The sequence below is a fragment of the Neoroseomonas oryzicola genome, from assembly GCF_012163135.1.
Lineage (GTDB): Bacteria > Pseudomonadota > Alphaproteobacteria > Acetobacterales > Acetobacteraceae > Neoroseomonas > Neoroseomonas oryzicola.
Genome location: NZ_JAAVUP010000018.1, coordinates 1 through 49298 on the forward strand (window position 1 = coordinate 1; position 49298 = coordinate 49298).

Below are 49298 nucleotides of genomic sequence, written 5' to 3' on the forward strand. Positions count from 1 at the left end.
CCGCCGCGTGGAGATCGTCCTCCGCTAAGCGGTCGCGACAGCGACTTCGCCTTCACGGGAAGGGGCGCCGAAAGGCGCCCCTTTCTGCGTTGCAGCACCGCCGTCTCTCCGGCAGAATTCATTCAACTGTTTGGCGTAAACTTCCCCCGATGAAGACGGCTGCCTCCCCCCGCCGCCTGGCCCTTGCGATCGCGATCCTCGCCCTTCCGGCGGCCCCGATCCCTGCCCTGGCCCAGGCGCAATTCGTCACCGGTCCCTACGTGGCCGGCGGCGCGGGCGTGAACCTCGTTCCCGACACCGACCTCAACATCGACCGCTCGCTCTCGGCAGCACTCGGCGCGGCGGGCTATGCGCCCTCGGGCAGCGTCGGGTTCGACATCGGATTCGGCGGCGTGCTCAGCCTCGGCTGGGGCTTCGGCAACGGCCTGCGGACCGAGATCGAAGGATCCTGGCGCAGCAACTCGGTCGAGAGCGTCTCGGGCGTGGCGGGCTGGAGCACCCTCAACGCCTTCGGCGGCCGGCAGGAGAGCTGGGGCGTCATGGGCAACGTGCTGCTCGACCTCGGCATCGTCGGGCCCGTGGTGCCCTATGTCGGCGCCGGCGCCGGCTACATCGTCACCGACTGGTCGGGCGTGCGCGGCGTCGGGCAGAACGGCGCCCTGCGGATGACCGTCGACGACAGCAACGGCCAGTTCGCCTACCAGGGCATTGCCGGCCTTGCCTTCCCGCTCGACTTCGCGCCCGGCCTGACGCTGACCGCCGAGTACCGCTTCCTCGGCACGCTGCAGCCGCGCCTGCAGGCCCGGTTCGAGAATCCGGCGACGGGCGCGCTGGTCGCCCGCGGCACGATCGAGCCGGACAACTACAACCACTCGCTGCTGCTGGGGCTGCGCTACGCCTTCAGCCGCCCCGCCCCGGCCGCCCCGCCGGCCCCCGCCGCGGCGCCAGCGGCCACCCGCAGCTTCCTCGTCTTCTTCGATTGGAACCGCGCCGACCTGAACGAACGCGCCCGGCAGATCGTCGGCGAGGCCGCGCAACAGGCGCGCGCGCAGCGCAGCACGCGCATCGAGGTCGCGGGCCATGCCGACCGCTCCGGCACCGTGCAGTACAATCAGGTGCTCTCGCGGCGGCGGGCCGAGACGGTCGCGGCCGAGCTCGTGCGCCTCGGCGTCGCGCGGGAGGAGATCACCGTCACCGCCTTCGGCGAGAGCCAGCCTTTGGTGCCGACCGCCGACGACGTGCGCGAGCCGCAGAACCGCCGCGTCGAGATCGTCATCCGCTGACGACACACAGCCCCTGAAACGCAGAAGGGGCGGCCCTGCGGCCGCCCCCCTGTCCGTCCGTTCCTGATCCGCGGATCAGCGGCGCGAGGCGCGCGCCGCCGGACGCGCCGGCGTCGCGCCACACTCGCCCGGGGTATAGGACTGCGGGATGTTGCGCTCGGCGGCGAACTTCGCGAGGTCGGAGGACGGCGTCGCCAGCGCCTGGGCGAACAGCGCGGTCGCGTCGGTGCAGAAGAAGGACCCGGAGCGGATCGCGTCCTCGGAATGCTCGTTCGCCAGCGTGGTATTGAAGGAATCCTGGCGCGTGCGGCCCTGGCCGCCATAGGTGCGGGTGAAGTGCACCGCGGCGGTGCGGTTCGCATTGGCCAGATCACCGCCGAACCGGCGCATGAACTGGTTGTACGGCTCCGCCTGGCGGCACTGCAGGGCGCTGACCATCAGGTAGCTCTGCAGGGCGCGGACATCGAGCGCGGAGCGCTCTTCCGGCCGCAGGCAGCCATCCGCCAGGGCAGGCCCGGCGATGGCGATGCCGCAGATCGCGGCGATGAAGGTACGGGTCTTGGTCATGGGCGCCGGGCGCTCCCTGTCACGATGGAACGGGCCCGGCGCATCGCCCGACTCCCGCGGGCGCCACGACAGGACTCCTGATCGCGCTCATTACCGCGCGACCGCGCTCGGGGGAATCGGAATTTTGTTTCAATCGCCAGCGGAACCAAGTGGTTGCGTGCCGCCGTGAAGACGGCGCCGCAAGGTCAAGCCGCGCGGCGCTCCGTGAGGCGCTTCCGGCAGCGCCCGAAGCGGGCCAGCCCTTCCAGGCGGCGGTCGAGGAAGTCGAGCGCGGGGCCGATATCCTCCGAATCGTCGCGCAGCCAGAAGGCCAGGGTGGCGCCGTAGATCGCCGCGAGGCTCGCCCGCCGCGTGTACCAGGAGAAATCCGCCGAGTGGTCCCCGGCCGCATGCCAGATGGCGCTCGCGCTCCGCGCCGCGGTGCGCAGCCCGAGCGGCACGTTCCAGGGCAGCGCGAGCATCGCCATGGCCTGGCGCAGCGCGTCCTTGTGCGGCGCCGCCAGGCGCAGCCGCGCGGCGACCAGCGCGCGGATGCGGTCGGGCGTGCGCAGCCCCGCGAGGTCGCCCGCGACCGCGGCCATTTCCCGGTCCGTCAGGTCCAGCCACGCATCGATGGCCGAGACCGCGCCGCGCGGAAAGAGGAACTCGACATCCTCCGGCGCCATGCCGGCATCGGCGAGGCCCGCTGCGATGGCGCGGCGCGACCAGCCCATCGCGGGTACCAGGGGCAGGATCGCCCGCAGCGCGGCGTCGCGGGCCGGGCGGTCGGCTTCGGTCAGGGTGGTCATGTGTCCTCCTTCGCCGTGCGGGCCTGGGCGCGAGCGAGTTCCTCGACGAAGCCGAACTGCCCGAGATCCTCCATCCGCATCGGATAGAGCACGCCGTCCAGGTGGTCGGTCTCGTGCTGCATGACACGGGCGACGATGCCGGCGGCCTCGCCTTCGATCTCCCGGCCATCCATGTCGATGCCGCTGAAGCGCAGCCGGGAAGCCCGCCGCACCGCCCCGCGCAGGCCGGGGATGGACAGGCAGCCTTCCCAGGCGAGGTCCGTCTCCTCCCCCACCTGCTCGAGTTCCGGGTTGATCAGGGCCGAGACTCCCCCTGCCCCGGTCCGCCAGACGAACAGGCGCAGCGGCACATGGACCTGCGGGGCGGCGAGGCCGATGCCCCCGGCATCCTCCATCGTTTCGGCCATGTCGGCGATCAGGCGCCGGATCTCGGGCGCGGTGGGGTCCGCGACCTCCTCCGCGCGGCCGAGGAGGACGGGGTGGCCCATGCGGGCGATCTTGAGGAGGGCCATGACGCTCCGAGGGGCGAAAAACGGTTGCGCAGCACACATATAGGGGCCTCGGGGCGCATGCGAGGGCTTCCGGCGCGTTACGAATCCATGCTACACGCTGCCGCGAAGCGGACCGGGTGACCGGTCGCGCCCGATTTCGTGCTTTCTGAAACCCAGTTCGCGCAGGAGGTTGCGCCGCGTGCAAGTCGTCGTTCGTGACAACAATATCGACCAGGCGCTGAAGGCGCTGAAGAAGAAGCTGCAGCGGGAAGGTGTGTTCCGCGAGATGAAGCTTCGCCGGCACTACGAGAAGCCGTCCGAGCGCCGTGCGCGCGAGGCCGCCGAGGCCGTCCGCCGCGCCCGCAAGGTCGAGCGCAAGCGCCTGGAGCGCGAGGGCTTCTGAAGCCCTGACCGCCGCCCCGGACCGGGGCGGCCCCGAGGCACAAGCCGCGGCGTGGGGGATGCCCCGCGGACCGCGGTTTTTGCTGTTCCAGCCCTGGCATGGACGTTGCCTGCCCCTGGTCCGCAAACCAGGAGCCCGCCCTTGCCCCGCACCATCACCCTGCCCGCCCGCCCCGAGCCCATCACCGTCACCGTCGAGGAGACGGCGCTGGTGATCGTGGACATGCAGAACGCCTACCTCTCCAAGGGCGGATACATCGACCTGGTGGGGTTCGACGTCTCCGGCGCCCCGCCGGTCATCGAGGAGACGGCCCGCATCGCCGCGGCCTGCCGCGCCGCGGGCCTTCCCGTCATCTACCTGCAGAACGGCTTCTCGCCGGACCAGCGGGAGGCGCCGCCCTCCGCCCCCGTCTGGCACAAGTCGAACGCGCTGAAGTTCATGCGCGCCAACGAGGCCTATGCCGGCCGATTGATCACCCACGGCACCTGGGACCACGAGATCGTCCCCGAGCTCGCCCCTCAGCCAGGCGACATCGTGGTGCCGAAGGCGCGCTATTCGGGCTTCGCGGGCACCACGCTCGAACAGGTGCTGTCGTCGCGGCGCATCCGCACCCTGCTGGTCTGCGGCGTGGCGTCGAATGTCTGCGTCGAGAGCACGATCCGCGACGCGTACCACCGGGAGTTCTTCCCCGTCATGCTGACGGACGCGACCATGGCGGCGGGGCCGGGCCAGCAGCAGGCCACGGAATTCAACGTCGAGCACTTCTTCGGGTGGCTGAGCAGCGGCGCCGAACTGAGGGCCGCGCTGATGGCGAACGCCTGACAAAAAGCATGGGGGAGGTGAACCTCCCCCAGACCCCCTCCCTTCTTTGATCACTTGGTACCAAAGAATGTGGAGGGGGGTCCGGTCCCAATGGCGTTGCGGAGCGACGTCACTGGGGGCCCGGTTCCGGGGGAGAAGTTCCCTTCTCCCCCGGCCTTCCTTACCTCTGCAGCGCCTGCACGATCTCCTGCGTCACCTTCTTGGCGTCGCCGAAGAGCATCATAGTGTTCGGACGGTAGAACAGCTCGTTCTCCACGCCGGCATAGCCCGAGGACATGCCGCGCTTGATGAAGAACACCGTCTTGGCGCGCTCCACATCCAGGATCGGCATGCCGTAGATCGCCGAGGACTTGTCCGTCTTCGCCGCCGGGTTGGTCACGTCGTTGGCGCCGATGACGAAGGCGACGTCGGCATCCGCGAACTCGGGGTTGATCTCCTCGAGTTCGAACACCTCGTCGTAGGGCACGTTCGCCTCGGCCAGCAGCACGTTCATGTGCCCGGGCATGCGGCCGGCCACGGGGTGGATCGCGTACTTGATCTCCGCCCCTTCCTTCTTGAGCAGGTCCGCCATCTCGCGCAGCACCTGCTGGGCCTGCGCCACCGCCATGCCGTAGCCCGGCACGACGATGATCTTCTGCGCGTTCTTCATCATGTAGGCCGCATCTTCCGGCGAGCCCGCCTTGACCGGCGGGCGGTCGCCCGCATCGGCCCCGGCCGCGGCCGTGCCGCCCTCGGACCCGAACCCGCCCAGCAGCACGTTGATGATGCTGCGGTTCATGCCCTTGCACATGATGTAGGACAGGATGGCGCCCGACGCACCGACCAGCGCGCCGGTCACGATCAGCAGCAGGTTGCCGATGGTGAAGCCGATGCCCGCCGCCGCCCAGCCCGAATAGCTGTTCAGCATGGACACCACGACCGGCATGTCCGCCCCGCCGATCGGGATGATCAGCAGGAAGCCGAGCGCGAAGGACAGGATCGCGATCAGCCAGAACAGCACGCCCGAGCCGGTCGCGACGAAGATGATCACGAGCAGCAGGAGCAGCAGACCGAGCCCGAGGTTCAGCCAGTGCTGCCCGTTGAAGGTGATCGGCGCGCCCGACATCTTCCCCGCGAGCTTCGCGAAGGCGATGACCGAGCCCGAGAAGGTGATGGCGCCGATGGCCAGGCCGAGCGACATCTCGACCAGCGAAGCGGCCTTGATGTGGCCCCGCGTGCCGATGCCGAAGCTCTCCGGCGCGTAGAAGGCCGCCGCCGCGACGAAGACGGCCGCCATGCCGACCAGCGAGTGGAAGGCCGCGACCAGCTGCGGCAGCGCGGTCATCTGGATGCGCTGGGCGACGATGGTGCCGACCGTGCCGCCGATGCCCAGCCCGGCGATGATCAGCACGATGCCGCCGAAGCCCATCCCCTTGGTGAAGAGCGTCGCGACGATGGCGATGCCCATGCCGATCATGCCGAACAGGTTGCCCTGCCGGCTGGTCTCGGGGTGGGACAGCCCGCGCAGCGCCAGGATGAAGAGGACCGAGGCGACCAGGTAGGCGAGGGTCGAGAGCGTGTGGCCCATCGGCTCAGCTCCCCTTCTTCTTGAACATGGCGAGCATGCGCCGCGTCACCATGAAGCCGCCGAAGATGTTCACGGCGGCGAGCGTCACGGCGAGGAAGCCGAAGATCCGCGCGGCGACCCCGTCCGCCGTGCCGGCCGCGAGGATCGCGCCCACCACGATGACCGAGGAGATGGCGTTGGTGACGCCCATCAGCGGCGAATGCAGCGCCGGGGTCACGTTCCACACCACGTGATAGCCGACGAAGCAGGCCAGCAGGAAGATCGTCAGCAGGTAGAGGAAGGGTTCGGCCGCCGCGGCGACCGGGGCGGCAGCCTCGGCCATGCGGCGCGCCTGCTCGGCGAGCTCGAGCGCACGATGCGCCGCGGCTGTCGCCTGGTTGGCGAGTTCGGTCGGATTCATCGTCCCTGCCCCCTTACGCCGCCGGCTTCATCAGCGGATGGACCACGGCGCCGCCGCGGGTGAGCGTCACGCCCTTCACGATCTCGTCCTCCTCCGGCAGCTTCGGCGCCTTCGCCTCCTTGTCCCAGAAGGTGGACAGGAAGGTGAGGAGGTTGCGCGCATAGAGCGCCGAGGCCGCCGCCGGCAGGCGCCCGGGCCAGTTGGTGAAGCCCAGTATCTTCACCCCGTTCTCGGTCACCACCATCTCGCCCGGCTGGGTCAGCGCGCAGTTGCCCCCGGCATCGGCCGCGATGTCCACGATGACCGAACCCGGCTTCATCGAGGCGACCATGGCCGCGGTGACCAGCGTCGGCGCCTTGCGGCCCTGCACCAGGGCGGTGCAGACCACGACGTCCTGCTTGGCGATGTGGGCGGCCACCACCTCGGCCTGCTTGGCGTAGAACTCGGCCGACAGCTGCTTCGCGTAGCCGCCGGCGGTCTGGGCGGCCTTGCTCTCCTCGTCCTCGTAGCCGACGAAGGAGGCGCCGAGGGACTTGATCTCCTCCTTCGCCGCGGGCCGGACGTCGGTCGCCGAGACGCGGCCGCCGAGGCGGCGGGCGGTCGCGATGGCCTGCAGGCCGGCCACGCCCGCGCCCATGATGAAGGCATTGGCGGCGGGCACCGTGCCGGCCGCCGTCATCATCATCGGGAAGCCCTTGTCGTAGGCGCCCGCCCCCTCGATCACCGCGCGGTAGCCCGCGAGGTTGGCCTGGGAGGAGAGCACGTCCATCGACTGCGCGCGGGTGATGCGCGGCAGGAGCTCCATCGAGCAGGCCTCGATCCCGGCCCCGGCATAGCGCCCGGCGGCCTCGGCATCGGCGGCGAGCGTGCCGATCAGCAGCGCGCCCTTGCCGATGGCGGCGAATTCCTCATCGGTCGGCGCCCGGACCTTGAGGACGATGCCGGCCCCGGCCAGGGCCTCGGCGGCCGAGGCGGCGAGCGTCGCGCCGGCCTCCGCGTAGGCGGCGTCGGTGATGCCCGAGGCGAGGCCCGCCCCCTGCTCGACCGCGATATCGAGGCCCATGCCGATGTATTTCTTGACCGTCTCGGGCGTTGCCGCGACGCGGGTTTCCCCGTTTCGCCGTTCCTTCAGAACCGCAAGCTTCATGCGGGAGGTCTCCCTGGGCCCGAGTGGTGGGCTTCGCACCTACAGGGGGCGCAGCGGGGTGTCCAGCATCCTTCCGCGGGGCCGGAACGTTGGGCCGCCACGCCCGGAATCCGAACGCGTCCGGGGCGGTCAGGCCGTCCCCGGCACCCCCGCCTCGACCAGCGCCGCCTGCTGGCGCTGCGCGAGCTGCGCCGCGTCGAAATTGGCGATCAGCTCGTGGAACAGGTCATGCCAGTTCACCTTGGCGCCGAGCCGGAGGAAGACCGAGCCCAGCCCGATCGCCGCGCGGTCCATCAGCGGGAACTCCCGCGGCACCCGCACGCCGCCGGTGCGCTTGAGGCCGGCATGGACCTCCTCGGCGATCTTCCGGCCGTAGTTCGGGTCGTCGTTCACCTGGATCGGGCGCACGCGGTCGTCCAGCAGCGGCTCGTAGAGGAAGCGCGCCCACATGGTCAGCACTTCCATCGTCTCCCGCTTCAGGTCGCGGAAGCCCCAGATGCGGTAGGCCTCGACCGCCTTGTCGAAGTCGTCGTCGCGCACCGCCTCGTAGAGCATGATGACGCCGCCGATGAAGCTGGGCGGGAAGACGCGGATCACCCCGAAATCGAGCAGGTTGATCCCCCAGCCGCCATTGTCCGGCGCGTCCCCGCGCACTTGGTAGTTGCCGAGATGCGGGTCGCCGTGGATGACGCCGTAGCGGTAGAGCGGCACGTACCAGGCGCGGAACAGGGCGCGGGCGTAGGCGGCGCGCTCCTCCTCCGGCGGGTCCTCGTCGATGCGGGCCTGGATGGCGCGGCCGTCGAGCCAGGTCATGGTCAGCAGCCGCCGGGTGCAGAAGCCCTCGACGGGTTCGGGCACGCGCACGCCGGGCACGCCCTTCAGCATGAGCCCATAGAGGCGCTGCTGCGCGGCCTCCCGCAGGTAGTCCAGTTCCTCCCGCAGCCGGTCCGACAGTTCGGCATAGGCCTCGTCGTTCTCGAGCGTCGGGTCCATGCGGCGGTAGATCGCCATGGCGATCTTTAACTGCCGGAGGTCCGCCTCGACCACCGAGGCCATGTCCGGATACTGCAGCTTGCAGGCGACGCGGCGGCCATCCGGCAGCACGGCGCGGTGCACCTGGCCGAGCGAGGCGGCGGCGGCCGCGTCCCGCTCGAAGGAGGCGAAGCGCGTCTCCCAGGCCGGGCCGAGCTCGCTCGCCATGCGGCGGCGGACGAAGGGCCAGCCCATGGGCGGGGCATTGGCCTGCAGCGTGGCGAGTTCCTTCGCGTATTCCGGCGGCAGCGCGTCCGGCACCGTGGAGAGGAACTGCGCCACCTTCATCATCGGGCCCTTGAGCCCGCCGAGGATGGCCTTGAGGTCTTCGGCATGCGCCGCGCTGTCGGCCTTCATGCCGAACAGGCGCTGGCCCGCGACGCGCGCCGCGATGCCGGTGACCGCGCCCGAGGTGCGCAGCATCCGCCGCGCCTCCCCGAACAGCGTGCTGCCTTCCCGCTCAGCCATCCGCGCGCTCGAGTTCGTCGATGAAGCCGGAGATGACGTCGAGGCCCTTGGTCCAGAAGGCCGGGTCCGCGGCGTTCAGCCCGAAGGGCGCGAGCAGTTCCTTGTGCCGCTTGGTGCCGCCCGCGCGCAGCATGTCGAGGTATTTCGCCTCGAAATCCTTCACGCTGCCGTCGCGGTAGACGCCGTAGAGGGCGTTCACCAGGCAATCCCCGAAGGCATAGGCGTAGACGTAGAAGGGCGAGTGGATGAAGTGCGGGATATAGGCCCAGTAGACGCCGTAGTCCGGGGTGAACTCGAAGGCGGGGCCGAGGCTTTCCGTCTGCACCTGCATCCACAGCTCGGCGATGCGCTCGGCCGAGAGCTCGCCCTTGCGGCGCTCGTCATGGAGCAGCGTCTCGAAGCGGTAGAAGGCGATCTGGCGGACCACCGTGTTCAGCATGTCCTCGACCTTGCCGGCGAGCATCGCCCGGCGGCGCTTCGGGTCGGTCTCGGCGTCGAGGACGGCGCGGAAGGTCAGCATCTCGCCGAAGACCGACGCCGTCTCGGCGAGCGTCAGCGGCGTCGAGGACATCAGGTAGCCCTGCGCGCCGGCGAGGATCTGGTGCACCCCGTGGCCCAGTTCATGGGCCAGGGTCATCACGTCGCGCGACTTGCCGTGGTAATTCAGCAGCAGATAGGGGTGCGCCGAGGGCACGGTCGGGTGCGCGAAGGCGCCAGAGGCCTTGCCCGGCCGCAGCGCGGCGTCGATCCAGGGCTTGTCGAAGAAGCGCCGGCCGATCGCGGCCAGTTCCGGGCTGAAGGCGGCGTAGGAGTTCAGCACGCGCTCCACCGCCTCGTGCCAGGGGATGCGGCGGTCATCCTCGTCCGGCAGCGGCGCGTTGCGGTCCCAGTGCTGCATGATCGGCAGTCCGAGCCACTTCGCCTTCATCGCGTAGTAGCGATGCGACAGGCGCCCGTAATTCGAGGTGACGGCCGAGACGAGCGCGTCCACCACCTCGTCCTCGACCATGTTGGAGCGGTTTCGGTAGGAGCCCGGGCGCGGATAGTGGCGCCACTTGTCCTCGATCTCCTTGTCCTTCGCCAAGGTGTTGGTGATCAGCGAGAACAGCCGCACCCGCTCCCCGAAGGCCGTCGAGACGCCCTTCGCCGCCGCCTCGCGCTTCGCACGGTCGCGGTCGGAGAACCGGTTCAGCGCGGCCGAGACGGTCAGCTCCTCCTCGCCCACCTTCACCTTCATGTTGGCGATGGTCTCGTCGAACAGGCGGTTCCAGGCGGAAGCCCCGGCGACCTCCTTCTCGTGCAGCAGCTTCTCGACCTCGTCGGAGAGCTGGTGCGGGCGGAAGACGCGCAGGTCGCGCAGCCAGGGCCGCCAGCGGCGCAGCGCCTCGGACCCGCCGGCCTTGCTCTCGAGCAGGTGGTCCTCGAGCCGGTTCACCTCGAGGGTGAAGAACAGCAGGTGGGAGGAGATGTTCGTCACCCGCTCCTGCATCGTCTGGTAGAAACGGCCATTGGCCGGGTCCTGCGCGTCGCCGCTGAAGACCAGGCCAGCATAGGAGGTGACGCGGCCAAGCCGCTCCCACAGCCCCTCGTATTCCGCGATGCCCTGGGCGAGGGCGTCGCCGGTCAGGCCCGCGAGCCGACCCTGGTAGCGCGTCTCGAAGGCGCGGGCGTCGGCCTCGGCGCGGTCGAGGTCGGCCGCCAGCCGCGGGTCGTCCGGCGCGGCATAGAGGTCGGAGAGGTCCCAGACAGGCAGCGCCGCGTCCGAGGCGGCGGCAGTGTCGAGGGGGGCGCGGGCGGGGGTCGGAAGGGCGTTCGTGCTCACGTGGCCCATATAGGCCAAACGGGAGCATGGCCAAGCGCTGCGGCGCCCCTTACACCGTTTCGCCAGCAAGTCCGGGGGAGGCACGATGCCGAAGTTGCAGCGGAACTGGCCGACGCTGCCGGCCATGATGCTGGCGCTGGGCGCCGAATGGGCGGACCGCCCGCTGTTCCGCTACTGGCATGGGGGCGCCTGGCAATCCCTGCGTTGGGGCGATTTCGCGCTGCGCGTGGCCTCGGTCGCCGCCTTCCTGCGCGCCAAGGGCGTCGGGCCGGGCGACCGGGTGATGCTGGTCAGCGAGAACCGGCCGGAATTCCCGATCGCGGATACCGCCATCATGGCGATCGGCGCGGTCACGGTGCCGACCTACACGACCAACCTCGCCGCGGACCACGCCCATATCCTGCGCGATTCGGGGGCGCGGACGGCGATCGTCTCGACCCGCAGGCTGGCCGAGAAGGTGCTGGAAGGCGCCGCACTGGCGAACGGCCTCGACCTGCTGATCACCTTCGAGGATCCGCCCACCGATGCCGGGCTCCTCGCCCATGGCTGGGCGGAGGCGATCGCGACGCCGGGGGATGTCGCCGCCCTGCATGCCGAGGCCGAGGCCGCGCCCACCGACAGCCTCGCCTGCCTGATCTACACCTCGGGCACCGGGGGGCTGCCCAAGGGGGTGATGCTGCCGCACCGGGCGCTGCTGGCGAACCGGGCCGGGGTGGTGCCGCTGGCCGAGCGGCTCGGCCTCGAGGGCAAGCCCTATCTCTCCTTCCTGCCGCTGTCCCATTCCTATGAGCACACGGTGGGCGGCTTCCTGCTGCCCTCGGTCGGGATGGAGGTGGTCTATTCGCGCGGCGCCGACCGGCTCTCCCACGAGCTGGCCGAGATCAGGCCCGCTGTCCTGACCGCCGTGCCGCGCCTGTTCGAGGTGCTGCGCGGGCGCATCCTGCAGGGGCTGGAGAAGGAAAGCGCCTTCAAGCGGCGCCTGTTCGACCGGACGGTGGAACTCGGCCTGCGGAAGATGGACGGGCCGCCGCTCGGCCTGTTCGAGAAGCTGCAGGACCTGGTGCTCGACCGCCTGGTGCGGACCAAGACGCGGGCGCGCTTCGGCGGGGAATTGCTGGCGATGGTCTCCGGCGGGGCGCGGCTCGACCCGGACCTGTCGGGCTTCTTCCTCGCCCTCGGCCTGCCGGTGCTGCAGGGCTACGGGCAGACCGAGGCCGGGCCGGTCGTCTCGGTGAACCTGCCCTGGGCCAACCACCGCCACACGGTCGGCCCGCCGCTGCAGGGCGTGGAGTTGCGCATCGCCGAGGATGGCGAGGTGCTGGTGCGCGGCGACCTCGTCATGACCGGCTATTGGAACAACCCCGAGGCCACGGCCGCCGCCCTCCGTCCCCCGGTCGGCGAAAGCGGCGACTGGCTGCACACCGGCGATGTCGGCGTCCTCGAGGACGGCTACCTGCGCATCACGGACCGCAAGCGGGACTTCATCAAGACGCTGGGCGGCGACATGGTCAGCCCCGCCAAGGTGGAGTCCCTGCTGATGGCGGAACCCGAGGTCCACCAGGCGGTGGTGGCCGGCGAAGGCAAGCCGGGCATCGTCGCCCTGGTCGTCCCGGCGGACGGCATGGCCGACAAGGTCGCCGAGGCGGTGCGCCGGGTGAACGGCAAGCTCGCGACGATCGAGCGCATCCGCCACTTCGCGGTGACCGAGCCCTTCACCATCGACAACGGCCTGCTGACGCCGACGATGAAGGTGAAGCGGCGCGCGGCGATCGAGGCGCGCACCGGGGAGTTCGAACGCCTCTGGGGCTGAGGGGATGTCGGGGAATGCGCCTCCCGGCGCATTCCGGGGCCCGGGCATCGACATCCGCTTTCCGAGCGCCGCCGAGGACGCGGCCCGGCGGCGGACGGGTCGAGCAGGTCCCGAGGCGCTGGACGCGCGATCCGGGCGGGTGGAGGCTCGGCGCATGACGACCTCCCCTTCCGACGCGCTGGCGGCGCTGTGGCGCCTCGCCGGTCTCGATCCGGCGGCGATGCCGGCGGCGCACCTGGCCGGTGCCGATCCCATCCAGCCATCGACCTTCGCGGTCGGCGCCTCGGCCGTGGCAAGCATCGCCGCAGCCGGAGCGGCCGCCGCGGCGATCCACCAGGCGCGCGGCGGGCCGGCCCAGCAGGTCGCAGTCGACATGGCCCATGCGCTGACGGAGTTCCATTCCGAGCGCCACCTGCGCGTCGACGGGCGCGAGGTGTATGAGGGCTGGGACCGCATCGCCGGGCTGCATCCCTGCGGCGACGGGCGCTGGATCCGCCTGCACACGAATTTCCCGCATCACCGGGACGCCGTGCTGCGCGTGCTCGGCTGCGACTATGACCGCGAGGCGGTGACGCGTGCCCTCGGCGCCTGGAAGGCCGAGGAGGCGGAGACCGCGATCTACGCTGCCGGCGGCGTCGCGACCATGACGCGCGGCCTCGATCAATGGGCGGCCTCGCCACAGGGGCAGGCAGCGGGGTCCCTGCCGGCCGTGGTGATCGAGCGCATCGGGAATGCGCCGCCGACGCCGCTGCCGCCGCTCGCCGCGCGGCCATTAGAAGGCATCCACGTGCTCGACCTGACCCGTGTCATCGCCGGGCCGGTCGCCGGGCGGACGCTGGCGGCGCATGGCGCGGAGGTGCTGCACGTCACCAGCCCGACCCTGCCCAGCCTGCTGCCGCTGGTGATGGACACCGGGCGGGGCAAGCGCTGCGCGGCGCTCGACCTGCGCGACCCGGCCCAGGCGGCGACGCTGCGGGGCCTCGCGGGCCAGGCGGATATCTTCCTGCAGGGCTACCGCCCGGGCGCGATCGCCGGGCTGGGTTTCACGCCGGAGGCGCTGGCGGCACTGAAGCCCGGCATCGTCTGCGTGTCGCTGTCCGCCTTCGGGCATCTCGGGCCCTGGGCCGGGCGGCGGGGCTTCGACTCCCTGGTGCAGAACGCGAACGGCATCAACGACGCTGAGGGCATTGCCGCGGGCGAGGCGAAGCCGCGCCCCCTGCCCTGCCAGGCGCTGGACCATGCCTCGGGCTACCTGCTGGCCTTCGGCGCCATGGCGGCCTTGCTGCGCCGCGCGACCGAGGGCGGATCCTGGCTGGTGCGCGTCTCGCTCGCCGGCACGGGGGAATGGATCAAGCGGCTCGGGCGCGTCGAGGGCGGGCTGGCGGCGCCGGGCATCGCCGACATCGCGCCGTTCCTCGAGGAGAGCGACAGCGGCTATGGCCGCATGACCGCGGTCCGTCATGCGGCGGTACTGTCCGCGACGCCGGCGCATTGGGCGCTGCCGTCCATGCCGCTCGGGAGCCATCCGCCGGCCTGGCAGGGTCCGTGACAGCGGCGGGCGATCCCGCCGGGCGGGCGCTCGCCGGGCTGATCAAGGCGAGCCTCGACGGCATCGCGCGGCTGGAGGCCGCCGCACGCCGGATCGATCCGGAGACCATCTTCGACCTCATCGCCGGCTTCGAGGGCGCCGATGCGGAGGTCGCGGAGGCGCTGGCGCTGTCCCGCGCGACCGATTGGCCGGAACGGCACGGCCCCGTGCGCGCCTGCGTCGAGGCTTCGGCGGAGGCCGCGGCGCAGGGCCTGTCGGCGCTCGCGCGCGCCGCCGAGGCGCCCGACCCGCTGCGCGCCGCCGGGCGCGCCGTGCGTGCCGCACCGCGGGCCAGCGAAGCGATCTACCCCCTCGCCCCCTTCGTCACGCTGGTGAGCGACGCCTTCCTCACCCCGGCCGCGCGGGCGGACGAAGCCCTGCGCACGCGCATCTCCGCCACGCCGCCCGGGCGCGAGGGCACCGGGACGATGCATCTCGGCGGCCCGCCGGGCACGCGCGGCGGCGCGGCGGTCTACATTCCCGAATACCTGGCCGAGGACGAAGCCGCGCCGCTGGTCGTCGCGCTGCATGGCGGCAGCGGGAACGGGCGGGACTTCCTCTGGACCTGGCTGAAGTATGCGCGCAGCCGCGGCTGCATCCTGGTCGCGCCGACCGCGGCGGGGGACACCTGGGCGCTTGGCGAACCGGCGATCGACGCGGCGCACATCGCGGGCGTGATCGCGGCGATCGCCGCACGCCGCGCCATCCATCCAGCCCGCCGCCTGCTGACAGGCATGAGCGACGGCGGGACCTTCACCTACACCTACGGGCTTGGCGCTGGATGCGGCTTCAGCCACCTCGCGCCCGTCGCGGCGGCGTTCAACCGCTTCATCATGGGCTTCGCCGATGCGGAGCGCATGGCCGACCTGCCGATCCGCATCGTCCACGGCGCGCAGGACTGGATGTTCCCGGTCGAGACTGCGGAGGCCGCAGCGCGCGCCCTGGCGGCCGCGGGCGCGCGCGTGGAGTTCGAACCGATCGAGGACCTCGCGCACGCCTATCCGCGCGAGGCGAATGCACGGATCCTCGACTGGTTCCTCGCGGACTAGGCCGCGATCGCGCTCACGCCGGGCACCGCGCCGCCGCGCAGCGCGCCCGGTTCCGTGCGCCCCCACTGGACGCGATGGCCTTCCGGCAGCGCGCGGCTTTCCGGCACGGCGAGCCAGATCCGCTGCAGCACGCGGTGCTTGCCGCTCGTCGCATCGTCCGCATAGGCGGTGCGGCCGTGATAGGTGACGTGCTGGTTCAGCAACTGGATGTCGCCCGGCGTGAAGGGCGCCTCGGCGCAGAGCTCGTCGGCCAGCGCGGCGAGCATGTCCATCGCCTGGATCTGCGCGGGTTCGAGGGGCGGCACGCCCGGCTGGTCGTGTGCCATCTCGACATAGGTGCGCGAGTACTGGCTGGTGAACGCGCCGCCCGGGCCGCGCGCGAAGACCGGCATGCGGAAGACGCGGTCGCTGTGGCCGACCCCTTCCTCGTCCGCCGGGCGCATGCGCCAGAAATCCTGGTACAGCACGCGCAGCAGGTCCGGCCGCCGGCGCGCCATCTCGTCATGGATCGCGACGGTCGAGACGACGCGGGAGACGCCGCCCTCGATCCCGTTGGACGCGCAGAGCAGCGCCAGCACGTCGCATTTGTCGGTATGGAAGCGCAGCGGCCCGGTGGAGCGCGACCGCGCGCGAGCCGAGGGCACCGGCCCGCTGCCGCCGCCGGTCACGGCGATGCCCTTGCCGGTCTCGTCCTTCACCTCGGCGAGCACCTCGCCGGTCGTGTTCTGCAGCAGCGGCGTGCCGATGTTGCAGGCCAGGCCCCAGAACAGGCGCTTCAGGTCCTCGGTCGCGATGCGATCGACCGGCAGGCCCGACAGGCGCACCACGCCGGCGCCATGCTCCAGTTCCTGCCCGACCTCAGCCAGCAGGGGCGCGAGTGCCGGGATGGCAAAGGCCTCGCGGCCGAAGCGCGGCGGGGCGCGGCCGGCCTCCCGCACCGACGCCGTCGCGGCCGCGAGCGCGGCGATCTCCTCGGCCGTCAGCCGCCGCGGCCAGAAGCCGCGCGTGGCGAGTTCGGCGCCGCGCCAGGCGGCGGCGCCACCGATCGGGGCGATGGTCTCGGTCATGGGCGTTCCCCTCAGTTCACGCTGATGCCGCGCTCGCGGATGATCGCGGCCCAGCGGGCGCTTTCCGCCGCGATGCGCTCGGCGAAGCCGGCACGGGTGTTGGGCAGGTAGATCAGTCCCTGCTCGGCCAGGAATTGCTGCATGTCGGGGCGCTGCGCGACCTCCGTATAGACCGCGTAGAGCCGGTCGAGCACCGCATCGGGCGTCCGTGCCGGCGCGATCACGGCATACCAGGTCGAGACCTCGATCCCCGGCTGCCCGGCCTCGGCCAGCGTCGGCACCTCGGGCAGTTGCGGCACGCGCGTCGGCGTGGTGACGGCGAGCGCGCGCACCCGCCCGTCGCGGATCGCGGGCAGGATGGTGGGCAGCGTCTCGAACATCGCCTGGATGTCGTTCGCGAGCAGCGCGATGAGGCTGTCGGTATTGCCGCGATAGGGCACGTGCTCCATGGCGATGCCGTCGCGCTGCCTGAACATCTCGAAGATCAGGTGCTGCGCCGTGCCGATGCCGACCGAGCCGTAGTTCAGCCGTCCCGGCCGCGCCTTCGCGAGCGCGATGAGGTCAGCCACCGATTGCGCCGGCAGGTCCTTGTTCACCACGAGCACGAGCGGCGAGGCCGCGAACATCGTCACCGGCGCGAGGTCCCGCGCCACGTCGAAGGGCATGTCGCGGTACAGGTTCGGGAAGATCGTCAGCGGGCCGAGATTGCCCATGCCGATCACGTAGCCGTCCGGCGCGGCGCGCGCGACCTCGGCCACGCCGATCCGCCCGCCGGCGCCCGGCTTGAAGTCGTTGACGATGGTCTGGCCGAGGGCGGCGCCGACGCGGTCGTTGAAGGCCCGCGCGATCAGGTCGTTCAGCCCGCCCGGCGGCCAGGGCACGACGAAGCGGAGCGGCCGCGAGGGCCAGGGCGCCTGCGCACGGGCGACGCGTGCCGCGGCGGCGAGGCCGAGCAACGCCGGCAGGGCGCGACGGCTGGTCTGGAACATCGGCGGGTAGGCCCTCGCGGCGGTCTTGAAGGAGGCCGGAGCGTCCGTCGCCCCGCGCGGCCGGTCAAGCCAGCCCGGTCAGTCGGGCAGCACCGACGCATCGAGCGGCAGCACCGCCCCCATCCAGACCGCGTGTTCGAGGTGGTCCGCCTTCTGCCGCCCGGTCTCCGGATGGACGAGCACCGTGAGCCCCTCCCGGTTCAGCGCGATGAAGGGCATCAGGGTGGGGAACAGCGCCGGATCGAAGGCCACCTGGTACATCGCCTGGGGATGCGGTCCGACCGGCACGTCATGCCAGCGCCCGAGCCGCGCCTCGGGGAAGGCCTGGGCGATGCCCTCGCGCAGCCGGGCGGCGGCCTCGCGCGTCGTGGGGTCGTAGTAGATATGGGCGTGCCAGCCCTTGATGCTGTCGGGTGCGGCGAACATCGCGGCCGCGCTCAGCCCCGAAGCCCGGGGGCGGATGGGTGGAACGGCGCAGCGCGCAGGATGTGCATGACCTTTTCTCCCCCCGGCGGGGAGAGACTGCCACGGCCCGGTGCATCGCGGAACCGTGAACCGGGGAGCCTCCCGGACGAGGAACCGCGCGGCCTATCGGTCCCGCCGCGCCTGCGCCGCCTTCACGAAGGCCGATACCCGGCCGATCTCGCGCGGGTCGGTCCGGACCATGCGCTTACGACTGGGCTTGGCGTGCATGCCGGCATCGGCGCTGTCGCCGGCCGCAGGGTGGTGCGCCCTGGCAGCCCGCTTGCGCGCCAGCGCATCGCGGAGCGCGGCGGCATGCCAGGCCCGCCGCGCCTCGCCCTGCAGGATCTCGAGCCGATGGTTCACTCGCTTCAGCGCGGCCGCGTAGACCTGCTTGCGACGGGCGAGCGCGACGTCGTTGCCGGCGGTGGCGCGCGCCTCCCCCTTACCGCGGCGGGCGCGGCGGTTGGTGTGCAGCATCCCGCGCAGGCGGTCGCGCTGCTCTCGCAGGCTGCGCGCCAGGGCGAGGACCTCCTCGGCCGGAAGGTCGGCGAGCGCGGGGTAATGGCTGGGGGCGAGCGTGGCGTAGTCGTCGCCCAGGATCCTGCGTTCGGCGGCGATGCTGGCGGCCATGGCGGCGGCTCCCTTCGTTGCGTGACGCGGCAGGATGCCAGCCCGCGACGCCCGGCCGGAAGGATCGCCGCGACGGGCGGGACACCCGGCACGGACGCGAAACGCGCGGCCTACGCCGGGTGTCGCCTCACAAGGGCAGGATGATCGGGATCAGCAGCACGCAGACCAGCATCACCACGATGCTGAACGGCACGCCGACCTTGATGAAGTCCCCGAAGGTGTAGTTGCCCGGCCCCACCACAAGCGTGTTCACCGGCGAGGAGACCGGCGTCATGAAGGCGGTCGAGGCCGCCAGCGCGACCGTCATCGCGAAGGGATAGGGCGAGACGCCGATCTCCTTCGCCACCGCGAGCGCGACGGGGGCCATCAGCACCGCGGTGGCGGTGTTGGAGATGAACAGCCCCAGCATCGCCGTGATGACGAAGATCACCGCAAGGATGACGCGAGGTGCCGCTTCCCCCGCCAGCGCGACCACCGCATCGGCCGCGAGGTCGACGCCGCCGGTGCGTTGCAGCGCGACCGAGAAGGGCAGCATGCCGACGATCAGCACCAGGCTCTTCCACGAGATCGACCGATAGGCGCTGTTGAGGTCGATGCAGCCGAACAGGCCCATCAGGAGGCAGCCGATCAGCGCCGCATGGACGTTCGGCACGATGCCGCTGACCATCAGGCCGACGGTCAGCGCCAGGATCGCGATCGCCTGCGGCGCCCGGCCGGCGGCGGGCAGCAGGTCCGCGTGCTCGGCCGGCAGGTTGAGGATGACGAGGCCGCGCCCGTCGGCCTGCAGGCGGCGGATATCCGCCCAGAAGCCGGTCAGCAGCAGCGTGTCGCCGGCCTTGAGCGTCTCCTCCAGCAGGTCGGGGCCGACCACCGTGTTGCCGTGGCGCAGGCCGATCGCCGTCAGGCGGTATTCGGCGCGCATCCGCGCCTGCAGCACGGTCGATCCGACCAGCGGGGAATCGGGCGTCACCACCGCCTCGACCATGCCGATCTGCTGGGAGCGGTCGAGGAAGAAGCCGCCTTCGGCGAGCGGCAGCACCTCGAGCCGGTACTCCTCGCGCATCGACCGCATGCGCTCGGGCGTCATGCGGACGTCGATCAGCACCACGTCGCCAGGCTGGATCTCGGTGGCGCCGCTCGGGCGGATCAGGTCGGTGGCGAAGCGGCCAGGGCGCTCGATGGCGAGGATGTTCACCCCCTCCTGGCGGAGGTTCAGCCCCTCGAGGCGCTGACCGACCAGCGGGGAGTCCGGCGTGACGCGCAGCCGGAAGGCCCGCCCCTCGAGGTCGTAGGTCCGCGCCCATTCGCCGAGGCTCGGCGCGCGGCGCTGCTCGCCAACCTGCTCTCGCCGGTCGGGCAGCAGGCGGCTGGCGAGGAGCATGTAGCCGATGCCGAGCACCAGGATCGGGATGCCGAAGGGGGTGAAGGCGAAGAAGGAGAAGCCGGCATGGCCCTGGCGGACGAGCTCGGCGCTGACAACGAGGTTCGGCGCGGTCGCGACCAGCGTCAGCATGCCGCTGATCAGGGCTGCGGCCGACAGCGGCATCATCAGCCGGCTCGGCGCGCCGCCGGTGTTGCGGCAGATGCGCAGCACGATCGGGATGAAGATCGCCACCACCGCCGTACCGCTCATCACCGCGCCGAGGCCGGCGACGGCGAGCATCACCAGGATCAGCAGCAGCGTCTCGCTGTCGCCCGCCTTCTCGTAAAGCAGGTCGCCGATCCGCTGGGCGGTCCCGGTGCGGACAAGCCCCTCCCCGATCACGAAGAGCGCCGCGATCAGGACGATGGAGGGATCGGCGAAGCCGGCCAGCGCCTCGTTGATCGAGAGCACGCCGGTGAAGGGCAGCAGCACGATCATCAGCAGCCCGACCGCGTCCATGCGCGGGCGGTTGACGATGAACATGGCGATGGCGGCGAAGAGCAGCCCGAGGACGAGGAGGAGGTCGGTGTTCATGGCGTGCAGGTCCGGCGGCGCCTCATCCGCGGGCGGCGAGCAACGGCCGCAGCGCGTCGCTCGCGCCGATCAGGATGATCTGGACGCCGATGCAAAGGAGGAGGAAGGCGGTCAGCTTCGTCGCGATCAGGGTACCCTGCGGGCCGATCCGCCGCGCGATCGCCTCGGCATAGGCGTAGGCGAGCCAGACGCAGGCGCCGATCGAGGCCGCGACCAGCAGCGACGACAGCGCGCTGACCAGCAGCACGTCCTGGGATGACGCCGTGCGTTCGGCGCCGAGCGCGATGGATGCCGCGATGGAACCGGGACCCGTCGTCAGCGGAAGTGTCAGCGGGAAGAAGGCCATGCGCTCGATCGGCGCGGTGTCCATGGCCTTGGGCGCTTCCTTCGCCGCGGGCTCGGCGCGCAGCATGGTCCAGCCCGAGGCCGCGACCGCGAGCCCGCCGCCGATCCTCAGCGCCTCGAGCGAGATGCCGAAGAAGGACAGCACGCGTGATCCGAGGAACATCGCGATGACCACGACGATGAAGGAATTGATGCCGATCTGGCGCGCCAGGCGGGATCGCTCCCGCGGCGTGAGCCAGCGCGTCATGTCGTGGAAGACGAAGGCGATCCCGAAGGGGTTGATGATGCTGATCAGCGTCGAGAAGCCGAACAGCCACGACGAGACCAGCTTGGCGATGAGGAACCCGTCGATCATCGCCCGCGCATCCTCAGCGCAGCTCGATCGTCACCCCGGCGTCGTTGAAGCGGAACTGCCCGCCCGTGCGGTCGGTGCGCAGGCGCAGCTCGACACCCGCGGCATTCCGCAGCCAGCGCGTCTCCGGTCCCGAGGCGCCGTCCCCGCGGTAGCGGGGCGTCACTTCCTCGGTGTAGCGGCCGGAGAAATCCTCGAGCCGGCGCAGTCCGAAGACCTCCCCGCGCGCGGAGAGCGAGGAGACGCCGACCGAGCCGGCCTCGATCCCGCGCACCGAGAAGCGATGCTCCTCTCCGCGGAAATGCAGCCGTCCGCCGCCGACCGAGGCCCCGACGGCGAGGACGCCGACGCGCACCTGCTCGATCTCGACCGTCGCGTCGGGATTGGGGTCGCGCCGGGCGCGCTGCTGGGCCTGGGCCGGCAGGGCGGCCAGGACGGGCAGCAGGAGGGTGATCAGGCGGCGTGTCGGCGGCACTTGCTGGCTCCAGCGGCGGGCACGGCGATGCGGCAGGCCGGCCGGATCCGGCCGCCGCGGGAATCGCAGGTCCATGATGCCGCATCGCAGCGCGCCCGTCGCCCCTGGAGGCGACGGGACGGCCGGCGGGCCTGGGGGGCGCGTCGGCGGCCATGCATCAAATGCCCCAGGGCAGGCCGAGCAGGTGCCACCCCGCCAGGAAGGCGGTCCAGAGCACCGAGATCCAGATGACGTAGGGCAGCATCAGCGCGATGACCGTCCCGACACCCGCATCCTTCTGGTACTTGATCGCGAAGGTCACGATCATCGCGAAATAGGCGTTGAGCGGCGTGATCGAGTTCATCGGGCTGTCGCCGACGCGATAGGCGGCGAGCACGGCCTCCGGTTCTACGCCGAGCTGCATCAGCAGGGGCACGAAGATGGGCGCGAAGATCGCCCATTTCGCGATGGCCGCGGTGATGATCAGGTCGATCAGGAAGACCGCGAGGACGAAGCCGATCAGCAGCCACAGCGCGTCGAGGTTCATCTCCTGCAGGATGCGCCCGAGCGAGACGGCCGCCAGCGTCGCCATGTTCGTGTAGTTGAAGAAGGCGATGAACTGGCTGATCACCAGCAGCAGCAGGATCAGCCCCGACAGGCCCGCGATCGCCTTCTGCATGGCGGCGATGGCGTCGTTCGCCCCCTTCATGGTCCGCGCGCCCATGCCGTAGCAGATGCCGCAGACCATGAAGATCAGCGCGATCGAGACGATCAGGCTGTTCATGAAGGGGGAGGCGCCGATGATCGCGCCCGTTTCCGGATGCCGCAGCGGCGCGCCCGGCGGCAGCGTCAGCGCCGCGATGAAGGCCATGGTGGCGAGCATGCCCCACAGCGCGTAGCGCAGGCCACGATACTCGTCCTCGGACAGCGCGCTTTCGCCCGGCACGACATAATCGCCGGTATAGGGGCCGAGGCGGGGTTCGATCACCTTCTCGGTGATCAGGCCGATCAGGATGGTCAGCATCGCCACCGACCCGATCGAGAACCAGACATTGGCCGCGAGGTCGATCGACCGGTTCGGGTCGACCAGGCGGATCGCGTCGTTGGTGATCTCGGTCAGGATGCCGTCGGTCGGCACGATCAGGACGTTGACCAGGAAGGCGGAGGCGACCGCGGCGAAGGCCGCCGCCAGGCCGGCCAGCGGGTGCCGCCCCACGCTGACGAAGGCCGCGGCCGCGAGCGGGATCAGCACCAGGTAGCCGGCATCGGCCGCGATGGAGGAGACGATTCCGACGAAGACCAGGATGTAGGTCAGCAGCTTGGGCGGCGCGACCACGACGAGCTTGCGGATCAGGGCCTTCACCAGCCCCGCTTCCTCCGCGACGCCGACGCCGACCATCGCGACGATGATCACGCCGACGGCATTGAAGTTCATGAAGTTCTGGACGATGCCGGTGAACATGAACCGGATGCCGTCCACGGTCAGCAGGCTGCGCGCGGCGGTGCTGGCCGGCTCGATCTCCCCGCTCGCGGGGTTGTAGGCCTGGTAGGTGACATGGGCGCCGACCGCCGCGAGGATGGCGGAGAGCACGACCACCAGCGCGATCAGGTAGACGAAGATCATCACCGGATGGGGCACGCGGTTGCCCACGCGCTCCACCGTGTCGAGGATCTTCTGCATCGTCGTCTTGGGCGCTGCGGCCTCGGTCATGGTCGGTTCCTCAGGAGGCGAGAGCCGCGAGAATGCGCGCCCAGGACCGCATGCCCTTGCGGAAGGACAGCAGGTCGTACTTCTCGTTGGGGCTGTGGATGCGGTCGTCCTCGAGGCCGAAACCCGCGAGGATCACATCCATGCCAAGCGAGGTCTTGAGCATGTGCGTCACCGGGATGGACCCGCCGCCGCCGATGAAGAAGGCCTCCCTGCCCCATTCATCGGTCAGTGCCTGGCGGGCCTTCTGGAAGGCCGGGTCCTCGATCGGGAAGCGGATGGCGCGGCCGGCGCCGTGCTCGAGGAACTCGACCTTGCAGTCGGCCGGGACGCGGGCGCGGACGAAGGCGCGGAAGGCCTCGCGCACCTTGTGGGGGTCCTGGTCGAAGACGAGGCGGAAGGAGATCTTGGCGGACGCCTTGGACGGGATGACGGTCTTGAAGCCGTCGCCCTGGTAGCCGCCGCCCATGCCGTTCACTTCGCAGGTCGGGCGGGACCAGGTCATCTCGAGCACGCTGCGGCCCTTCTCGCCGGCCGGCACCGACAGGCCGACCACGCCGAGGAAGTGCTTCGGGTCGAAGGGCAGCGCGTCCCATTGCTTCTTCAGCGCCGGGTCGAGCTCCGGCACGCCGTCGTAGAAGCCGGGCAGCGTCACGCGACCATCGGCGTCCCGCAGGTCCGCGAGGATGCGCGCGACGACATGGTTGGGATTGGTCGCGGCCGAGCCGTAGAAGCCCGAATGCAGGTCCCGGTCGGCGGCGGTGACGATGATCTCCTCGCCGACCAGGCCGCGCAGCATGGTCGTGATCGCGGGCGTCGCCGCGTCCCACATGTTGGTGTCGCAGATCAGGCCGATATCGGCCTTCAGTTCCGCGGCATTGGCCTCGAGGAAGCCGGGCAGGTTGGCGCCGCCGGATTCCTCCTCCCCTTCCAGCAGGATCGTCACCGGCACGGGCAGCGCGCCGGCGACCTCCTTCCAGGCGCGGCAGGCCTCGACGAAGGTCATCAGCTGGCCCTTGTCGTCGGCCGCCCCGCGGGCGCGGATCACCTTGCTGCCGTCGGGGCGCGTCTCGATCCTCGGCTCGAAGGGATCGTGGTCCCACAATTCCAGCGGATCGACCGGCTGAACGTCGTAATGGCCGTAGAACAGCGCCGAGGGGCCCTTCGCGCTGCGGTCATGGGCGACGACGATGGGATGGCCCGCGGTCGGGCGGGATGACGCCTCGAAGCCGATCGAGGCGAGGTCCGCCGCATGCCAGTCCGCGCAGGCCTTGCACGCCGCGGCGAAGGCCGGGTCGGTCGAGATCGACCTGATGCGCAGCACCGCGAACAACCGCTCGAGGGCGGCATCGGCATTGGCATCGATACGGGCGAGAACGGCGTCGAGCTTGTCCATGGGTCCTCTCGGGGCGGGCGTCAGCGGCGGTTCCGGGCATGGCCGGGTCGTGTGCTGCGGACCCGCGCCGGGGGCGCCACCTGCCGCTGGACGGCCATGTTCTCTGCTCCCCGATGCGGGTGCGCGCACAGGGCACCCGGCCCCGTCGCCGCGACGGGCCACCCGCAACACTAGACGGCTTTCCGCCGCGCCGCCTTGGCGAAACGTTCCCGTCCTTGACCGGCCGTCCCGCCTTCAGTTGGCCGGGGCCGCCGGTTCGATGGACCCGATCGGGCGCAGCGCCTCACGCCATTCGCCGCGCCGGCCGTGTTCCTGGCCATAGGCGAAGAGCGCCCGCATGAAGGCGTTGTCGAAGGGCTCGTCGCGCGTCTCGCGGAAATCGCGGCCGATATAGGCGAGGCGGAAGGCGACGCCGTCGCGCTGGGACCTCAGGTAGATCCGCACGATGTCGTTCACTGCGCTGAAATGCAGCAGGGTCGAGGCGGCACGACCGGTGATCGACAGGATCGACCGGTTCGTCGAGGCCCATTCGACGTCGAGGCGGCCGTTGCGGACCACCCAGCCGGTGCGCTGGCGCCGCTGCATCCCCGATGCGTCAAGCAGCGTCGGATAGAGGAACATCTGGATCGCCGCCCCGCCATCCACATGCATCTCCTGGTAGGTGCGGCCCTGATGGTCGACATCGATCAGCACCGGCGGGAAGGCCCCGGGGATCGAGGCCGAAGCGAGCAGGATCCTGCGGAACAGCTCGAGCGCACGGGGATCGCCGCTCGCGGCGATGGCGCCGATGTTCCAGAACACCGGGCGGCCGAGATCGAGATTGGTAGTCCCGATCAGCAGCATGCGGCCCTTGCCGTATTCGCGGGCGATGGCGGCCAGCATCGCCTCGTTCACATGGCGTTCGATCAGCTTGTAGAGCGGGGAGGTGTCGGCCAGGGCCTCCCCGAACAGCAGGGCGCGCAGGTGGCCGCGCATCAGGATGACATCGCGCGGCGCGACCTCGGTGAAGACCTCCCGCAGCTGCGGGTCGTAGTCGGGGCCGAGGAAGGCGAAGGGCGCGATCAGCGCACCGGCCGAGATGCCGGTGACCAGGTCGAAGGTTGGGCGGCGCCCGGACTCGGTCCAGCCGACCATCAGCCCCGCCCCGAAGGCGCCGTTGTCGCCCCCGCCCGACAGCGCCAGGTAGTTCGCCGGCGGCAGGCGCCCGCGCGCGGCGGCCGGCAGTTGCGCGACCTGGCGCCGCTGCATCTCCAGCGCCTCGCGCCCGAAGGCCGCGGCATCAGCATCGAACCAGAAGCGCGCATTGGTGATGCCCAGGATAGGCAGCGTATCGACCGCATTGCCCGGCGGCGGCGCGGCGCGTTCGATATTGGCGCAGGCGGCCATGGCCAGCACGGCCAGCAACAGGACGCCCCTGCGCGCCATCGCGCGCCACATCGACTGCATCACCACCTTACCCCCAAGTTCCGCGTCGCCCGCCCAGGTCGCGCCCGGCATGTCGTGCGTCATCGTAGGGCCTTGCCCCTGCGCCGGCCATCAGAAGCGGGCCACGAGGGCAAAGAGGATGCGGTTCGCGATCGCATGTCCGACGCCCGAGCCGCCCGCCGCCGCCGCGCCGCCGAACAGGTCGCGCCGCGTGAAGAGGTATTCGAGGCCGAGATCCAGCCAACCGCTGCCGAAGGTCCCGTTCCGCACCTCGGCGAAGGGGCTCCAGATCAGGTTCGCGAAGACCTGCTGCATCTCCCGGTTCAGCAGCGTCGCCGAGGGCGAGCCCGGCGTGAAGCCCAGCGCATAGGTCGGATAATCGTTGTGCGCATAGGCATAGGAGAAGTTGCTGCGGACCGTCGTCGCCCAGAAGCGCCGGTAGGCGAGGATCGCGCCATAGGAGGTGACGGCATCGAGCGAGGGCGAGGTCACGCCCGGCAGCCCGAGGTTCGTCAGCGCATCCTGCCCCGAGGTCTGGCCCGCGAAGTAGCGCCCGATGCCGTCGCCATAGAAGGCCATGCCGAGCAGCTCGTCCTGGCCCAGCGCCTCCGCGATCCAGCGCATCGGGAAGCGGACATGGCCCGCGACGCCCCAGGCCGTCGTCGTATCCGAGACCCCCGGCGGGGCCGCGGCGGTGCCGGTGGTGCGGATCTCGAGCTGCCGCAGCAGGCCGCGCGCGCCGAGCTCGAGGCCGTCCTGCCGGTAGGTCAGGCGCGCGAGCAGGTCGGGCACCGAGTTGAAGGCCGGGCTCGCCCCGCCCTCGAGGCTCGATCCCGGCGTGAAGACCCCGGCGAGCGAGGTGTAGGAGGTGTCCGGCGCCTCGATCGAGACCTGCCCGGTCAGCCCCTCGGCGAGGCGCCCGGTGACGCGCAACTGCGCCTGGCGCACGAAGGACTGGTTGAGGTTGGTCGCGTCGATCAGCGTCTCGAAGACGCCTTCGTTCCACAGGCTGTTCGCCTGGCCGCCGAGGACGCGGAAACTCTCGTCGCCGAGTTCCGCCCAGGCCTGGCGCAGGCGGAAGACGGCGTTGTTCGATGTCGGCGCGCCGCCGCCGAAATCGCCTTCGAGGCGGGTTTCCAGCGTGCCCCAGGCGGTGAGCGAACGCGTGTCGATGCCGAAGCGGCTGAACCGGGCCGTCATGCCGAAATCGCCGCCCTGTTGGTCGGCCGGGCTGCCGGTCAGCGGGATGGTCTGCGGCGCCGGCGCGTCGGTCTGGTTGCGGCCGTCGAAGTCGTAGTAGCCGGTCAGCTTCACGAAACCGTAGAGGCGCACCTGCGTCTCGGTGCCCGGCACGCGGAAGGCGATGCCGGGGAGGTCGGAGCGCAGCGCATCCCCGGTCGCGGTCTGGTCGCCCATCGGTTCGGGCGGCATCAGGCCGGGGATGTTGGCCGGCTGGGGCGTGCCGGCATCAGCGCGGGCGGCGGCCAGTTCCGCCTGGGCAGCGCGCGCCTCCGCGGCCGCGGCGCGGGCCTCGGCGGCGGCGGCCTGGGCTTCGGCCTGGGCCGTGGCGCGGCGCGGCGGCGGGGCGGCGGGCGCGGGCGCTGGGGCGCGGGCTGCCTGCCGCGGCGGCGCGGCCGGGACCGGCGTCGGTGCGGCCTGGGCGGCGCGAGCCTCGAGCTGTTCGAGCCGCCGGCGCATCTCGTCCAGTTGCCGGCGCAGTTCGGCGATGGTCGCGGCATCGGTGCTGGACTGGGCGAGCGCCGGCATGGGCAGGGCGGCAAGGCCGAGCATCCCGGCCAGCGCCAGCCCCCGCAGGCCCACCCCCAGGGCATGGCCACCTCGCGGCGGGGTCGGATGCCCGATGGACGGGACCGGCTGCGCCATCGCCTCTCCTCCCAGCACTACTCCCGGGAAGCCTAGAGGTGCCGTGGCCAGCGGGCATCGCGCGGGGATTGGCCCCCGGTGCCGGACCTGTGCACGGCGTCCCGCAGGGTGGCCGGCAGCGCTCCCGCGCGGCCCCTTTGTGGTTCCGTCCCGCCGGCGACCGGTCTAGGGTCCCGCCCCATTGTGCAGTGCACACAAACGACAGGAAGGGCTCCGGCACCCGCCATGACCATCGATGCGAACGCCCATGGCTAGGAAGCCCGCCAGCGCGAAGGCCGCGCGCGACACCCTTCTGATCGACCTTGCGCTGCAGGGGGGCGGCAGCCACGGCGCCTTCACCTGGGGCGTGCTCGACCGTCTGCTCGAGGAAAGCTGGCTCGAGATCGAGGCGATCTCCGGTACCTCGGCCGGGGCGATGAACGCCGCCGTGCTCGCCTCCGGCTACGCCAAGGGCGAGCGGGAAGGCGCGCGCGAGGCGCTCGAGGCCTTCTGGCGCCGGGTCTCCCGCGCCGCGGCCTTCAGCCCGTTCCAGCGCACGCCCATCGACATGATGCTGGGGCGCTGGACGCTCGATCATTCGCCGGTCTTCGTGGCGATGGACATGCTCTCCCGGCTCTACTCGCCGTACGAGCTCGCGCCCTGGGCGCCGAACCCGCTGGGCGACGTGCTGGCCGAAAGCGTCGACTTCGCGGCTGTGGCCGAAGGGCCGGTCAAGGTCTTCATCACCGCGACGAGCGTGCGCACGGGCCGCGGCCGCGTCTTCCGCAATGCCGACCTCTCGCCGCTGGTGCTGCTGGCCTCGGCCTGCCTGCCGACCCTGTTCCAGGCGGTCGAGATCGACGGCGAGCCCTATTGGGACGGCGGGTATTCCGGCAACCCGACCATGACGCCGCTGATCCGCGAATGCGTCTCGGACGACACCATCATCGTGCCGATCAACCCGATCGAGCGGCCCGGGACGCCGACAAATGCGCGCGAGATCCTGAACCGGTTGAACGAGGTCTCCTTCAACGCGACGCTGCTGAAGGAGCTCAAGATGATCGCGCTGCTGCGCCAGGCCGGTGATCATCGCACGGCCGAGGGCGCGCACTGGGCGCGCAACCGCGTCCACTACGTGAAGAACGAGGTGATGGTGACGCTCGGCTATTCCTCGAAGCTGAACGCGGAATGGGAGTTCCTCACCATGCTGCGCGACGAGGGCCGGAAGTCCGCCGATGCCTTCCTGGCCGAGCACGGCGACGACCTCGGCAAGCGGTCGACCCTGCCCATCGAGCGCCTGCTCGAGGAGGGCTGATCGATGGGCCTTCTCGGCATCCTGGTCGGCCTCGCCCTCCTTGTCTGGTTTGCCTACAAGGGCTGGTCGGTGCTGCTGCTCGCCCCCGTGGGCGCGCTGGTGGCCGCGGCCTTCGCCGGCGAGCCGCTGCTCGCCCACTGGACCCAGACCTTCATGGGCAGCGCGGGGCGGTTCGTCGCGCAGTTCTTCCCGCTGTTCCTGCTCGGCGCGCTGTTCGGCAAGCTGATGGAGGACAGCGGGTCGGTCAGCGCCATTGCCGACTGGATGACCGAGAAGCTCGGCGCCGAGCGCGCCATCCTGGCCGTGGTGCTGGCCGGGGCCATCGTCACCTATGGCGGCGTCAGCCTGTTTGTCGCCTATTTCGTGCTGGCGCCGATGGCCACCGCGCTGTTCCGCGCGGCCGACATCCCGCGGCGGCTGATGCCCGCGGCGATCATCGTGGGGTCCTCGACCTTCACCATGTCGGCGCTGCCGGGCACGCCGGCGATCCCGAACACCATCCCGATGCCCTTCTTCGGCACCACGCCCTTCGCGGCGCCGGGGCTCGGCATCATCGCCTCGGCCATCATGCTCGGCATCGGGCTGTGGTGGCTGGCGCGCTGCGAAGCCTCGGCGCGCGCCGCCGGGGAAGGCTTCGGGGCGGACCAGCCGGGCGCGGCGGATGCCGCGGTCGAGGACCCGGTGATCCGCGAGCGCGCCGTCGCCGCGCGCGAATTCGACCCGGCCGAGATCCACAACAGCGCCCCTGCCCCGGACCAGCCCGGCATCGTGGCCGCCGCCCTGCCGCTGGTGGTCGTCGTGGTGGTGAACCTGCTGATGTCCTTCGTGGTGCTGCCGCGGATCGACGCCGCCTTCCTCGCCGAGCCGCGCTGGGGCGGGACGACCTTGTCCGCGGTCGCGGGCGTCTGGGCGGTGGCGACGGCGCTCGCCGCGGCAATTGCGACGCTCCTCGCGGTCAGCGGGCGGCGCATCCCCTCCCTGCGTGCCACGATGGACGCGGGTGCGAATGCCGCCGTGCTGCCGATCTTCAGCGTGGCGAGCCTGGTCGGCTTCGGCGCCGTCGTCGCCGCCATGCCGGCCTTCGAGGTGGTGCGCGACTGGGTGCTGGGCATCGGCGGCGGGCCGCTCGTCTCGCTCGCGGTCGCGACCAATGTGCTGGCGGCGCTGACGGGCTCGGCCTCGGGCGGGTTGACCATCGCGCTCGACGCGCTGGGGCCGACCTACATGGCGATCGCCGCGGAAAAGGGTATCGATCCCGGCCTGTTGCATCGCATTGCCGTGATCGGCGCCGGCACGCTCGACATCCTGCCGCACAACGGCGCGGTGATCACGCTGCTCGCGGTCTGCGGCTGCACGCACCGCGAGAGCTACCTGGACATCGTCATCGTCGGCATCGGCGGCTCGCTCGCCGCGCTGATCGCCGTCATCGCGATCGGCGGGCTCGTCGGATCCTTCTGATGGGCGCGTGCGCCTCAGCCGGGCTCAGGCGCGCGCCCCGACAGAAGCGACGCGATCCAGCGCGTGCCGGGGAACTGCTCGCACAGCGTCAGCGATGCGATCAGCACCGGCACGCCGATGAAGGCGCCCGGGATCCCCCACAGGAAGGCGCCGAGGAACACCGCCACCAGCACCATGAAGGGCGAGACGGCGAGCTGCTTGCCCGTCAGCCGCGGTTCCAGGTAGGACCCGATCAGGAACTGGATCACCTGCAGCACGGCGAAGATGGTCACCACCGCCTGCCAGGACCCGAACTGCAGCAGCCCCACCGCGGTCGGGAAGACGGTCGCGATCAGCGGCCCGATGAAGGGAATGTAGTTCAGCACGAAGGCGATCACGCCCCATTCCAGGGCGAGGTCGAGGCCCATCCAGGTGGCGAAGCCGTAGACCAGCACGCCCGTCAGGACCGAGGCGAAGCTGCGGACCAGCATGTAGACGCGCAGCTTCGCCGCACTTGCGGCCAGCCCGTCCAGCACGCATTGCGCGCCCGGTTTCGCGGCCTTCATGGAGGCGAGTTGCGCCGCGGCCTGACCGACCTCCAGCAGGCCGAGGATGACGAAGACCGAGGTCACGACCGCAAAGCTGATGATGACCTGGATCTGCGCCAGCACGCCCTGCGCGATCCGCACGAGCCAGCGCACGTCGAACTGCTCGGCCAACGCCCCGGCGGCGAGCACGCCGCGCGCCTCGAGCCAGTCGAGCTTGGCGACATAGAGCGACTGCAGCCGTGCCCCGTTCGCGATGACCCATTCGGCGACGCGGCCGAATCCCCAGGCGATGGCGAGTGCGAGCACGGCGACGACGACGAGGGTGACGATCACCGTCACCACCACGGCGAGCCCCGCCGAGAGCCGCGCCTGCACCGCCTTCTGCACCGGCCAGACCAGGCCGATGACGAACAGGGCGAAGACGATCGGCGCGATGATCGCCTGGCCGGCATGCAGCGCCGCCGCGATCAGGATGGCCGTGCAGAGGCCGAGCATGGCGCGGATGGCGCGGTCCTGGGTCATGCCGGTGCGAAGCCTCTGGATGCGGTGATGCGCTCAGACTTGTCCGGCGGCGCACGTCGCGCAAGGGTGTCGCGCCCATGCTGAACAAGACACGAAAGCTGCTGGTCAGGATCGCCGCCGTCGGCTTCGTGCTGTTGGTCGTCGTACTCGCGCTCCGGGTGTGGGACATGCAGAACGGCCCGCCGCTCGGGCCATGGCACACCTTCGTGCCGGAGGAACTCGACCGCGACGCCGTCGATCGCGCCGACTGGGCGCGCTGGATCGCGGCGGAGGATTCGCTCTTCGCCTCCGTGCGGCGCGAGGTGTCCGGACGCCTCGAGCCCGAGGAACAGGTCGCGACCAACCGCTATTTCAGCGGCAGCCCGGTCGATCCCGACCGCTTCGCGCGCAACTGGAACCGGTCCTTCGTGCTGGAACCCGACGGGCCGCCGCGGGGCGCCGCGGTCTTCCTGCACGGGCTGACCGACGCTCCCTTCAGCCTGCGCCACTTCGCCGAGACCTATCGCGCGCGCGGCTTCGTCGCCATCGGCATCCGCATGCCCGGCCACGGCGCCGCTCCTTCGGGGCTCACCCAGGCCGTCTGGGAGGACTGGATGGCCGCGACGCGCCTCGCGGTGCGTGAGGCGCGTCGGCGCGCCGGCACAGGCCTGCCGCTGCACATCGTGGGCTATTCCAATGGCGGCGCGCTGGCGTTGAAGCATGCTCTCGATGCGCTTGAGGACGAGCGGCTGCCGCAGGCGGACCGCCTGGTGCTGATCTCCCCGATGGTGGGCGTGACGGCCTTCGCGCGCTTCGCGGGAATCGCCGGGCTGCCCGCGCTGCTGCCACGCTTCGCCAAGACCGCCTGGCTCGACATCCAGCCCGAGTTCAATCCCTTCAAGTTCAATTCCTTCCCGGTGAACGCGGCGCGGCAAACCTACCGGCTGACCGCGGCGCTGCACGAGCAGCTGGACCGTCTCGCGACGGTCGGGACGCTTCGGCGGCTGCCGCCGGTGCTGACCTTCCAGTCGGTGGTGGATGCGACGGTCTCAACACCGGCGGTACTGTCGCGGCTCTATGCGCGACTGCCGGCGAATGGCAGCGAGATCGTGCTCTTCGACCTTAACCGGAACACGCGCTTCGGGCCGCTGTTCGGGGCCGGCGCCGATGCGGCGCTGGAACGCATCCTGCCGCCCGCGCCGCGCGACTTCGCGGTGACGGTGATCGCCAACATCTCGCCCGCGACGACCGAGGCGACGGTGCGGCGCACCCCGGCCGGCGCGACGGCGACCGAGGAGACGCCGCTCGGCCTCGCCTGGCCGCGGGATGTGTTCTCGCTGTCGCATGTCGCCCTGCCCTTCCCGCCGCAGGACGGGCTGTATGGCAACGAACCGGACCCCGCCGATGATTTCGGCGTGCGGCTCGGGGCGCTGGCGGTGCGCGGGGAGCGCGGCGTGCTCGCGGTCGGGCTCGACTCGCTGTCCCGCGTCACCTGGAACCCGTTTTTCCCCTACGTTCTGGATCGCGTGACCGGGGGGCTGCCGCCACCGTGACGACAGCATGGGACAGATGGCGCAGTGGCGGGACGACGAGCAAAGCCCGGATTGCGCCAGCATCCTCCGCCGGCGCCACGTGGTATGGCATTCGGACCGCCATCGGACTCCGCGGCGGCCCGCCGCTTGCTTCCTCACTGACGCCGGACATAGCCATGCGCCTTCGGACCACCACCCCCTCAGTGCTGACGCGGCGCCTTCCGCTGGTGCTGCTGCTCGGAGCGATCGCGGGCTGCGACGGCGGCCCGCCCCCCGCGCCGCCCGAGGTGCGCCCCGTCCGCGTCGCGACGGTGGAGCGCAGCACCGGCGGCGAGGTCGTCAGCCTGACCGGCACCGTTCAGGCCGAGACCGAGGTGAACCTCGCCTTCCGCATCGACGGGCGGATGGTGGAACGCCTGGTCAATGTCGGGGACATGGTCCATGCCGGCCAGGTCATCGCGCGGCTGAATCGCGACAATGAGGAGAACGGCGTGCGCGGGGCCCGCGCCGCCGTCGCCGCCGCCCGTGCCCAGCTGACCGAGGCCGAGAACAACTATTGGCGCCAGTCCGAGCTGCTGCGCGAGGGCTGGACCACCCGCGTCCGCTACGACCAGGCGTCGCAGACCCGCCAGACCGCGCGCTCGGCGCTCGATTCGGCCGAGGCGCAACTCGCCATCGCGGAGACGCGGCTTGGCTACACCGAGCTCGTCTCCGACGTGAACGGCCGCGTCACGCAGCGCGGCGCGGAGCCCGGCGAGGTCGTGCAGCCCGGCCGGATGATCGTGCAGGTGGCGCGCGAGGAAGGCCGCGATGCCGTCTTCGACGTCCCGCCAACGCTGAAGGACCAGGCGCCGGCCAATCCGGTGATCGAGGTCTCGCTCGCGACCGACCCGGCGGTGCGCACCACCGGGCGCGTGCGGGAGGTCTCGCCGCGCGCCGATGCGGTCACCGGGACCTTCCGCGTCCGCGTCGGCCTCGCCGATCCGCCCGCAGCGATGCGGCTGGGGGCGACGGTGACCGGACGGATGCGTCTGGGGGCCAGCGACGGCTATTCCATCCCGGCCTCCGCGCTGACCCGCGCCGACGGCCAGCCGGCCGTCTGGGTGGTGGATCCGCGCGCCGAGACGGTGGCGCTGCGTCGCGTCGAGCTGATCCGCCACGACCCGGCGCGTGTGATCGTCGGCCAGGGCCTTGAGACCGGTGAGATTGTCGTCACGGCGGGCGTGCAGGCCCTGCGGCCGGGCCAGAAGGTGCGCCTGCTCGGGGCCGCCGCGCGATGATCGGCCCCAATCTTTCGGCCTGGGCGATCGGGCGGCGCTCGCTCGTCATCTACTTCATGATCGTGGCGCTCATCGCGGGCGGCATCGCCTTCGTGAAGCTTGGCCGCAACGAGGACCCGGCCTTCACCTTCCGGACCATGATCGTCTCCGCGATCTGGCCGGGGGCGACGATCGATGAGACGCTGCAGCAGGTCACCGAGCGGCTCGAGCGCACGCTGCAGGAGACGCCAAACCTCGACCGGCTGCGCTCCTACACGGTCGCCGGGCAGACCACGATCTTCGTCGACCTGAAGGGGTCCACCCCGCCGCAGGTGGTGCCCGACATGTGGTACCAGGTCCGCCGCCGCGTCGCGGACATGCGGCACACCATGCCCCAGGGCGTGGTCGGTCCCTTCTTCAACGACGATTTCGGCGACACCTTCGGCATCATCTACGGCTTCACCGCCGACGGCTTCAGCCAGCGCGAGCTGCGCGACTTCGTCGAGGAGGCGCGGTCGCGGCTGCTGCGCGTACCCGACGTGTCGAAGGTCGAGATCCTCGGCGCGCAGGACGAGCGCATCTTCATCGAGTTCTCGACCGAACGCCTCGCCGGCCTCGGGCTGAACTACGGCGCGCTGGTCGCGGCCCTGCAGGCGCAGAACCTGGTGCGGCCGGCGGGCGTGGTCGAGACCGGGCAGGAGCGCCTGGTGGTGCGCGTCTCCGGCGCCTTCGAGAACGAGCAGGACATCCTCGCCGTCAACTTCGTCATCGGCGACCGCATCTTCCGCCTGGGCGACCTCGCCGAGGTGCGCCGCGGCTATGCCGACCCGCCGCAGCCGATGTTCCGCGTGAACGGCCAGCCGGCGATCGGCCTGGCGGTCGCGATGCGCGAGGCCGGCGACATCCTCGCCCTTGGCCGCAACATCAAGGCGGCGATGGACGATATCCGCGCCGGCCTGCCGATCGGCATCGAGCCCATCCTGGTCGCGGACCAGTCGGTGACGGTGGACGAGGCGATCGGCGACTTCACCGACAGCCTGTGGCAGGCGATCCTGATCATCATGGCGGCGTCCTTCATCGCGCTCGGCATGCGGGCGGGCTCGGTGGTGGCGCTGTCGATCCCGCTGACGCTCGCCATCGTCTTCCCGCTGATGTCGGTCTTCGGCATCGACCTGCAGCGCATCTCGCTCGGCGCGCTGATCATCGCGCTGACGCTGCTGGTCGATGACGCGATGACGACGATCGACGCCATGATCCGCCGCCTCGCGGCCGGGGACAGCAAGCCCAAGGCGGCGACCTTCGCCTATACGACCCTCGCCTCCTCGATGCTGACGGGCACGCTGGTGACCATCGCCGGATTCGTGCCGATCGGCTTCGCGAAGAGCTCGGCGGGCGAATACACCTTCTCGATCTTCGCGGTCGTCGCGATCGCGCTGATCGTGTCCTGGTTCGTGGCGGTGATCTTCGCGCCGCTGCTCGGCATGGCGATCCTGAAGGCGCCGACCGGCACGGTGGAGCCCGAGAAGCCCGGCCGCGTGCTGCAGGCCTATACGGGCTTCCTGACCACGGCGATGCGCTTCAAGTGGATCACCATCGCCTTCACCGTCGCGATGTTCGGCGTGGCGGTCTTCGCCATGCAGTTCGTGCCGCGGCAGTTCTTCCCCTCCTCCGACCGGACGGAGCTGCTGGTCGAGGTGACGCTGCCCCAGAATGCCTCGATATTCGCGAGCGAGGACGTCGCGAAGCGCCTCGATGCCGCGCTGGCGCGGGATCCGGACGTGCAGCGCTGGAGCACCTATGTCGGGCGCGGCGCGATCCGCTTCTACCTGCCGCTGAACGTGCAGCTCGCCCTGCCCTTCTTCTCGCAGGCCGTGGTGGTGGCGAAGGACCTGCCGGGGCGCGAGCGCCTGCATCGGCGCCTGGAAACCCTGCTGGCCGAGGAATTCCCCGCCGCCGTCGCGCGCGTCTATCCGCTCGAGCTCGGCCCGCCGGTCGGCTGGCCGCTGCAATACCGCGTCAATGGCCCGGACATCGAGCGCGTGCGCTCCATCGCCCAGGACGTTGCGAAGCTGATGGCCGAGACGCCCGGCTCCCGGCACGTCCATTTCGACTGGATGGAACCCGCCCGGCAATTGCGGGTCCGCGTCGACCAGGACGAGGCGCGGCGCGTCGGCCTGTCCTCCGCGCAGCTCGCCACCGCGATCAACGCGGCGGTGACGGGGTCGACCGTCACGCAGATCCGCGACGACATTTACCTCATCAACGTCGTGGCGCGGGCCAATGCTGAACAGCGCCTGTCGCTCGACAACCTGCGCGGCATCCAGTTGCCGATCCCGGGCGGGCGCACGGTGCCGCTGACGCAGATCGCGACCTTCGAGTACGCCCAGGAATTCCCGCTGATCTGGCGGCGCGACCGGGTGCCGACGCTGACCGTGCGCGCGGACGTCAATCCCGGCGTGCTGCCCGATGCCGTCGTCGCGCAGCTCGCCCCGCGGATCGCCGCGCTGAACGCGACGCTGCCGCGGCCCTACCGCATCGACCTCGGCGGCATCGCGGAGGAAAGCGCCTATTCGCAGGCCTCTGTCATCGCCGTGGTGCCGATGATGCTGGTGCTGATGCTCACGTTGCTGATGTTCCAGCTCGGCTCCTTCCGGCGGCTGTTCCTGGTGCTGGCGCTGTTGCCGCTCGGCATCATCGGCGTCGTGCTGGCGCTGCTGGTGTTCAACCGGCCGCTTGGCTTCGTCGCGATCCTCGGCATCCTGTCGCTGCTCGGCATGATCGCGAAGAATGCGGTCATCCTGGTGATGCAGATCGAATCCGACCGGGCCGAGGGCAAGAATGTCTGGGATGCGGTGATCTCCTCGGCCTCCTCGCGTCTCAGGCCGATGCTGCTGACGGCGATCTCGACCGTGCTGGGGCTGATCCCGATCGCGCCGACGGTGTTCTGGGGGCCGATGGCCTTCGCCATCATGGGCGGGCTGATGATCGCGACGCTGCTGACGCTGGTCTTCCTGCCGACGCTCTACGTCACGGTGTTCCGGGGACGTCCGCCCGAACCGGCACCGGCGGCGGAGGCGTGAGGTGGCCGCGGCGGCGCTCGTCCGCTTCGCGCTGCTGCTGACGCTCTGGGTCGCGCTTGCCGGCGACGGGTGGAAGGACCTGGCGCCGGGGGTGGCGGCGGCCGCGCTGGGCACCTGGTGGAGCCTGCGGCTGCTGCCGCCCGCGCCGCTGCGCGTGCATCCCGCGGCGCTGGCGGGGCTGGTGCTGCGCTTTCCGTGGCAGGCGCTGACCGCAGGGGTGCAGGTGGCGCGGCTGGCGCTCGACCCGCGGCGACGGCCGGAGCCGAAACACGTCACCTGGGCGCCGAGCCTGCCGCCGGGCCGGGCGCGGGATGCCTTCCTCGCCTATGCCAGCCTGCTACCGGGCACGCTGCCCGCCGGCGACGCGCCGGACGGGTCCATCGTCATCCATGCCATCGCCGGCGCCGGTTCCGCCGCCGCGGCGATGAACGAGGAGGAGGCGCGCTTCGCCCGCGCCTTCGGGCTCGATGACTGAGATCCTGCTCGGCGCCGCGCTGCTGGTGTTGGCGACGGTCGCGGCGGGCCTGGTGCGGGTGCTGCGGGGGCCGGGCGTCGCGGACCGCGTCATGGCGGCGCAGTTGCTCGGCACGGGCGGGATCGCGGTGCTGCTGCTGCTCGACGCGGCGACGGGCATTGCGGGGCTCGCGGATGCGGCGCTGACGCTCGCGCTGCTTGCCGCCTTCGCGACCGTGGCGCTGGTGCGCGGCGCGCCGGATGATGGCGGGGAGCCGCCGGCATGACCCTGCTGGTCGATGTGTTCACCGTGCTCACGGTGGCCGCCGGGATCGTCTTCTTCGTCGCGGGGACGGCAGGGCTGATCCGCTTCCCCGACACCTCCAGCCGCCTTCATGCGTTGACCAAGGCCGATCATCTGGGCCTCGGGCTGGTGGTGCTCGGCCTGCTGCCGCGGGCGGAAAGCCTCGGCGGCGTGCTGCGGCTGGTGGCGATCTGGGGCCTGGTTCTGGCGTCGAGCGCCGCGGCGGGGCCGATGCTTGCGCGTCTCGCGCGGCGCGGGGCGCGCGGCGGATGATCGCGGACCTGCTGATCGTGGCGGCGATCGTCGCCCTCGCCCTGCCGGTGGTGCTGGCGCGCAGCGCCTTCACCGCGGTCGCGCTGTTCGTCGCCTATGGCCTGCTGCTCGCCTTCGCCTGGGTGCGGCTCGATGCGGTCGATGTCGCGCTGACCGAAGCCGCGATCGGCGCCGGCCTGTCGGGCGTGCTGCTGCTTGGCGCCGCGCGGCGGCTGGCGGGCGGACCGCCGGTGGAGGATGCGCCGCCGGGCAAGGCGCAGGTCGCGCTGATCGGCGTCGGCTGCGCGGGGCTGGCGGTGGCGCTTGGGGCGGTAATCCTCGCCCTGCCCGACCCGGCGCCGAGCCTCGCCGAACCGGTCATGGCGAACATCGCCGCCATCGAGGTCGGCAACCCGGTCACCGCCGTGCTGATGGGTTTCCGGGGTCTCGACACGCTGCTCGAGGCCGCGGTGCTGGTGCTCGCCGTGGTCGCGCTCTGGGCGCTCGCACCGGATGCGGCCTGGGGCGCGGCGCCGGGGTGGCGACAGCCGCCGGCGACGGACGGGCCGCTCGCGCTGCTGGCCCGCGTGTTGCCGCCGATCGGCGTGGTGGTCGCGGTGCATATCCTCTGGGTCGGCGCCGATGCGCCGGGGGGCAAGTTCCAGGCGGCAGCGATCCTCGCCGCGATGTGGCTGCTGCCCTGGATGGCGGGGATCGCAGCACCACCGCCGATCTCGCGCGCCTGGCTGCGCATCGTCATTGCGGCGGGGCCGGTCGCCTTCATCCTCGCGGGCTTCGCGGGGTCGGTGCTGCAGGGCGCCTTCCTTGCCTATCCGCCGGGCTATGCGAAGGCCGTCATCATCGCGGTCGAGGTGGTGCTGACGGCATCCATCGCGGTGGCGCTGGCGCTGCTGGTGCTCGGCCCGCCGGCCGAGGATCGCGGCGCATGAGCGCGACGATCTTCGGCCTGCTGGGCGCAGCCCTGGTGGGCATCGGTTTGTTCGGCCTGCTGGTGCGGCGAGATGCGCTGCTGCGGATCCTGGCCTTCAACCTGCTCGGCGGCGGGGTGTTCCTCGTCTTCGGGGCGGTGGCGCGGCGCGGCGCCGGTGCGGGCCTCCCGGCCGATCCGGTGCCGCAGGCGATCATCCTGACCGGCATCGTGGTGGCCTTCGCGGCGACGACGCTTGCGGTCGCGCTGGTGCTGCGCCTGGCCGCGGCGAAGGACCGCGGCTGATGTCGGCCGGGATGCTGCCGGTGCTCGCGGTGATGCTGCCGGTGCTTGGCATGGTCCTGGCATTGCCGCTCGGCGCGCGAGGTGCGGAACGGCTGACGCTCGCTTTGGCGCCGCTGGGCCTCGCCGTCGCGGTGGCGATCGCCGTCGTCGTCTATGGCGGCAGCGCGCCGATCCGGCACGAGCTTGGCCACTGGGCGCCGCCGCTCGGCCTCGCCTTCCGCGTCGACGGCTTGTCCGCGGCGATGATGGTGACGGCCGCGGTCGTGATCGGCGCGACGGCGCTCTTCGCGCGAGGCCAGTTCGGCACGGCGGCGGGCGAGGCCGAGACGCGCCGCGCCTTCGCCTTCTGGCCGCTGCTGCTCGCCATCTGGGGCGCCACCAACCTGGCGCTGGCGGCCAACGACCTCTTCACCTTCTACGTGGCGCTGGAATTGCTGACCTTCGCGGCCATGCCGATGGTCGCCCTCGACGGCAAGCGGGAGACGCTCGAGGCCGCGCTGCGCTACCTGATGTTCGCGCTGCTCGGCTCGGTGCTCTACCTGCTCGGCGTGGCGCTGATGTATGGCGCGGCAGGAACGCTCGACGTGGTGGTGCTGGCCTCGCGGGCCGGCGGGACCTATCCGGTGCTGCTGGCGGCGGCGCTGATGACCGCCGGGCTGCTCGCCAAGACCGCGCTGCTGCCGCTGCACCTCTGGCTGCCGCCCGCCCATGCGGGCGCGCCGGCGGCGGCGAGTGCCGTCCTCTCCGCCCTGGTGGTGAAGGGGTCCTTCGTCATCCTGCTGCGGCTGTGGTTCGGCGTGCTGCCGGGCATCCCGGGGCCGATGGCGGCACAGATCCTCGCGGGGCTCGGCGCGGCGGCGATCCTGCTCGGGTCCGTCGCGGCGCTGGCGCAGGAGAGGCTGAAACTGCTCGTCGCCTACTCGACTGTCGCGCAGATCGGCTACCTGTTCCTGATGTTCCCGTTGATCGCCTCGATGCCCGGGACGGAGACGGCGGCGAAGGCCTGGACCGGCGGCGTGGTGCAGGCGGTCGCCCATGCCTTCGCCAAGGCGGCGATGTTCCTCACGGTCGGGCTGATGGCCGCGCGGCTCGGGCATGACCGGATCCGGGACATCGCCGGCGCGGGGCGCGCGCTGCCGGTGCCGATGATCACCTTCGGGCTCGCGGGCCTCACGCTGATGGGCGTGCCGCCCTCGGGCGGTTTCGCGGCGAAGTGGCTGCTGCTGGCCGCGGCGATCGAGGCCGGGCAATGGTGGTGGGCGCTGGTGATCCTGTGCGGCGGGCTGCTGACCGGCGGCTATGTCTACCGCGTGCTGTCGGTCGGGCTGCGGGCAGGCGAGGCGACCGCGCCCACGCGCAGCGCGGACGGCCAGGGGATCGCGCTGGTGCTCGCCATCGTCTCGGTGCTGCTGGGCTTCCTGCCGCTCGGCGCCTTCGGCCTGGTGCAGATCGGCCGGCTGGACCTCGGGCCATGAGCGCGCTGCTGCTGACCCTGACGCCGGTCGTGCCGCTGCTGATGGTGGCGGCGCTGGCCGTGCCGGCCCTGCGCCCGGCCGTGCTGCGGCTGCTCTGGATCGCGCCGCTGCCGGGGCTGGCCTGTGCGCTGTTCGCGCATGGCAGCGAGCCCTTCATCGTCTATGCCCGCGTGCGGCTCATGCTGGCGCTCGACGGCCCCTCGGCGCTGCTGCTCGGCGCGGCAGCAGTGCTGTGGTGCGCAGCCTCGGTCTACGCGCAGTGCTACATGGCGAAGGATGGCCTCGCGCGCTTCGCGGGATGGTGGCTGCCGACCATGGCGGGCAGCCTCGGCGTCTTCGTCGCGGGCGACCTGATCGGCTTCTACCTTGTCTATGCGCTGGCGAGCCTGCCGGCCTGGGGCCTCGTCGTGCATGACCGCACGGCGCGCGCCTGGAATGCGGGCGCGACCTACATCCTGCTGACCGTGCTGGGCGAGGCCGCGCTGCTTGCCGCCTTCGCGCTGCTCGCGGCCTTCTCGCCGGGATCGACGCTCGCCATCGCCGACGTGCTGCCGCACCTGGCCGACGCGCCGCTGCGGGACGTGACCATCGGGCTGTTGATCCTGGGCTTCGGGCTGAAGGCGGGGCTGGTGCCGCTGCATGTCTGGCTGCCGCTCGCGCATCCGGCCGCACCCATGCCGGCCTCGGCGGTGCTGAGCGGGGCGATCATCAAGGCCGGCATCATCGGCCTGATCCGCTTCCTGCCCGCCGAGGTCACGCCCATGGGCTGGGGCGAGGCCCTCGCCGTCATCGGCTTCGTCACCGCCTTCTGGGGGGTGGGCATGGGCGTGACGCAGCGCAACCCCAAGACGGTGCTCGCCTATTCCTCGGTCAGCCAGATGGGGGTGGTGGCAGCGGCGATCGGCATGGGCATCGCCGGCGGCATCGCGACGACGCCAACCTCCGCCGCCTACTACGCGCTGCACCACGTGCTGGCGAAAGGGGCGCTGTTCCTTGCCGTCGGAGTCGCGGCCAAGAGCGGCGGCGCCGCGCGCGCCTGGGTCATCCTGCCGGCGGTGCTGCTCGCGCTGGGCTTCGGCGGCATGCCGCTGACCGGGGGCTGGCTGGCGAAGGAGGCGGTGAAGGTCGAACTGGGCAGCGGGCTTGTCGGCACGTTGTCCGCGCTGTCGGCGGCCGGGTCGACGCTGCTGATGCTGCACTTCGCGCGGCGCCTCGCCGCGGGATTCGCCGTGGAGGAACGGGCGCGGCCGCCGCTGGAATTGCTGTTGCCCTGGCTGGCGATGGCCGCCGCCGCGGTGGTGCTGCCCTGGGCGCTGTTCGACGTGGCGGGAGGATCGCTGGCCGCCGTGCTGACCGGCGCATCCATGCTGAAGGCGCTGTGGCCGGTGCTGGCGGGCCTGGCGTTGCTCGGGGTGCTGGCCTGGCTTGGCGATCGCGTGCCGGAGGTCCCGGGCGGCGACGTGCTGCAGCTCGGGCGCCGACTGCTGCGTCGTGCCGCGCCCGTCGCCCCGGCGCTGGAACGCGCCGAGGCCGTGCTGCGCGCCTGGCCCGCGGCAGGGCTGGCACTGCTCGTGCTGGCCCTCGCGCTCGGACTCGCCATGACGGGCGTGCCGTGAGGCGCCACCTGCGCCGCGCGGCCTGGCTGCTGCTCGTCGTGCCGCTGCTCGGCGGCGGGGCCCTCGCGGCGCTGCAGGCGATGATCGCGCGCGGTTATTTCACCGCGCGCGTCGATGCGGCGCTGGAACAGGCGACGGGCCGGACGGTCAGCCATGGCGGCATCCAGGTCAGCCCCGGCCTGCGGCCGCGCATCGTGCTGACGGGCGCAACGGTCGCCAACATCCCCGGCGGCTCGCGCCCCGAATTCGCGCGCATCGGTCGGCTCGAGGTGACGCTCGCGCTGCTGCCGCTGCTCTCGGGCCATGTCGAGATCGACAGCCTGCGGCTGGCGGACGCCGACATCGTTCTCGAACGCGACGCGGAGGGACGGCCCAACTGGGTGTTCGGCGGCGGGGGCGGCGGGGGCGGCATCGGCATCCCGACGGTCGATATCGCCGATACCCGCATCACCCTGCCCCAGGGGCCGGTGCACGATGTGCACGTCGAGCGCCTGCGCCTCGAGCGCGAGGCCCCGCACGATCCTCTGGAACTGCGTGGCCATGTGAGGCTCGACGGGGAAGCGCTGACGCTGACCGCCCGGCTCGGGCCGGAGGCCGAAGGCATACTGCCGCTCGCGGCCGACATCGCCGGCGACGGGCTGCGCCTGACGCTCGAGGGATCCTGGCCGCGCCACAGCGGGACGCCTGGCTGGGCGCTCGCGGCCGAGGCCGAGCTGAACGCCGCCGCGGCGCTGCGCCTCGCAACCCGTTTCGGGCACGATCTGCCGCTGGCCGGCCCGCTGAACGCGAAGGCGAGGCTCGCCCCGGGCAATCCCTGGCCGTCCGTCAGCGACCTCACGGTGCGGCTCGGCCCCACCGACGCGACGCGACTGCTGCCGGGACTTCGGCTGGCGCGGGCGGAACTGCGCGCGGCTTCCTTCGACGATCCGGCGCAATTCAGCGCCCAGGGGACGCGCAACGGCGCTGACCTCGGGTTGACCGCCAGCCTGCCCTCCCCGCGCCGCATGCTCGAGGCATCCACGGACGAGGCTGTGCCGATCGAGGCGAACGTCACTTCCGGCCGTTCGCGACTCACGCTGCGCGGCGAGGTCCGCACCGACCGGCCGCCCGGCGAGGCGGTCCTTGCTGCCCGGTTGACGACGCCGGACTTCGCGACAGTCGGGCCGGTGCTCGGCACCACGCTGCCGCGCCTGTCCGGCACGACGGCCGAGGCGCGCATGTCGGGTCTCCTCACCCGCACCCTGCGGCTGCAGGACCTGCGCGTGACGGCCGAAGGGATCGAGGCGGAAGGCGACCTCGAGATCGGCTTCGGCGAGCGGCCGGCCTTCCGCGGCGAGGTTTCCGCACGGCGGATCGACCTCGACCGCCTGGGCGGCGGCGGTCCGGCGCCGGCGCGGCGCGCGGGGCGCGTCATTCCCGACCATCCGCTGCCGCTCGCGATGCTGCGCGGCGCGGATGCGGAGTTGCGGCTCTCGGCGGCGACGCTCATCGCCGGCGGGGTCGCCTGGCGCGACGCGCGCGCCACGGTTGCCCTCGCAGGCGGTCGGCTGGCGGTGGATCCGCTCACCGTCACCATACCGGGCGGCCCGGTCGGCGGGCGCTTCGCGATCGACGCGACCGCGACGCCGCCGCAGGCAAGCCTGTCCCTGCGCAGCCACGGGCGGGGCCTCGACCTTTCGGCAATGCGGCGCGCCTTCGGCGTCCCGGCCGGTTTCGAAGGCACGGCCGAGCTCGCACTCGACCTGCATGGCACGGGGACGACGGCGCGGGGGCTGGCCGCTAGCCTCGGCGGTGAGTTCGGCATCGCGATGCTGGGCGGGCGCTTCACCGGGGCGACGGCGCTGCGCATCGGGCCGGACCTCGCGCGCGCGCTGATGCCGCGCGGCACGCCGGCGGACGGGCTGGCGCTGCGCTGCCTGGCCATCCGGCTGTCGGCGGAAGCGGGCCTCGCGCACAGCCAGGCCCTTCTGATGGAGGGCGAGTTCGGCAGGATCGAGGGCAGCCTGGCTCTCAACTTGCGCGACGAGACCATCGCGGCGCGCCTGCTGCCCGACGTCCGCGTGCTCGGCGTGACGGTGCGCGCGCCGGTGACGGTCGGCGGCACGCTGGCCGATCCGCGCATCGGCGTGGAGCCCGGCGCCGCCTTCGCGCGGGTGGCGGGCGACACGGTGGCGAACCGGCTGTGGCGCAGCAGCACGGTGGAGTTCCTGCGCGGCGCGACGGGCAGCGCGCCGCCGGGCGGGGATTGCGGCGCGGCGCTGACCCTGGCGCGCCTCGGCCGCGCGGGCGCCATGCCGGACGCCGCCGCGGCGCCGATCCCGCTGGTGCCGCGCGAACTGCAGGGCACCGCGCAGGACGTGGTACGCGGAATCGGCGGGCTTCTCGGCGGCCGGCGGCGCTAACGCGCCGGCCGAGTTCCCTACTGGTAGGGCGCGAAGGCAGCCCCCGCAGCGGCCTTCCCGGACCCGCCCCGCAGCGCGAGGCCGAGCAGCAGCCGCGCCTTCAGTCCCGAGAGCATCCCTGCCGGGATGGCGCCACGCCGGATCAGGTCGATCTCGCCGCCCGGATAGCCGTAGGTCTCGGTGAAGACCGGCCCTGCCGCCGAACGGGAGGCGAGCACCACCGGCATCCGCGCGGCGAGGTCCCCGATCGCCTGCGCCGCATCGGCCGGGACGTGGCCGGCACCCATGCCCTCGATGACCGCGCCGGCATAACCGAGGCTCGGCAAGGCCCCGAGCAGCCGGCCGTCGTCGCCCATCGCCCAGCGCAGCAATGCGACCTCGGCCGGTGGGCCGGCGGCGGCGGGGAGCACCGGCTTGCGCGGCACGCGGGCGAAGATCCGCGGGCGGCCTTCCGCCACCGCGCCGATCGGCCCGACCATCGGCGAGGCGAAGGCCGAGGGCAGCGTCGTGTGCGTCTTCTGCACGAAGCGCGCGGCATGGATGTCGTAGTTCAGCACCGCGAGCGCACCGAGGCCGCGTGCCTCCTCGCTCGCCGCGACGCGCGCCGCGGCGAGCAGGTTGGCCGGCCCGTCCGCCCCGGGCGCATCCGCCCCGCGCATCGCGCCGGTGATCACGACCGGCCGGTCGCCCGCCACCAGCAGGTCGAGGATGAAGGCGGATTCCTCGATGGTATCGGTGCCCTGGATGACCACGGCGCCGTCCGCGCCGGCGGCGAAGGCGTCCTCGATGCGGCGCGCGGTCTCGACCAGGTGCGCGGGCGTCAGCGAGGGGCTGGGCAGGCGGGCGGGGCTTTCGGCGATAATGTCGGCCACCTCGCCCAGCGCGGGCACCGACGCGACGAGTTCCGCCGCGCCGAGCTTCGGCGTGATGCCGCCCTCCGCCGAGGGCAGCATGGTGATGGTGCCGCCGAGCGAGAGGAGGATCAGCCGCCTTCGGCTCACGCCGTGGTCTCCTCGCGCCGCCGCGCCGCGCCGCGCGGCTGGATGCCATCGGGGATCTCGCCCGGCTTGTAGCCTGGCAGGCGGCTCGCCGGGATGATCGCGAGGGCCGCGACCGCGGCCATGATGAGCAGGCCGATCTTGAGCGCCTGGAGGCGGGCCTCGGTGTTCACGCGCACCGCCTCGGCCACCTGTGCGGGCGCGGCGCCGGTGCGTTCCATGATGCCGAGCAGCCGGTCGTTGGAGACGAAGTTGATGCTGTCGAGGTCGATCTGGGAGATGACCGCCGGCGGCAGCTGCGGGTTCTCGGCAATGCGGTAGAGGATGCCGGCCGAGAGCAGCCCCACCAGCAAGGCGCCCGCGACCGCGGTGCCGACGCCGGCCGCGAGGTTCTGCGTCGTGCCGCGCAGCGAGCCCACGTCGCCCGCCAGTTCCTTCGGCGCCGCCGTTACCAAGACGTTGAACACCAGCGTCACCAGCGCCCCCTGCCCCAGGCCGAAGGTGATCAGCCCGAACATCACAGGGATCGCCGACCAATCGTTCCGCACCACGAAGGCGAGCCAGAGCAGGCCGACGATGCAAAGCAGGAAGCCGCCCTGGGCGATGCGCCGCGGCGTCACCTTGTCGTACAGCCGCACCACCAGCATGGCGGTGAAGAACACCGTCAGGTTGAAGGGCATCATCGCGATCGCCGTCTCGATCGGGGTCCGACCCTGCACGATCTGGATGTAGAGCGGCACGGTGAAGTTCAGCATGGCCTCGAGCCCGACCACGGTGAACATGGCGTAGACCGCGGCGCGTTCCTCGCCCGAGGTGATGACGCGCAGGTCGAGCAGCGGCGTGCCGCCGCGCGCCGCCACACGCCGGCACCAGGCGATGAAGGTCTGCAGCAGGATCGCGCCGGTCACGATCATCAGCGGCGCGGGCGACATGCCGAAGACGTCGAAGGGTGCGGCCGGGCGCGCGACGCCGAGGCCCCAGCGGTTGAGGTTGTTGAAGCCGAACACCACGAGAATGATCGCGGCCGCCGCCAGCGCGACGCCGACGACGTCGATCTTCACCTCGGGGCGCGACTCCTCGGGCTTCAGGCGGAAGGACAGCCAGAACACCACCGCCGAGGCGACCACCAGGATGCCGAAGACCGGCCGCCAGCCGATGAAGGTACCGAGCATCCCACCGATCAGGAAGGCAGCGACCCCCGCCGCCGCGCGCGCCGAACCCAGCGCGCCCACCGCCGTGGCCTGCTGCTGGCCGCGATAGTGGTGCGCGATCAGCGCGACCAGCGCCGGCACGATCACCGCCGCGGCGAGGCCCGCCAGGAGCTGCGCCACCAGCATGAAGGTCGCCGCCGGGGCGATCACCATCAGCACCTGCGCGATGCCGAACAGCCCGACCACCACGCGGAAAACCGCGGTGGAGCCGAAGCGCTGCACCAGCTTCGCCCCCAGCATCACGAAGCCCGCGACCGAGAGCGAGTACATCACGATGCCGGTGGCGATGGTGGTCGGCGGCACGCCGAAGCTCGACACCATGCCTGCGAGCGAGACCGGCAAGGCGGCCACGTTGAAGGACATCAGCATCTGGCCGAGCGCGATCGCGATCATCGGCACCCAGGATTCGCGGGCCTCGGTCCCTGCCGTACTGCTCATCGGTCGTCCCCCCCCAGGCGTTTCGTCGTTGTCGCGACGCGTCATTCGGGCTGCGAGGCGAAAAGGTTGAGCCCGAGGCGTTCGGACAGGAAGCGCGTCACGAGCTGCCCGCGAACGCTGTTCCCGGCCTCGTCCAGCGGCGGCGAGAAGACGCCGAGCCCGCCCTTGCCAGGCGCGATGGTCACGATGCCGCCGGCGACGCCGCTCTTGCCCGGCAGGCCGATCTCGTAGAGCCAGTCGCCCGATTGCTCGTAGAGGCCCGCCGTCGCCATCACCGCGAGGATGCGCTTGCAACGCTCGGCGTCGACGACGCGTTCCTTCGTGACCGGGTTCACGCCCCCATCGGCGAGCGTCGCGCCCATCACCGCGAGGTCGTGCGCGGTGACGTTCAGCGCGCATTGGCGGGTGTAGACGTCGGTCGCCTCCTCCGGGTCCGAGTACATCCGCCCGTAGCCCCACAGGAGCCGCGCGATGCCCTGGTTGCGCTGGTTGGTCGCGGCCTCGGAGGCGTAGACCTCCTCGTCCATCACGAGGTCGCGGCCGGCGAAGCGCGACAGGCCCTCCCGGATGAAGCGCCAGCGTTCCTCGGCATTGGCGCCGGGTGCCAGGCTGGTGGTCGCGATGGCCCCGGCATTGACCATCGGGTTCATGGTGCGGTCGGCGTTCAGTTCGATCGCCATCACCGAGTTGAAGGGCAGGCCGGTGGCGTTGACACCGACCGCCTCCCGCGCACGGCCGCCGCCCAGCGCCTGGCAGACCAGGGCGAAGACGAAGGGCTTGGAGATCGACTGGATCGAGAAGGCCTGGGCCGCTTCGCCGACCTCATGCACCGCGCCGCCGGTGCCGGCGACGCAGATGCCGAACCAGTCGGGGCGCGCCTTGGCCAGGGCCGGAATGTAGTCGGCCACCTTGCCGTCCGCGACGCCGCGGTAGCGGGCGTGGGCTTCCTGCACCAGGGCGGCGACCGCGGCGGCGGCTGGCAGCCGGCCGGTGGAGATCGCGGGCGGGCCGAGCGCCTCCTCGGCATGCAGGCGGTCGTGCATGGGGGCGGGTTCCGATCATGCGCCGGGGCGACTCCCGGCATCTTGCCGCGGCAGGCTAGCAGCGACCCCAGTGGGACGGATCGGCGCAGCGTCCCCCACCTGGGCGAAGCGTTCCAAAGCGTTGGGATGCGCGCCCCACGTTGTCGTTCGGAAGCCCAGAGATCCGCCGCGCCGCCCGCAGCCGGCGCGGCGTCCCATGTCGTTGGATCCGTTGTGTCCGATGAATTTATAAATTCTGCTTGACGACAGCAATTTATAAATTCTACACAGCGCCACACCCGAAGGAGGGACTGGCGATGGCGCAGAAGGTAA

42 protein-coding genes are annotated in these 49298 nt (G+C 71.6%); 19 read left to right on the plus strand and 23 right to left on the minus strand.

Annotated elements, in window-relative coordinates; all coding sequences use genetic code 11:
• Positions 1-149: 149 nt before the first annotated feature.
• Entirely contained in the window at positions 150-1283 is a 1134-nt protein-coding gene (locus tag GWK15_RS24000; RefSeq protein WP_168043946.1) for an OmpA family protein, read from the plus strand.
• A 75-nt stretch (positions 1284-1358) separates the two neighbouring features.
• On the opposite strand, the gene GWK15_RS24005 is transcribed toward GWK15_RS24000, so the two are convergent.
• The 3 genes from GWK15_RS24005 to def form a co-directional block, all read right to left on the minus strand.
• On the minus strand, positions 1359-1850 hold the full coding sequence (locus GWK15_RS24005) for a hypothetical protein (RefSeq protein ID WP_168043947.1): 492 nt from the start codon (positions 1848-1850) through the stop codon (positions 1359-1361).
• Between the two features lie 185 nt (positions 1851-2035).
• Complete coding sequence (locus GWK15_RS24010; RefSeq protein ID WP_168043948.1) at positions 2036-2638, minus strand: COQ9 family protein; 603 nt, start codon at positions 2636-2638, stop codon at positions 2036-2038.
• Complete coding sequence (gene def / locus GWK15_RS24015) at positions 2635-3150, minus strand: peptide deformylase (protein WP_168043949.1); 516 nt, start codon at positions 3148-3150, stop codon at positions 2635-2637. Before def ends, GWK15_RS24010 begins: the two co-directional genes overlap by 4 nt.
• Positions 3151-3328: 178 nt before the next feature.
• Here def and rpsU point away from each other — a divergent pair, with 178 nt between their 5' ends.
• The gene (gene rpsU / locus GWK15_RS24020; RefSeq protein WP_007006360.1) at positions 3329-3532 is read left to right on the plus strand and encodes a 30S ribosomal protein S21; all 204 of its coding nucleotides are present in this window, start codon (positions 3329-3331) and stop codon (positions 3530-3532) included.
• Between the two features lie 141 nt (positions 3533-3673).
• Positions 3674-4354: an isochorismatase family protein gene (locus tag GWK15_RS24025; RefSeq protein ID WP_245211877.1), complete on the plus strand. Its 681-nt coding sequence runs from the start codon at positions 3674-3676 to the stop codon at positions 4352-4354.
• A gap of 160 nt (positions 4355-4514) precedes the next feature.
• Here GWK15_RS24025 and GWK15_RS24030 read toward each other — a convergent pair whose 3' ends face one another.
• From GWK15_RS24030 to GWK15_RS24050, 5 genes are all read right to left on the minus strand, one after another.
• A complete protein-coding gene (locus GWK15_RS24030; RefSeq protein ID WP_168043950.1) occupies positions 4515-5921 on the minus strand; it encodes an NAD(P)(+) transhydrogenase (Re/Si-specific) subunit beta in 1407 nt (468 codons plus the stop codon).
• A gap of 4 nt (positions 5922-5925) precedes the next feature.
• A complete protein-coding gene (locus GWK15_RS24035) occupies positions 5926-6321 on the minus strand; it encodes an NAD(P) transhydrogenase subunit alpha (RefSeq protein WP_168043951.1) in 396 nt (131 codons plus the stop codon).
• 13 nt (positions 6322-6334) lie between these two features.
• Positions 6335-7468, minus strand: a complete 1134-nt coding sequence (locus GWK15_RS24040) for a Re/Si-specific NAD(P)(+) transhydrogenase subunit alpha (RefSeq protein WP_168043952.1) — start codon at positions 7466-7468, stop codon at positions 6335-6337.
• Between the two features lie 129 nt (positions 7469-7597).
• The gene (locus tag GWK15_RS24045) at positions 7598-8968 is read right to left on the minus strand and encodes an ABC1 kinase family protein (protein ID WP_168043953.1); all 1371 of its coding nucleotides are present in this window, start codon (positions 8966-8968) and stop codon (positions 7598-7600) included.
• Complete coding sequence (locus tag GWK15_RS24050; RefSeq protein ID WP_456306873.1) at positions 8961-10790, minus strand: M3 family oligoendopeptidase; 1830 nt, start codon at positions 10788-10790, stop codon at positions 8961-8963. The genes GWK15_RS24045 and GWK15_RS24050 overlap by 8 nt, the downstream gene beginning before the upstream one ends.
• Before the next feature lie 85 nt (positions 10791-10875).
• Here GWK15_RS24050 and GWK15_RS24055 point away from each other — a divergent pair, with 85 nt between their 5' ends.
• The 3 genes from GWK15_RS24055 (at position 10876) to GWK15_RS24065 (ending at position 15237) form a co-directional block, all read left to right on the plus strand.
• Positions 10876-12600: an AMP-dependent synthetase/ligase gene (locus tag GWK15_RS24055; protein WP_168043955.1), complete on the plus strand. Its 1725-nt coding sequence runs from the start codon at positions 10876-10878 to the stop codon at positions 12598-12600.
• 154 nt (positions 12601-12754) lie between these two features.
• Complete coding sequence (locus tag GWK15_RS24060) at positions 12755-14149, plus strand: CoA transferase (protein WP_168043956.1); 1395 nt, start codon at positions 12755-12757, stop codon at positions 14147-14149.
• On the plus strand, positions 14146-15237 hold the full coding sequence (locus GWK15_RS24065; protein WP_168043957.1) for a phospholipase: 1092 nt from the start codon (positions 14146-14148) through the stop codon (positions 15235-15237). Before GWK15_RS24060 ends, GWK15_RS24065 begins: the two co-directional genes overlap by 4 nt.
• Here GWK15_RS24065 and GWK15_RS24070 read toward each other — a convergent pair.
• From GWK15_RS24070 to GWK15_RS24120, 11 genes are all read right to left on the minus strand, one after another.
• Positions 15234-16304, minus strand: a complete 1071-nt coding sequence (locus GWK15_RS24070) for a TauD/TfdA family dioxygenase (protein WP_168043958.1) — start codon at positions 16302-16304, stop codon at positions 15234-15236. The genes GWK15_RS24065 and GWK15_RS24070 overlap by 4 nt on opposite strands.
• Positions 16305-16315: 11 nt before the next feature.
• Positions 16316-17293, minus strand: coding sequence for a Bug family tripartite tricarboxylate transporter substrate binding protein (locus tag GWK15_RS24075; protein WP_168043959.1), 978 nt, complete (start codon positions 17291-17293; stop codon positions 16316-16318).
• A gap of 78 nt (positions 17294-17371) precedes the next feature.
• The gene (locus tag GWK15_RS24080) at positions 17372-17719 is read right to left on the minus strand and encodes a DOPA 4,5-dioxygenase family protein (RefSeq protein WP_168043960.1); all 348 of its coding nucleotides are present in this window, start codon (positions 17717-17719) and stop codon (positions 17372-17374) included.
• A gap of 162 nt (positions 17720-17881) precedes the next feature.
• Complete coding sequence (locus tag GWK15_RS24085; protein WP_168043961.1) at positions 17882-18388, minus strand: hypothetical protein; 507 nt, start codon at positions 18386-18388, stop codon at positions 17882-17884.
• A 127-nt stretch (positions 18389-18515) separates the two neighbouring features.
• Positions 18516-20345, minus strand: a complete 1830-nt coding sequence (locus tag GWK15_RS24090) for an SLC13 family permease (RefSeq protein WP_168043962.1) — start codon at positions 20343-20345, stop codon at positions 18516-18518.
• A 22-nt stretch (positions 20346-20367) separates the two neighbouring features.
• Positions 20368-21045, minus strand: a complete 678-nt coding sequence (locus GWK15_RS24095) for a MarC family protein (protein WP_168043963.1) — start codon at positions 21043-21045, stop codon at positions 20368-20370.
• A 13-nt stretch (positions 21046-21058) separates the two neighbouring features.
• Entirely contained in the window at positions 21059-21592 is a 534-nt protein-coding gene (locus tag GWK15_RS24100; RefSeq protein ID WP_168043964.1) for a hypothetical protein, read from the minus strand.
• Between the two features lie 82 nt (positions 21593-21674).
• Positions 21675-23207 (minus strand): AbgT family transporter, encoded by a 1533-nt coding sequence (locus GWK15_RS24105; RefSeq protein WP_209442402.1) that lies wholly within the window; start codon positions 23205-23207, stop codon positions 21675-21677.
• A gap of 10 nt (positions 23208-23217) precedes the next feature.
• Positions 23218-24600 (minus strand): M20/M25/M40 family metallo-hydrolase, encoded by a 1383-nt coding sequence (locus GWK15_RS24110; protein ID WP_168043965.1) that lies wholly within the window; start codon positions 24598-24600, stop codon positions 23218-23220.
• Between the two features lie 234 nt (positions 24601-24834).
• A complete protein-coding gene (locus GWK15_RS24115) occupies positions 24835-26109 on the minus strand; it encodes a patatin-like phospholipase family protein (protein WP_168043966.1) in 1275 nt (424 codons plus the stop codon).
• Between the two features lie 27 nt (positions 26110-26136).
• Complete coding sequence (locus GWK15_RS24120) at positions 26137-27909, minus strand: DcaP family trimeric outer membrane transporter (protein ID WP_168043967.1); 1773 nt, start codon at positions 27907-27909, stop codon at positions 26137-26139.
• A gap of 247 nt (positions 27910-28156) precedes the next feature.
• On the opposite strand from GWK15_RS24120, the gene GWK15_RS24125 reads away from it, so the two are divergent.
• A complete protein-coding gene (locus GWK15_RS24125; protein WP_168043968.1) occupies positions 28157-29203 on the plus strand; it encodes a patatin-like phospholipase family protein in 1047 nt (348 codons plus the stop codon).
• Positions 29204-29206: 3 nt separating this feature from the next.
• Positions 29207-30661, plus strand: coding sequence for a GntP family permease (locus GWK15_RS24130; RefSeq protein ID WP_168043969.1), 1455 nt, complete (start codon positions 29207-29209; stop codon positions 30659-30661).
• A 14-nt stretch (positions 30662-30675) separates the two neighbouring features.
• On the opposite strand, the gene GWK15_RS24135 is transcribed toward GWK15_RS24130, so the two are convergent.
• Positions 30676-31710 (minus strand): AI-2E family transporter, encoded by a 1035-nt coding sequence (locus GWK15_RS24135; protein WP_209442403.1) that lies wholly within the window; start codon positions 31708-31710, stop codon positions 30676-30678.
• A gap of 77 nt (positions 31711-31787) precedes the next feature.
• On the opposite strand from GWK15_RS24135, the gene GWK15_RS24140 reads away from it, so the two are divergent.
• The 11 genes from GWK15_RS24140 to GWK15_RS24190 all read left to right on the plus strand — a co-directional run bounded on the left by GWK15_RS24140 (position 31788) and on the right by GWK15_RS24190 (position 45296).
• Positions 31788-33242 (plus strand): alpha/beta hydrolase, encoded by a 1455-nt coding sequence (locus tag GWK15_RS24140; protein WP_168043970.1) that lies wholly within the window; start codon positions 31788-31790, stop codon positions 33240-33242.
• Between the two features lie 155 nt (positions 33243-33397).
• Complete coding sequence (locus GWK15_RS24145; RefSeq protein ID WP_168043971.1) at positions 33398-34501, plus strand: efflux RND transporter periplasmic adaptor subunit; 1104 nt, start codon at positions 33398-33400, stop codon at positions 34499-34501.
• Positions 34498-37560, plus strand: a complete 3063-nt coding sequence (locus tag GWK15_RS24150) for an efflux RND transporter permease subunit (protein WP_168043972.1) — start codon at positions 34498-34500, stop codon at positions 37558-37560. The genes GWK15_RS24145 and GWK15_RS24150 overlap by 4 nt, the downstream gene beginning before the upstream one ends.
• Position 37561: 1 nt before the next feature.
• A complete protein-coding gene (locus GWK15_RS24155) occupies positions 37562-38035 on the plus strand; it encodes a Na+/H+ antiporter subunit E (RefSeq protein WP_168043973.1) in 474 nt (157 codons plus the stop codon).
• Complete coding sequence (locus tag GWK15_RS24160) at positions 38028-38300, plus strand: monovalent cation/H+ antiporter complex subunit F (RefSeq protein WP_168043974.1); 273 nt, start codon at positions 38028-38030, stop codon at positions 38298-38300. The genes GWK15_RS24155 and GWK15_RS24160 overlap by 8 nt, the downstream gene beginning before the upstream one ends.
• Positions 38297-38590, plus strand: a complete 294-nt coding sequence (locus tag GWK15_RS24165) for a cation:proton antiporter (RefSeq protein WP_168043975.1) — start codon at positions 38297-38299, stop codon at positions 38588-38590. The genes GWK15_RS24160 and GWK15_RS24165 overlap by 4 nt, the downstream gene beginning before the upstream one ends.
• The gene (locus tag GWK15_RS24170) at positions 38587-39519 is read left to right on the plus strand and encodes a Na(+)/H(+) antiporter subunit B (protein WP_168043976.1); all 933 of its coding nucleotides are present in this window, start codon (positions 38587-38589) and stop codon (positions 39517-39519) included. Before GWK15_RS24165 ends, GWK15_RS24170 begins: the two co-directional genes overlap by 4 nt.
• Entirely contained in the window at positions 39516-39803 is a 288-nt protein-coding gene (locus tag GWK15_RS24175; RefSeq protein ID WP_168043977.1) for an NADH-quinone oxidoreductase subunit K, read from the plus strand. Before GWK15_RS24170 ends, GWK15_RS24175 begins: the two co-directional genes overlap by 4 nt.
• Positions 39803-41278, plus strand: coding sequence for a complex I subunit 5 family protein (locus GWK15_RS24180; RefSeq protein WP_168043978.1), 1476 nt, complete (start codon positions 39803-39805; stop codon positions 41276-41278). Before GWK15_RS24175 ends, GWK15_RS24180 begins: the two co-directional genes overlap by 1 nt.
• Entirely contained in the window at positions 41275-42894 is a 1620-nt protein-coding gene (locus GWK15_RS24185; protein WP_168043979.1) for a complex I subunit 5 family protein, read from the plus strand. The genes GWK15_RS24180 and GWK15_RS24185 overlap by 4 nt, the downstream gene beginning before the upstream one ends.
• Positions 42891-45296 carry an AsmA family protein gene (locus tag GWK15_RS24190; RefSeq protein ID WP_168043980.1) on the plus strand — a complete coding sequence of 802 codons (2406 nt, stop codon included), beginning with the start codon at positions 42891-42893 and terminating at the stop codon, positions 45294-45296. Before GWK15_RS24185 ends, GWK15_RS24190 begins: the two co-directional genes overlap by 4 nt.
• Positions 45297-45313: 17 nt before the next feature.
• On the opposite strand, the gene GWK15_RS24195 is transcribed toward GWK15_RS24190, so the two are convergent.
• From GWK15_RS24195 to glsA, 3 genes are read right to left on the minus strand one after another with little or no spacing between them, the layout of a single operon-like run.
• Positions 45314-46297, minus strand: a complete 984-nt coding sequence (locus GWK15_RS24195) for an asparaginase domain-containing protein (protein WP_168043981.1) — start codon at positions 46295-46297, stop codon at positions 45314-45316.
• Entirely contained in the window at positions 46294-47943 is a 1650-nt protein-coding gene (locus tag GWK15_RS24200; RefSeq protein WP_168043982.1) for an MFS transporter, read from the minus strand. The genes GWK15_RS24195 and GWK15_RS24200 overlap by 4 nt, the downstream gene beginning before the upstream one ends.
• A 41-nt stretch (positions 47944-47984) precedes the next feature.
• Positions 47985-48986, minus strand: coding sequence for a glutaminase A (gene glsA / locus GWK15_RS24205; protein WP_168043983.1), 1002 nt, complete (start codon positions 48984-48986; stop codon positions 47985-47987).
• Positions 48987-49298 lie beyond the last annotated feature (312 nt).

Excerpts from the sequence above, each read along its gene's own strand:
- GWK15_RS24000 (WP_168043946.1), top strand. The coding sequence starts at position 150 with ATGAAGACGGCTGCCTCCCCCCGCCGCCTGGCCCTTGCGATCGCGATC.
- GWK15_RS24005 (WP_168043947.1), bottom strand. The coding sequence starts at position 1,850 with ATGACCAAGACCCGTACCTTCATCGCCGCGATCTGCGGCATCGCCATC.
- GWK15_RS24010 (WP_168043948.1), bottom strand. The coding sequence starts at position 2,638 with ATGACCACCCTGACCGAAGCCGACCGCCCGGCCCGCGACGCCGCGCTG.
- def (WP_168043949.1), bottom strand. The coding sequence starts at position 3,150 with ATGGCCCTCCTCAAGATCGCCCGCATGGGCCACCCCGTCCTCCTCGGC.
- GWK15_RS24030 (WP_168043950.1), bottom strand. The coding sequence starts at position 5,921 with ATGGGCCACACGCTCTCGACCCTCGCCTACCTGGTCGCCTCGGTCCTC.
- GWK15_RS24035 (WP_168043951.1), bottom strand. The coding sequence starts at position 6,321 with ATGAATCCGACCGAACTCGCCAACCAGGCGACAGCCGCGGCGCATCGT.
- GWK15_RS24040 (WP_168043952.1), bottom strand. The coding sequence starts at position 7,468 with ATGAAGCTTGCGGTTCTGAAGGAACGGCGAAACGGGGAAACCCGCGTC.
- GWK15_RS24045 (WP_168043953.1), bottom strand. The coding sequence starts at position 8,968 with ATGGCTGAGCGGGAAGGCAGCACGCTGTTCGGGGAGGCGCGGCGGATG.
- GWK15_RS24055 (WP_168043955.1), top strand. The coding sequence starts at position 10,876 with ATGCCGAAGTTGCAGCGGAACTGGCCGACGCTGCCGGCCATGATGCTG.
- GWK15_RS24060 (WP_168043956.1), top strand. The coding sequence starts at position 12,755 with ATGACGACCTCCCCTTCCGACGCGCTGGCGGCGCTGTGGCGCCTCGCC.
- GWK15_RS24070 (WP_168043958.1), bottom strand. The coding sequence starts at position 16,304 with ATGACCGAGACCATCGCCCCGATCGGTGGCGCCGCCGCCTGGCGCGGC.
- GWK15_RS24075 (WP_168043959.1), bottom strand. The coding sequence starts at position 17,293 with ATGTTCCAGACCAGCCGTCGCGCCCTGCCGGCGTTGCTCGGCCTCGCC.
- GWK15_RS24080 (WP_168043960.1), bottom strand. The coding sequence starts at position 17,719 with ATGTTCGCCGCACCCGACAGCATCAAGGGCTGGCACGCCCATATCTAC.
- GWK15_RS24085 (WP_168043961.1), bottom strand. The coding sequence starts at position 18,388 with ATGGCCGCCAGCATCGCCGCCGAACGCAGGATCCTGGGCGACGACTAC.
- GWK15_RS24090 (WP_168043962.1), bottom strand. The coding sequence starts at position 20,345 with ATGAACACCGACCTCCTCCTCGTCCTCGGGCTGCTCTTCGCCGCCATC.
- GWK15_RS24095 (WP_168043963.1), bottom strand. The coding sequence starts at position 21,045 with ATGATCGACGGGTTCCTCATCGCCAAGCTGGTCTCGTCGTGGCTGTTC.
- GWK15_RS24100 (WP_168043964.1), bottom strand. The coding sequence starts at position 21,592 with ATGGACCTGCGATTCCCGCGGCGGCCGGATCCGGCCGGCCTGCCGCAT.
- GWK15_RS24105 (WP_209442402.1), bottom strand. The coding sequence starts at position 23,207 with ATGACCGAGGCCGCAGCGCCCAAGACGACGATGCAGAAGATCCTCGAC.
- GWK15_RS24110 (WP_168043965.1), bottom strand. The coding sequence starts at position 24,600 with ATGGACAAGCTCGACGCCGTTCTCGCCCGTATCGATGCCAATGCCGAT.
- GWK15_RS24115 (WP_168043966.1), bottom strand. The coding sequence starts at position 26,109 with ATGACGCACGACATGCCGGGCGCGACCTGGGCGGGCGACGCGGAACTT.
- GWK15_RS24120 (WP_168043967.1), bottom strand. The coding sequence starts at position 27,909 with ATGGCGCAGCCGGTCCCGTCCATCGGGCATCCGACCCCGCCGCGAGGT.
- GWK15_RS24125 (WP_168043968.1), top strand. The coding sequence starts at position 28,157 with ATGGCTAGGAAGCCCGCCAGCGCGAAGGCCGCGCGCGACACCCTTCTG.
- GWK15_RS24130 (WP_168043969.1), top strand. The coding sequence starts at position 29,207 with ATGGGCCTTCTCGGCATCCTGGTCGGCCTCGCCCTCCTTGTCTGGTTT.
- GWK15_RS24135 (WP_209442403.1), bottom strand. The coding sequence starts at position 31,710 with ATGACCCAGGACCGCGCCATCCGCGCCATGCTCGGCCTCTGCACGGCC.
- GWK15_RS24140 (WP_168043970.1), top strand. The coding sequence starts at position 31,788 with ATGCTGAACAAGACACGAAAGCTGCTGGTCAGGATCGCCGCCGTCGGC.
- GWK15_RS24145 (WP_168043971.1), top strand. The coding sequence starts at position 33,398 with ATGCGCCTTCGGACCACCACCCCCTCAGTGCTGACGCGGCGCCTTCCG.
- GWK15_RS24150 (WP_168043972.1), top strand. The coding sequence starts at position 34,498 with ATGATCGGCCCCAATCTTTCGGCCTGGGCGATCGGGCGGCGCTCGCTC.
- GWK15_RS24160 (WP_168043974.1), top strand. The coding sequence starts at position 38,028 with ATGACTGAGATCCTGCTCGGCGCCGCGCTGCTGGTGTTGGCGACGGTC.
- GWK15_RS24165 (WP_168043975.1), top strand. The coding sequence starts at position 38,297 with ATGACCCTGCTGGTCGATGTGTTCACCGTGCTCACGGTGGCCGCCGGG.
- GWK15_RS24170 (WP_168043976.1), top strand. The coding sequence starts at position 38,587 with ATGATCGCGGACCTGCTGATCGTGGCGGCGATCGTCGCCCTCGCCCTG.
- GWK15_RS24175 (WP_168043977.1), top strand. The coding sequence starts at position 39,516 with ATGAGCGCGACGATCTTCGGCCTGCTGGGCGCAGCCCTGGTGGGCATC.
- GWK15_RS24180 (WP_168043978.1), top strand. The coding sequence starts at position 39,803 with ATGTCGGCCGGGATGCTGCCGGTGCTCGCGGTGATGCTGCCGGTGCTT.
- GWK15_RS24185 (WP_168043979.1), top strand. The coding sequence starts at position 41,275 with ATGAGCGCGCTGCTGCTGACCCTGACGCCGGTCGTGCCGCTGCTGATG.
- GWK15_RS24200 (WP_168043982.1), bottom strand. The coding sequence starts at position 47,943 with ATGAGCAGTACGGCAGGGACCGAGGCCCGCGAATCCTGGGTGCCGATG.
- glsA (WP_168043983.1), bottom strand. The coding sequence starts at position 48,986 with ATGCACGACCGCCTGCATGCCGAGGAGGCGCTCGGCCCGCCCGCGATC.